The following is a 57,671-nucleotide window of genomic DNA, read 5'->3' as shown; positions in this document are numbered from 1 at the left end:
GGGATACTTCGCCATCAGCTCTTGTTTGGCTTCTTCGCGGTTCTTGGAGGCACGGATGATTTTGACAAAGTCATCCATGTTATCGAGGGCGATCTTATAGCCTTCGAGGATGTGGGCGCGGGCCTCGGCTTTGCGCAGGCGGAAGGCGGTGCGGCGGTAGATGACATCGCGGCGGTGGTCGATGTAGCAAGTGAGCATCTCTTTGATGTTCATTTGCTTAGGACGACGGTTGTCGAGCGCGAGCAGAATGACGCCAAAGGAGCTTTCCAGCGGAGTGCTCTTGTAGAGCTGGTTAATGATGACGCGTGGGATGGCGCCGCGCTTGAGCTCGATGACGATGCGTGTGGTTTCGGTGGACTCGTCGCGCAGGTCGGAAATGCCGTCGATTGCTTTTTCCTTAATCAAGTCGGCGATTCGAATGACGAGGGAGGCGCGATTGACGTTATAAGGGATGGCCGAGATGATGATCTCTTCCTTGCCATTGTTTTCGACCACTTCGGCGATACCGCGGGTGCGGACGATGCCACGGCCGGTCTTGAGGTAGCTTTCGATACCAGACTTGCCGTGGATAAAGCCGCCACCGGGGAAGTCGGGGCCGGGAATGATCTTGATTAACTCGTCGAGTTCGATCTTCGGGTTGTCGATGATCGCGACTGCGGCGTCGATGACTTCGCTCAGATTGTGCGGCGGAATATTGGTGGTCATACCGACCGCAATACCCGTGGAGCCGTTCATTAGGAGGTTGGGCAGGGCGGAGGGCAGCACGGAGGGCTCGGTGGAGCTCTCTTTATAGTTGGGCACGAAGTCGACTGTGTCTTCGTCGATGTCCTTGAGTAGGTCTTCGGCGATGCCTTCGAGTTTACACTCGGTATAACGATAGGCAGCGGCAGAGTCACCATCGATCGAACCGAAGTTACCTTGTGGAATGATCAGCGGGTAGCGCATGACCCAGTTCTGGGCGAGGCGCACGAGCGTGTCGTATACAGAACTGTCACCGTGTGGGTGGTAGTTCTTGAGGACTTCCCCGACGACACCGGCGCACTTATCAAAGGGGCGGTTGTGGAGCAGGCCTTCACGTAGCATCGCGTAGAGGATGCGTCGTTGCACCGGCTTGAGGCCGTCGCGAGCGTCGGGCAGAGCGCGACTGACGATGACGGACATCGAATAGTCGATGTAAGCCGTCTGCATGATGTCGATAATCGACGTGCCCTCGGGGCGTGTATGCTCGGGGTTGTGTGGTGTGAGTTCTTCGGACATGAGATTTTTAAACTTCGTTTAAAATAATAGTGGATGGCGAATTACGGATCGCGGATTAGTTGCCGATCGTGAGTTTCGCTATTAGTTCTTAGCTATTCGCCATTGTTACACGTCGAGGTGAGCTACGTTGAGCGCATTATCTTCGATAAAGGCGCGGCGGCTCGGCACATCTTCGCCCATCAGCATGGAGAAGATGCCGTCCGCTACGGCGGCATCGGCGATGTTGACCTTGAGGAGGCGACGCTTCTTGGGGTCCATCGTGGTTTCGTAGAGCTGCTTCGGATTCATCTCACCAAGACCCTTGTAGCGCTGAATACTGAGGCCACGGCGGCCGATGCTGCGAATGTTCTCGATCAATTCGATGATGGAGTGGAGCTCGATAATGTTCTCCTTCTTCGGGTCGCCTTTGTTTTCGATGATTTGGTAGCGTGGTTCTTCGGATTTGGAGAACTGCTTGATGTCCATGCCAGCATCCGCGATTTCGCGGATGAGCTTGGTCATTTCCGTAGACTCGTAGATCTCGTGTAAGGAAATTCGTTGCTGAATCTTGATGCCTTCGTCGTTGACGATTTCGCGGATGACGGTGCCTGTGCCGTCTTCATCGTTGAGTTCGAACTCGGTGTGGAAGGCGATGCGATCGTCGTCATTCTTCAAGAAGCGGAATTCTTCTTCATTTCCAGTGCGGATGCGGACGATGTAGCGTGGCAATTTGTAGTCCTCGCTATCGTGTTGGTCGAGGAATTGAGCAAAGTCACAACCGTAACGTGTGACACCGCGGCCGATCATCTCTAGGCGCGACATGCACTCGACCAGTTGATCAATGGTCTCACCAGACAGCTCTGTTTGGTCGCGTAGGCGCACCAGGGTGACATCTTCGGATCCGAGTTCGAGCAGGATGCGGTTAAGCTGTGGATCGTTATCGACGTATTGCTCACGACGCTTGCGCTTAATTTTATACAGCGGCGGCTGAGCGATGTAGACGTAACCAGCCTCGATTAAGCCCTTCATTTGGCGGAAGATGAAGGTGAGCAGCAGGGTGCGAATGTGGGCACCGTCCACGTCCGCATCGGTCATCAAAATGATTTTGTGATAACGCGCCTTGGTCGCATCAAAGGCACCGTCGCCTTCGTGATCACCGATACCAGTGCCGACGGCAGTGATCAGGGTGCGGATTTCATTATTACCGAGCACCTTGTCGAGGCGTGCTTTTTCCACATTTAGGAGTTTTCCCCGAATCGGAAGGATCGCTTGTGTGGCACGGTCGCGCCCTTGCTTGGCTGAACCACCCGCCGAGTCACCCTCCACAATGTAGAGTTCTGATACGGAAGGATCTTTAGAAGAGCAGTCCGCGAGCTTGCCCGGCAGGCCTCCCGAGGAGAGCGCGCCCTTACGGACTGTCTCGCGCGCCTTGCGGGCTGCCTCGCGAGCGCGTGCGGCGTTGAGGCACTTATCGATTAGCTTTTTGGCGACTTGTGGGTTGGTCTCGAAGTAGTATTTGAGCTCTTCGCCGGTAATCTTTTGTACGATGCCGTCAACCTCACCATTGGAAAGTTTGGTCTTGGTCTGACCTTCGAAGCGCGGCTCTGGAACTTTGACTGAAACAATAGCCGTAAGGCCTTCGCGAGCATCTTCGCCGGAAAGGTTCGGCTCTTTGTCTTTAATCAGATTATTGGCCTTACCGTAGGCATTGATTACACGTGTGAGAGCGGTGCGAAAGCCGGATAGGTGGGTGCCGCCTTCAATGTTGTGAATCGAGTTCGCATAGGCGTAAATTTGGTCGTTGTAACTGTCGTTATACTGGAACGCGATGTCGACCACGATGTTGGCGTCCAAGTCCGGATTCGGAGTGGGGGCTTCACCATGGAAGCTGATGGGCTCTTCGTGCAGCACATTCTTGTTCTCGTTGAGATAAGTAACGTACTCGGCGATGCCGTCTTTGAAGATAAAAGACTCGGTCTTATTAATACGTTCATCGACAAAAGTGATTTGAATGCCGGGATTTAGGAAGGCCAGTTCACGCAGGCGCTTGCCCAGTAATTCGAATTTGAACTCGCGGGTGGTTTCGAAGATTTCCGGGTCCGGCGAGAAGGCGATGCGTGTGCCTGTGCGCTTGGTGTCGCCGATGATTTTCATTTTGGAAGTCGTCTTGCCACGGGAGAATTCCATCTTGTGGACTTTGCCGTCGCGTCGCACCTCAACCTCGAACCATTCGGAAACGGCATTCACGCACTTGGCACCGACGCCGTGTAGGCCACCTGAGACTTGGTAGGCACCCTTGCCGAACTTACCCCCGGCGTGTAGATTGGTCATCACCAGCTCTAGCGAGGGGATGTTGTACTTCGGGTGGATGTCGACTGGAATACCACGCCCGTCATCTTCGACGGAGCAGGAGCCATCGCTGTGGATGCTGACTGTGATGGTCGAGCAGTAGCCGGCGAGGGCCTCGTCGATCGAGTTGTCTACGATCTCAAACACGCAGTGGTGCAGGCCGCGCTCATTTGTGTCGCCGATATACATATCGGGGCGCTTGCGCACACCTTCGAGACCTTCGAGCTTCTGGATTTTCGACGAGTCGTAGACCTCATTTTTGGCCGCTGCAGCAGCGTCCATGTTATCTGAATTTTCGGGCGTTGTATCTTCTGGCATAAGCTGTAAATTTATATGTAAAGGGGCGTGGGCTGGCTACTAAAAAAAACTGCTTTTTTAGTTTTTTTTGAGTCTGATTAAGTCGCTATGCATGAGCCGCTTATGTGAGTCAGAAGTCGCTGGAATTGTTCCGCGAATAATCATCTCGGAGGCGGGCTGTTTTTTGGCAAAATACAGACACACGCGCTCGCTTTTGCTTTTAAGTTTACTTCTTGAGTCATGAGCCTAAGTTAAGCCCTGTGAAGCTTTCTCATAAACTTGAATATGCCTGCCGTGTTTTGGCCCAATTAGGCCGTAGCTATGGCCAAGATCAACTCGCGCACATCGAGACGCTCGCGACCGCTGAGGCGATCCCAGCGAACTACCTGGTGCAAATTTTAAATGAATTACGCAACGCGGGTTTAATCTTGAGCAAGCGCGGCAAGCAAGGTGGCTACGCACTGGCACGGGACCCGAAGAAGGTGAGTTTGATTGAAATCGTAGAGGCGGTCGATGGGGAGCTATTGGAGCGCAACTTCGGGGACTCCGGGCACTCTGGGGAGCGCGTGGCTTCCATCTGGCGAGAGGTCGGGCAAACTTTTGAGGCCAAGATGGCGGAATACACTTTAGACGATTTTATCGTGCAAACCGCGGATGCGGACATGTATTACATCTGAGGACTGAGGACTGAGGACTGAGGACTGAGGACTGAGGACTGAGGACTGAGGACTGAGGACTGATGACTGATGACTGAGGACTGATGACTGAGGACTGATGACTGATGACTGAGCACTGAGGGCCGCGTCTAATTGAATCCCCAGAAAATGGGCACCACGGCCACGGTGACGGTGAAGCAGATTAGGTTCAGCGGTAGGCCTACTTTGGTGAAGTCAAAGAAGCGGTAGCCGCCGACGCCGTAAACATAAGTATTGGTTTGGTAGCCGATCGGTGTGGCGAAGCTTGCAGAAGCTGCGATACAGCTGGCGACGACAAAGGGCCGTGGGTCGATGCCGAGTGTGGCGGCGATCCCCAGGGCGATCGGCACCATCAGGGCGACAGCTGCATTGTTGGAGAGGAATTCGGTGAATGTGGAGGTAATGATGTAAATCAATGCCAGCATGATCAGATTTTGGTATTGATCCGGTGCGAAGCTAGAGACCAGTCCGGTCATGCTCTGTGCAATCATGAGGCTGGCGCCGGTGGAGTCCATGGCCTGTCCGAGTGCCAGCATGCCGAAGATGATAATTAGAATGCTCCACTCGACGGATGCATAGGCCTCTTTAGCCTTCATACAGCCGGATAGTAGGAGTATGGCGACTCCAAGGCAAACCGCGGCCACGATGGGCACCACGTTGAAGGTGGCCAGTGCGACGATTGAGGCGGAGATGCCGATCGAGATGGGCATCTTGGCGCGCAGACTACGGGCGGGCACGCGCGGTCGGTCGAGAATGATGATTTCGTCGCTATTGGCGAGTGAGTCGATGGCCTTAGTTGAGCCCATCATCAGTAGTGTGTCGCCTGGCTTAAGGCGCAGGCTGAACAGGCGCTCGCGTTGGTTGGTGCCTTTGCGGTGCACGGCGACGACGACCATACGAAAGCGCTGCCGGAAATTGATTTCCCCCAGAGTCAGGCCGGCGATCGAAGCATGGGGGGAGATGACACCTTCGACCAGTGCACCTTCGTCGGTGGCAATGGTTTCCAAACCCTCGGCGAGTTCGGTTTGGATGGTGATGCCTTTCATCGAGTGTGCTTCGGCCACGCCGGACGGGCGGCAGGCGAGCACCAGCCGGTCGCCGTATTGCAGATTTTGCTTCTTAGGGTCGCCTTGCACCGCAACGCCATGGCGGACGATTTCCAGGAGCCGAATGCCACGACCTTTGAGCATGCCGCTTTCGATGGCGGTTTTGCCATGTAGATCGGAGCCCGCGCGCACGAAGGCCTCGGTGATGAACTCTTTGCGTTCTTCATCGCTGAGGATCGAGGTCAGCGTTTCCCGGTGTGGTAGTAGTTTATTACCGAAGAGCACTAGGTAGGTGGTGCCAAGTGTCAGAATTGGCAGGCCGACGGCGGCCAGTTCAAACATACCAATGGGCGCATGGCCGGCGTCCCGTAGAATGCCACTGGCCAAGAGGTTGGTGCTGGTGCCGAGCAGGGTGCAGGTGCCGCCAAAAATGGATGCATAGGAGAGTGGAATCAGCAGCTTGGACGAGGCCACACCCATTTCGCGCGAGAGCGAGAGAATGACGGGCATCAGCACGATCACCACGGGGGTGTTGTTCACGAAGGCGGAAACGCCAGCCACACCCAGGATCATAATAAAAAGAAAACTACGGTAGGGGAAGCGCGCCAGTTTACGCAGGTAGGCGGTGATTAGATCAATCGCGCCGGTGCGCTCTAAGGCCGCGCTCACGATAAACATACCCGCAATCGTGAGTGGGGCAGAATTGCCAAATACATTCAGCAAATGGTCTAGCGTAGGCAGTGCCTCACTCTGTGTCAGCACGCTTACAAACAACAGGATGCCAAAAACGGTCAACGCAGTCAAATCGGCTGAGATGCGCTCCCAAATAAAGCTAATAATCGCAAAGATTAACAGTGCGAAGACGAATAGAATTTCCCAGGTCATTTAAGAACGGTTCGGTATCAGTTATTGGAGGCGTAGGCGTCCGCTGGATCGTCTTCTTCCTCACTTTTCGCCCAATGATAGAAAGATATTCCGAGAATTGTAAGCGAAAATCCCATATTCACTACTTTCATGATAATTCCGCCTAGAATTTGATCATTCAGCGGGTCGAGGTCGATGATGCGTGGGGCCCAGGCGTAGGTGGGGTAGATGGCCTCATTGGCAAAAGAGAGAAAGCCGAACACGGGCAACTGGCCGACCATCAGTAAGAAGATCGCCAGCATGCAGACGCCATAGCTGCGCCGTGGCACGCGAGTGGAATTTGTCAAATAAGGCCAGAGCATGATCAGGCCGAGGGCAAACATGGTCCAGTGCTCTAGGATGTGTATGCGCTTATCGTGCAGCGCTGCTTCGTAAAGCGTTGGGATGTGCCAGATGGTATACACGAAGGTGAAGAGTAGCCCTCCGCAGGCGGGGTGAGTCAGTAAGCTCATGAGCTTGCGCAAAGGCTCTGGTTTGAGTAGCCAGTCAATCAACCATGCGGGCGTGCCGTAGATGAAGAGCGTGGTGCTGCAATAAATGAGCAACATGTGCTGCACCATGTGAGCGCAAAATAGGAACTGTTCGCCAATTTGATCTAAGGGCGAGCCCACTGCCAGATAGGTGAGCACCAAGCCGAGGTAGAACAGGATGCATTCGCGCAAGGGGAAGCGCGCCTCGCCAGCGATCCGTGAGCGCAGGGGCCCCACGGCCAAGGCGTACAACCAACCCACACCCAATAGGGTGATTAGGAGGAGCGGTTCGGTGTGCCAGTGCAATTGCATCGAGCGGAGAATGTAAGGTGGCGGCTCGCTTGCGAACGCAAAATGCGGCTACTGAGCTTGTTTTCGTCAGTAGCCGCTAAAAGTCGCTCGAAGTTGACCAGAATGCGGGGGATTCTGCTCTTCGCCAGTATGCGATACGCTTGCGCTTAGAAGGCGGTGATCGCGTCTAGGTCTACATTACTACGTGAGATCAATGAGCCCAGCGCCACAAAGGTGCCGGTGGCGATCGCCATTCCGGTGCCGAAGGCCAGTGTGAGTAGCAGTTTGTCGTAGAGCAGGTGCATGAACCATGCAATCACGGCTACGAATTTGAACAAGGAGAGCGTCAATAGGACCGTGAAGATAAAGGTCGAATTGAAGGGCAAGTAAACCAATACCAGTTCGACACCAGTGATGGCGGCTAGGCCGAGCGCTAGGTTGACGAAGGTATGGTACTTGTCGGTTTCACTGTCCTTGTGTGATTTTTCAGAGACAGGCAGTGGAGCGTAGTGTACGTCAGACATGGTCAAAGTTTTTTAATAATATAACAGGTGCGAATCGATCGATCAAATGAACTCGATCAAATAAACTGCGGTGAAAATGACGATCCAGACGATGTCGACAAAGTGCCAGTAGAGGCCCGCGATCTCCACGTCCACTGCGCTCTCATGTGCATCCATCTTACCTGTGTGAGAGTAGAAATACATGCAGATGAGCCAAAATATACCAATTGCGACGTGCACACCGTGGGTGCCTGTCATCATGTAGAAGGTCGAGCCGAAGGTATTTGTCGAAAGGGTGAGGCCCTCGTGCACGAAGTGCGCGAACTCATAGACTTGGCAACCGAGGAAGATCAGGCCGAAGAAGATGACGCCCAGCACATTGCGGCGAAAGCTTTTAAGCTCGCCCTTGTGCATGGCCGAAACTGCCAGCGCCATCAAGAAGGAGCTCATCAGCAGGATGAAGGTCGAGAACGAGGTGAGCTCCAAGCTGAAGAGGCTCGTGGGGTCAAAGGACTCGGGGTAGATCTTGCGGTAGATCAAGTGAGTCGAAATGAGCGTGCCGAAAAACATGCAGTCCGAACCGAGGAAGAGCCACATGAGTAGCTTCTTGTTGTCGTTGTTCAGGCTGAGGTGGCCGTCGTCGTGATGTGCTGTTGCTGTGTCAGACATTTAGAAAATTAAGAATTAGGAATTAAAAATTAGGAAATGTTGACGCTATGCTTCGTCCTCATCCGGGTGCAGGTGAAAGCCGCCAGGACCTTCGATCGCCCAGAGCGCTAGGCCCAACGTGATCACAAAGAGGCCGAAGATGGCGAATGAGCCCATGTAGGGGACGCCCGCTTGTTTCAGAGTCATGCCTAATCCGAGTGGCACGAAGCCAATCGATGCGATCAAAGGCATCCATGAATTACTCGGCATGTGAATGCCATGACCATGGTCGTCCTCGTAGGTGATCTTCTTACCCTCGGGCCCATGCTTGTGTGACCAGAGTGCGTCACGTGCTGGGATGATTGGAGTCTTGGCAAAGTTGTAAACCTGAGGAGGTGAGGTGGTGGCCCACTCCAAGGTGCGAGCATCCCAAGGATCATCGCCAGCCGGTTCGCCACGACGCAAGCAACGGATCAAGTCGACGAGTAGTAGCAAGATGCCGATGGCCAGAATATAGGAACCAAGGGTGCAGACCAAATTGTAAGTCGACCAGCCGAAGCCTTCCAGGTAGGTGTGGGTGCGGCGCGGCATGCCGAGCAGGCCCAGAAAGTGCATCGGGAAGAACGTCACGTTCAGGCCGACAACGATGAGAACTGCCACCCATGTGCTGAGTGAGCCGGTCCACATTTTACCAAACACCTTGGGCACCCAGTAGTAAATGCCCGATACCAGAGCGAGGAAAATGCCGCCCATGATCACGTAGTGGAAGTGGGCGATCACGAAATAGCTGTCTTGCTGCTGCGCATCGGCTGGGGCTGCGGCGTGCATGATGCCGGAGAAGCCCCCCATCATAAACATCCAGACGAAGCCCAAGGAGAAGATCATCGGAGCGGTGAAACGAATACGACCGCCCCAGATGGTGCCGACCCAGTTGAAAATCTTCACGCCGGTGGGCACCGCGATCGCCATGGTTAAGAGTGAGAAGGCCGCTGTGGCCACCTTGCCCAGTCCTGTGGTGAACATGTGGTGCGACCATACTGCGAAGCCGAGGAAGCCGATCACCGCGCCCGAGAAAATGACGATGGAATAGCCGAAAAGTGGTTTCTTCGAGAACGTCGGCAGCACTTCCGAAATGATGCCCATGGCAGGCAGCACCAGAATGTAAACTTCCGGGTGACCAAAAATCCAGAACAAGTGCTGCCACAGGATGGGTTGTCCGCCCCCGGCGACATTAAAGAAGTTGGTGCCAAAAGTGCGGTCAAACATCAGTTGTCCCAGGGCGATGGTAATCGCTGGGAAGGCAAAGATGATCAAAAATGCCACCACCAAACTCATCCAAGTGAAGACCGGCATGCGCATCATCTTCATGCCCGGTGCGCGCATGTTGAGGATGGTGACGATGAAATTCATGGATGCAGTGAGTGAGGCCACCCCAAGAATCTGGAGGCCCATAATCCAGAAGTCGGTGCCGACGCCGGAATATTCTTTACTGCTCAAGGGGGCGTAGCCAAACCATCCCCCCGAAGGTGCCAAATCGGTCATGCCCGCAGTCGGGCCCGATGCGGCGAAGAGCCCCATCATTTGTAACGCTTCCAGCAGCCAGCCAAAGTTGATGACCAGGGCGCCGGCCACGAATGACCATAGGCTCAGCGCGTTGATGCGCGGGAAGGCGACGTCGCGCGCGCCGATCTGCAAGGGGATCAGGAAATTGAAGAAGGCCGAGTTCAAGGGCATCACCGCAAGGAAAATCATGGTGGTGCCGTGCATAGTAAAGAGCTGATTGTAGCGCTCTGCCGAGATCAAGTTGTTTTCCGGCACGATCAGCTGAGTGCGAATGATCAAGGCTTCGATGCCGCCGATAAACAGGAAAAATAGCGCGATGGCACCATACATGATGCCGATCTTCTTGTGGTCCACTGTGGTCAACCAGTCGATGAATACGCTCTTGCTATGGTCCGGGCGCATTAGGCCCAAGCGACTGCGCTCAGGTTTGAGCACGTGCGGTTGGTGAGCGTGGCTGGTTTTAGGGGCGGGTGTTGCGGTTTCCGTTTGACTCATCTGAAAGGCCTACTTGAGAGATTGAAGGTAAAGTGAAAGCTTGCTGACTTCTTCGTCGGTCAGTAGCGCGGGCTCGCCGTGTTCATCGATCAACTCGCCGATGCCACCACCATTGGCTTTCCACATCAGGTTGCCGGGCTTAACGACTTCGGGCTCGTGGATCCATTTGTAAAGATTGTCGTATTGTTTTTCGACATCGATGCTGCCATCTTCGGCACGGTGATTGAGCCAGCCGGCTGCAATCGACTGGCGCGAGCCGATATTGGTCAGGTTGGGCCCAGCGACGCCGACCGCGCGCGGGTTACCGTTCACGGTGTGGCAGGTTGCACACTTCGCGCGGCCCATAAACAATTTCAGGCCTTCATTGAGATCCCCCGTTAATTCTTCAGGAGTTTCTTCGTAAGCGGCATACCACTCATCCCAGCTCTTGCCGTCGGGGGTGCCATGGCCCGCCTTTTCGTCGGCCACCCATTCAGCAAATGCTTGATCGTCGACCGCTGTAGTGCGGAACAACATGCGCGCATGCGACTCGCCGCAATATTCTGCGCATTGGCCGTAGTAATAATCGTGGATCTCCTCTTCGAGGTATTTCGCGTAGTCTTGGCGCAGTTCCGGACCTTCGCCTTCCAGGCCTTGTTTTTCTTTCCACTTGGCAAAATTATCGCCTGCTTGGATCCACATGGAGTTGGTGCGCCCGGGGATCAGGTCGACCTTACCCGCGATGCGTGGCAACCAGAAAGAGTGAATCACGTCGATCGAGCGCAGCTCTAGGTGCACGACTTTACCTGCGGGGATGATCATTTCATTGGCAGTCGTGATGCCGAGTTGTGGATATTCAAAAGCCCACCACCACTGATAGCCGATCACTTTAATGATGAGGGGATTTTCTGCCTCTTCCTCCGCTAGGTCGTCGCCTTGATACCAGGCGCCCAGGCGACTTTCTGGATCGTCCGGGGTTTCCTGGGTGAACCAGATAGCCCGAAGTGTGGGCACCGCGATGATCGCGAGCAGCAAGATGGATGCACCAATCAGGCCGATTTCTACCAGCGGGTTGCCGTGGCCCTGTGAGGGCATCGGGCGGTCATCGTTAGGACGCTCGCGGAATTTAATGACGGCATAGACGAATACACCCCCGACGATCACGAAGATAATACCTGTCACCCAAACGGTGAGCATGAATAGATTGAGTTGCTCCTCAGCGATCGGACCCTTGGTCACGAAAGTGGACATGCGAGTGTCCAAATTGCAGCCACCTAAAAAGGCGACCACGATGAGTGCGCTAAAATACTGAATGAAACGGCAGAATCCGTTTGAAATGGTCTTCACAGTGAGGTGAGTTCTTAGGTTATTGAATAGTCGGTATGGGGGGGCTATAAGAAAGCCAAGTGAGATGGATTAAGCGTCGTAATGGAGCCTGACAAGTATTTCTTCACAGTTCTTTAAGCAATTGTAATACAAATGTTGCGCTTCGTCGGTAGTGCCAAGTGCGCAGTCTGATGAATTTTAGCATCTGAGGCTGGACGATTTTGCGATCTTGGGCTACCTAGGGGGCATGAAAATGACATATAGTTTATGGGCCCTGCCTCTATTTTTGACCGCCTGTGGTGATTCCTCTGACTCGCATGCGCATCACGAGCATGAGGCCGCCGGAGGTGCTGCGCACGGCTCGGGCAGCGCCGCAGTTCCCGCGAATCCTATTTCGGTGGTAGATGGGGTGACCATAGTGGAGATGACTGGCAATGACCGTATGAAATTTAACCTAGAATCTTTCTCCGTGCCTGCGGGCAGTTCCGTTCGTTTGACGTTCACCAATGTGGGCCGCATGCCCAAGGCCGCAATGGGGCATAATGTTGTCTTTCTAACAGCCGAGGCCGATGCAGCCGCTTTTGCCACCGCGGCCGCAGCAGCCCGGGATCAAGATTACATTCCCGCGGACTTTGCAGAGCAAATTGTGGCGCATACTCAACTGCTTGGCCCAGGTGAAAGCGATACCATCGAGTTCACCGCTCCCGAAGAGCCCGGCGACTATGAGTATCTCTGTTCTTTTCCCGCTCACATGTATGCTGGCATGCGCGGCCTGATGACTGTGGAGTCGCCTTAATTACCACCAGAGGTAAAGAAAGCAATAGACCAGCACGCCTGTGACGGAAACGTAATACCAGATCGGGAAGGTCCAGCGCGCCCATGCGCGGTGTCGCTCTCGCTGACCCCTGATTGCAAGTGTCAGCGTCGTCAATATTAAGGGCACAATCAACATCGCTAAGAAAATGTGGCTGGCCAGCATCGCATAATAGAAGCTACGCCAGGCGCCTTCGCCCTCGAATGGGGTGTGGACTCCTTGCACCAACCATTTGTGCAGCACGTAGAAAAACAGAAAAATGACAGACACCGAAAACGCACTGAGCATGCAGGCGCGGTGCGCTCTTTCACGACCGGTCTTGATGCAGATAAAGCCCGCAGTCAGCAGCACAGTGGCCGTGCCATTGAGGCAGGCGTTTAGAGTCGGTAAGGATTCGGTAAATGACATGTGCGAGCTAGATTAACCATAGATCCAACACCAATGGGATCAGCAGGGCGGGCAGGTAGAAAATCGATGCGATAAATAGGCGCCGTGCTGCGGTGTCACGCACATCTGCTTTGAGAAACCTCCATGCGGGGCGTAATATATAGCAGCCCGCAATGAGCGCGACGGCGCCATAGCCCCAGCTCGCGTAGCCCCACAAGGTAGGCAGGAGTGTACTAATGACGAGCGCGATTGCGAAAACAAAAGCTTGGCGGGCGACTCGGGTGCCGTTTTCGTCTGAGTTGGACAGCATGATGAAGCCGCCTTTTTCGTAATCTTTGCGATAGGTCCAGGCGATGGCAAAAAAGTGTGGCATTTGCCAGAGAAACAAAATCGAAAACAGAATCCAACCCAAGGTGGAGATGCCATTTTCGGCGGCGGCCCAGCCGATCAGAGGTGGTAGCGCGCCAGGAAAGGCGCCGACTAAAGTATTCCAAGTAGTTAACTTTTTTAGTGGGGTGTATAGCAACACATAGGAGGCGATGGTGGCTGCTGTTAGTAAGCCAGCCAGCGGATTGGCGCCTGCGTAGAGTAAGTAAGTGCCAAAAACGCTGAGACCAGTGCCAAACATCAATGCATTATAGGGAGCGATTTGTCCTGATGGGATGGGGCGGTCTTGAGTGCGCACCATTTGCGCGTCCGCTTCGCGCTCCAGCCATTGATTGAGTACCGCGGCACCACCTGCTGCCAGAGAGGTGCCAATGAGTAGGCTGGCTAAGACGCCAAAGTCGCGCGTCGGGTCGGCGGCTAGGTAGCCGATCACCGCGGTAATCACCGACATGAAACTGAGTCGAGGCTTTGTGAGTTCGTAATAGCCATTGACTCTTGAGCGCAAAGAGAACGCCGTTTCGGACGAATCGGAGGCAATGTCTTTGGTATGTGTATTCGGTGAGCTCAAGGTAGTTGTGGGGGCACTAGTTATTATGGGGAGAGTTGGTAGCTCGCCCTGAGTGGTGTGCTAGAAAAGTTAGCCCCCACGTGCTGGCAAGGAGAAAAGCGCCGACTAATTGGTGTAAGGTGGCGGCGTAGGGGTTTTTTACGGTCCAAATCGTCAACGCGCCCAAGAAAATTTGCAGCCCAAGGATGAGTGCCAAGACTAAGGCGCCGTAGCCCAGGGCGCGCTTGGCTGCGGGTGAGCCCCAGACCTTCCCCAGAAAGATCAGCAGTACCGCTGTTACAATGACCGCCCCCACGCGGTGGGCGAAATGGATGCTGACGCCAAAGTTCCAGTAGGCAGGTATTAGACTGTTGCTGGAGGCCAGTGGAAAGGTGGCAATTGCCAATCCAGCACCTGCGTGTCGCATAATGGCACCAACGAGGATTTGCAAAAATAGGGTGATGGTGGCGGCGATGCCCCAGCGCTTTACGCCTACAGGTAGCACAACGTCGAGGCCCGCGCGGCCTTCAATCCAGCGGCGCGTGTTGGCGAGTGTCAGTGCCACTAAGAGGCCCAATACGACCATCGCGCCGCAGGCATGCATGACAGCAAAACTCTGAGCGAGCATATTGTGATCGCTCATGATATTGAGCTGGTCGAAGCGTACCCGCGAGCCTCCGAGCACGCCTTGTAAAATCACGACCCATACTAGAATGCGTGCCAAGGTGCGCACCCATTTACGCGATTCGCGCAGATAAGTCCATAGCAGCAAGCCGAGCGAGAGCAGGCCGATCTTCATGCCCAGCAGACGATGGCTGTGCTCCGCCATTTTGTCGGATTCGCTTAACCAGCCATCCGGGTTGATGGAGCCATTGGAGAGCGGCCAGTCTAGAAAGGCCATGCCTGCTTGGATGCTCGTCGTCATGCCACCCGCGAACAGTAGTAGTGTGATCCAAGCGAGAGCAAAGAGGCAAAAAAGAAACAAGAATGGCTTATAGCCATCCGTACGTTGTTGGGTGAGCGCGGGCATAAAGTGTGACGAACATGTCGGCTGCCGCAGATATTTCAAGTGTGCACAGCCTGAGAGAGCAAATTGACCTGAACCTTTGCTCCTTCTGGTATCTAGGCGAACATGAGTGGGTTTTTATTATGACCGCTAATATACGCTTATGCTGAGTCTGCGTAGGTGCATGAATGGATTTAGCTTCGTTCAAAGTTCGACCTGGAAGAGGACTGGGAACGTCGAACATCAAACGCCCAACATTGAACATCGAATGATTTGTGGGGACGGGTAAATGATGAACCAAAAAAAAGCCCCCGACTTACGTCGGGGGCTTTGCTAGGGGAATTGAACTTTTGTTGAACTATTCTGCAAGTAGCAGATCCAACATTTTCTTGGCGGAGTCAGGGATGACGGTGCCGGGGCCGAAGATGGCTTTGGCGCCTTGCTCGTAGAGATAGTCGTAGTCCTGCGCGGGAATGACACCACCGCAAACAACCATGATGTCTTCACGACCGAGCTTTTTGAGTTCGGCAATCAGTTCAGGCAGCAAGGTCTTGTGACCTGCAGCCAGCGAGGACATGGCGACCAGGTGGCAATCGTTTTCCACGGCTTGGCGCGCAGTCTCTTCCGGTGTTTGGAAGAGCGGGCCGATATCCACATCGAAGCCTAAGTCGGCGTAGCCGGTGGCCACCACTTTGGCACCACGGTCGTGACCGTCTTGGCCCATTTTCGCAATCATGATACGAGGGCGGCGGCCTTCTTCCGTTTCAAACTTTTCGATGAGTTCTTTAACTTCTTCCATAATCGTTGTGGTTCCGAATTCCTTGGCGTAGACGCCGCTGATTGAGCGGATCTTGGCCTTGTAGCGGCCGACTACGTTTTCGACGGCGTCGGAGATTTCCCCCAGCGAGGCACGGCAACGTGCGGCTTCCACTGCCAGCTCCAGCAAGTTACCTTCGCCAGTTTCCATGCTATGAGTAATCGCTTTGAGGGCGGCTTGGCAAGCGTCGTTATCGCGTTCGGCCTTGAGCTTTTTCAGGCGCTCAATTTGTGAATCGCGCACGGCGGTGTTGTCGATGTCGAGGATCTCCAGTGGATCTTCTTTTTCGAGGCGATACTTGTTGAGGCCCACGATGGTTTCCTTGCCGGAGTCGATCCGTGCTTGGCGACGTGCGGCGGCTTCTTCGATCCGAAGTTTTGGAATGCCTTCTTCGATCGCCTTGGTCATGCCGCCGTATTGCTCACACTCTTGGATGTGCGCCCAGGCTTTGTCCATGAGCTCCTTAGTGAGCGCTTCGACATAGTAGCTGCCGCCCCATGGGTCGATGAAGCTGGTCATGCCAGTTTCTTCTTGTAGGAAGAGCTGGGTGTTACGCGCAATACGTGCAGAGAAGTCAGTCGGCAGAGCGATGGCTTCGTCCAAGGCATTGGTGTGGAGCGATTGAGTGTGTCCACAAGCAGCGGCCATGGCCTCGATGCAGGTCCGTGTCACGTTGTTGAACGGATCTTGCTCGGTGAGTGACCAACCGGAAGTTTGGGAGTGTGTGCGCAGTGCCAGTGACTTCGGGTTCTTGGGATTGAACTGCTGGACTAGTTTCGCCCAGAGGCAACGCGCGGCGCGCATCTTGGCGATTTCCATGAAGTAGTTCTTACCGATGGCCCAGAAGAAGGAGAGGCGTGGTGCGAAGGCGTCGATGTCGAGGCCCGCCTCGGTGCCGGTGCGAAGGTATTCCAGACCGTCTGCCAAGGTGTAACCAATCTCAAGGTCGGCAGTGGCGCCGGCTTCTTGCATGTGGTAGCCAGAGATGGAGATCGAGTTGAACTTGGGCATCTTTTGCGAGGTGAACTCGAAGATGTCGCCAATGATCCGCATCGATGGTGTGGGCGGATAAATGTAGGTGTTGCGCACCATGAACTCTTTCAGGATGTCGTTCTGAATGGTGCCGGCGAGCTCTTCCAGTTTGCAGCCTTGTTCCAGACCGGCCAGGATGTAGAAGGCCAGCACGGGCAGCACCGCACCGTTCATGGTCATGGAAACGGATACCTTGCTGAGGTCGATTTGATCGAAGAGCACATTCATGTCCAGGATCGAGTCGATGGCGACACCGGCCTTACCGACATCCCCGGTCACACGTGGGTGGTCGGAGTCGTAGCCACGGTGTGTGGCGAGGTCGAAGGCGACGGAGAGGCCTTGTTGCCCCGCGGCGATGTTACGGCGGTAGAAGGCGTTGGACTCTTCCGCAGTGGAGAAGCCGGCGTATTGACGCACGGTCCAAGGGCGGAAGGCATACATGGTGGCGTAAGGGCCACGTAGGAAGGGGGCTACCCCGGCTGTGTAGTCGAGGTGCTCCATGCCATGATAGGCATCCTTACCGTAGAGCGGGTCGACGTCGATTTGCTCCATGGTTTCGGTCACGAGCTCTTTGACGGACTTGCCGGTTTCTTTTTCTACCTGAGCACTCCATTCTTCCCGTGTGGCGGCTGGCTTGGGTGCTTCGTAGCTGATGTTTTTGAAATCAGGTTTCATAGTAATTGATGGCTGATAATTGATGAATGATGAATGATCACTTATGACTAATGATCTCTAGAGCACGCCCAGCCCCGTGAGGTAGCGGCGGTTTAGTTCGTAGTTATCGGACTTGATGAAGATGTAGTCATCCATGCCCGCTTCCTTATAGGCGGCCTCATTGTCGCCAGGGAAGCCTGCCAGTAGCACTTGCATTTCGGGCAGTGCGGCTTTGATCGCCTTGGCATAGTCGGCAAACTTTTCGACATAGTCGTCGTCGGTGCCACAGACCACTGTGATGCCGGCTTCGGACTCGGTGAGTGCGGACACGGCGTCTGCTGGTGTGTCAAAGCCCGCGGGCGAAATGACTTCGAAACCGCCCGCTTGGAAAAAGCCTTTGATGAAGTCGGCGCGTGCCTTGTGGCGGCGAAGTGGTCCCAAATTCGTAAGGAAGATGGCTGGCGCGCGACCTGTCTTTTCCGCGAAACGAGCGGAGGCGCTACGCAGAGCCTCGTATTTGCTGGCCAAGCGGGTGGTGGGCAGCGGTGTGATCGCTTCGCCGGGGGCGACGCTGGCGCGGATGGTTTTGCTAATTTCGCCAATGGTGGCACCGGCTTCGACTGCCTGAATTAAGATCGGGATGAGGTCTTCTCCACTAGAGTCGACAATCTTGCCGAGCGCTTCCATCACGGCGTCGTCGGAGGCTTCGTCGAGCTCCATCCGTGCAGCTGCAATTTCGCGAGCACGTTGCTTGCGCACTTCTGCATAGTCGGGCACTCGGGACTCCAGCTCTTTTTCTTCCAAGTTAGGATATACGTTGGTGCCGACCAGGCTGGTGCGACGTGCGCCCAGCAAGGCTTCGTTCTGCTTGGCTGTGGCACCAATTGTTTTAGCGATGAAGCCACTCTTGAGTGCCTCAGCCATGCCGCCTTCGGCTTCGATGGCTTGGAATAGTTCCCAAGTCTTCTCACTGACTTCATTGGTCAACCATTCGACGGCCCATGAGCCTCCAGCGGGGTCGACTACGGAGGTCAGTTCACACTCTTCTTGTAGGATAATTTGGGTGTTGCGCGAGATGCGGCGGCTGAAGGTGTCAGGCTCACGGGTGACTTCGTCGAAGTTGCCAACGCACATGCTGTCGACGCCTCCGATTGCGCCGCTGAGGGCCTCGGTGGTGGTGCGTAGCATATTGACGTAGGGGTCTTTTTGGGTCTTGTTGTAGAGTCCCGTGCGAGCATGCATAACGATCTTCTGTGATTCGGCGTTGCCGCCAAAGGCTTTGACCAGCTGTGCCCACAGTGCGCGTGCGGCACGCAGCTTGGCAATCTCCATAAAGAAGTTCGGGCCGATGCAGAAACTGAAGCGAATTTGCTGTGCAGCGTCGTCGACCGACATCCCGCGTTCGATCATTTCGTTCAGATAAGTGGCTCCGGTCGCCAGGCAGATTGCTAGCTCTTCGACGGAAGAGGCGCCCGCTTGGTGATAGGGGAGCGAGGAGATGCCGACGGCGCGGATGCCAGGAGCCTCCTTGGAGCAGAAGTTGGCCATGATGGCTTGTTCGCTCAACAGTTCAGGCATATTGGCAGGTAATTGGCCCGAGGCCGCTTTGACCGCGATCGGGTCCATTCCCAGACTGCCTTTGATCTTTTTTAGGTCAGCATCTTGCTTTTTGAGCCATGCAAAGAAGAGCGCGCCGACGGTCAGACCCGCGCAACCGGTGCGGATGTGGAAGCTGACAGCTTCAGGCATGATTTCGTTGAAAGCCGTCTCGATGTCCTTGAGGCAAGCGAGTGAAAGGCCGCATGCACCGACTTCACCAGACTTTGCTGTGTCTGGGTCCATGCCTTTCAGCGTGGCGATGTCGAGTAATACGTTGAGCGCGTTTTGGCCACGCATTAAGTCGGCTCGGGCTGCAGCGTTAAACTCGCTCGGTGTGCCGTAGGGGAGCTCTTGAGCGATTTCCCAAGGCTCGTTGCGGTAGCCTGTTGCGGAGGTTCCGCGTAGGTATCCGTCGAAGCCTGGCAAGGTCTCCGCGGCGGGGAGTCCGGCGAGCACTTCCTTGCGGAAAATGGGCTCCAGGCGAATGCCTTCGGGCGTTTGACGAGTCATCACCTTATCGAAAGGCTTGCCCTTTAATAGTTTCTCGGCGGCGTCGCGCCATTCTTCAGCGCTGGTAGCAGGAAACTCTGAGAGGAGTGGTTGGGTGGCTTTTTTATCCGTTTTCATGGTGATTAATAAATGTGATACTAGAAGTTAATAGAATTAGTTAAATTTTGTCAATAAGCTAATTTAATATAAAAATATGTTGACGTAAGTTCTACTAATTTGTAATTCTGGGCGCATAAACCAAAAGGAAAACTTATGATTACAAAAATTGATCACCTCGGAATCGCGGTTAACAGCCTCGAAGAATCCATTAAGTATTATGAAGAAGCGCTTGGTCTGCATTGCCACGGGCAAGAGGAGGTTGAGTCTCAAAAAGTGAAGACGGCTTTCTTTGAAGCGGGCGAGGTGCATATTGAGTTGCTGGAGCCGACTTCGCCGGACAGCCCGATCGCCAAGTTCTTGGAGAAGAACGGCGAGGGCATTCACCACGTCGCATTTGGTACAGATGGTATTGAAGCGCAGCTCAAGAAAGCATCGGACGCTGGCTTACGCCTAATACATGAGGTGCCGATCGATGGCGCTGCTAACAAGTTGGTCGCGTTTCTCCATCCTAAATCAACTCATGGCGTTCTAACTGAATTTTGCCAACCTAAATAGAGATTGGGCGGTATAAATCTAAATTTTAACATCAACACTAACAAAGACAGATTATGGCTATTGATCCAAAACTTCTCGAGGAACTGAGAGAGCGTCGTCAAATTGCCCGCAATGCGGGTGGCGCAGATAAGTTAGCAAAGCGTAAGGAAAAAGGACTGATGGGAGCTCGCGAGCGCCTGGAAATGTTTTTTGAACCGGGCACATTTCAAGAGTTTGGCATGCATGCCCAACATTCCTGCCATCGTTTTGGCATGGAAAAAAAGCAATTGCCATATGACGGTGTCGTCTGTGGCTCGGGGCTGGTCGACGGTCGTGCGGTTGCGGCCTATGCGCAGGACTTTACCGTGAGTGGTGGTTCTTTGGGCCGGATTCACGCCAAGAAGATTTGTGACCTGATGGACTTCGCTCATGAAGCAGGTATGCCCGTGGTTGGTGTGAATGACTCCGGCGGTGCACGTATCCAAGAGGGCGTTGATTCGCTCAGCGGCTATGGGCAAGTCTTCTTTAAGAATGTGCTGCTTTCCGGGGTGGTGCCGCAAATTGCTGTCATCGCCGGCCCTTGCGCGGGTGGGGCGGCGTATTCGCCTGCACTTACGGATTTCCTTATTATGACTAAGGAAAATTCCAACATGTTTATCTGTGGTCCTGATGTCATTAAGTCTGCCACCGGGGAAACTGCTCAACTGGAGCAATTCGCCTCGGCCGCTGCCCATGCCAGTATCTCGGGTAATATTCACTTGGTCGCTGATGATGACTCGCACGCCATGGAGCTGACAGCCAAGTTGTTATCCTTCCTGCCTAGCAATAATATCAGCGATCCCCCTCATGAATTCCCAGATCTGGATATGAGCGAGGATCTGCAGATGAACGAAATCGTGCCCGCTTCAAGTAAAGAAGCGCTGGATGTCATGGCGGTGATTGATCGCTTGGTCGATGACGGGGATTTCTTTGAAATCATGCCTGATTTTGCTCGTAGCATCGTCGTTGGCTTTGCACGTATCGAAGGTCTGGTTGTCGGGATCGTTGCTAACAACCCAATGGTGAAGGCCGGCACACTTGACATCGATAGTTCCGATAAGGGCGCACGTTTTATCCGCACATGTAATATCTATAACATCCCCATCGTTACACTTGTTGACGTGCCTGGTTTCATGCCTGGTCTAGCTCAAGAGCAGGGTGGTATCATCCGGCACGGTGCAAAGATGTTGTTTGCATATGCGGCTTCAACTGTGCCTAAGATCACATTGATCATGCGTAAAGCCTACGGAGGTGCTTATCTCGCGATGTGCTCGGCCGACCTTGGGGCCGATATGGTCTTCGCGTGGCCGACTGCGGAAATCGCTGTGATGGGGGGCGAAGGCGCTGCCCGTATCCTCTTCCGCAAGGAAATCAAAGAGGCCGACGATCCTAAGGCGAAGGCTGCTGAACTTTGCGAGGCGTATCGCCAAGAGTTCTCCTCACCTTATCAAGCCGCTTCGAATGCGATGATTACCGATGTGATCGAGCCTTCGCAAACGCGTCCGGCAATTGCGCTGGCTCTGCGTAATACTCTGAACAAACGTGACACACGTCCACCTAAGAAGCACGGTAATATTCCCCTATAAACCGTTACTTCTAGCACTCAACCAAAGGTATATTCTCATGTTTGCATTGTATTCAACGCTCGCACAAGTCAGTGCTGCAGCGCCAGTGGAGAGCCCTTCGACAGTCAGTGTCGTTGTGGTGGGCTTCCTCTTTGTGATGATCGTCCTCGCGCTTCTCGCCGCGGTGACATCGTGCATCGGCGCTTTTTTTATTAAACAAGCCGCTCGCGATGCCGCCAAGGCTGCCCAAGCAGCTGAAAAAGCGGCCGCTTCGAAGCCTGCAGCCGCTGCAACGCCCGCTGCTTCTGCCGCGGCTAGCTCTGCCCCTGCAGTAGATGAGGAGGCTGAAGATCCAGCCATACTCGCTGTGATCGCTGCTGCGGTTCACTCCGTGATGGGAGACCGCGCTCACCGCGTCGTTTCGGTTCGTTCGACCGGGCCTGGATGGGCGCAAGAAGGACGTCGCCAGATCTTCTCCTCTCACCGGGTTCGCTAAACACTTACAAAATTAAATTATATAGGAAATATTATCATGAAACGCTTAAATATAACAGTCGAGGGTAAGACCTACGAAGTTGAAGTTGAAATTCTAGACGAAGGTGGCGCAGTTGCTGCGCCAGCACCTCGCAGAGCCAGTTCCGGAGGTAGCTCACGTGTCGCCGCACCCGTGGCGGCTCCAAAGGCGGCTCCTAAGGCAGCCCCCGCAGCCGCAGGTGCTGGAGGTGCCGTGGGTAGCCCCTTGGCTGCGGTCGTCGTATCCATCGATGTCGCCGTTGGTGATATGGTGGAGGAAGGTCAAAAACTCGTTACACTGGAGGCGATGAAGATGAACACCATCGTGGCGGCACCTGCTGCCGGTAAGGTGACCGCGATTCTTGCGAAGGCCGGTGACGGCGTCGAAGAGGGCCAAGCTCTGGTCGAAGTCGCCTAAACACAGTTCCGTAGTGGTGGCTGCAGTCATCCGGCTTGATTTTATCAAGTCTGAAGCTCCCCAGGCGGCCGCGGCCACCACTTCGATTTTTCTAGAACCTTTTTAATTTTTTCAACACATCCCCACTACAATGATCGATCTCCTTCATCGACTCTACGGAAACACTGGCTTCGGCTACCTCGACTGGCGCATGTTCGTCATGTGGGCGGTCGTTTGCGTACTGCTCTATTTAGCAGTTTATAAGAAATTTGAGCCCTTGCTGCTGGTGCCGATTGCTTTCGGTGCCATTCTGGCGAACTTGCCGACTCAAGGCATTATCAATAAGCCCGCGGCAATTGTGCGTAGCCCCGATGCCGGGGAGATTGTCTACGTCGCTGCTAAAGCAGGGCAGAGCGTCTATTTAAATGCGGTAGAAAAAGTCATGCCCACCACCGTGGGCGATTTAGACCCAGACACCTTACAGTCGATCCTCGACGGTGAAGTGGTCGAAGGCTTTGGTGAGGGCACTTTGCTCTACATCCTACGCACTCAAGAAAGTGTCGCGGGTGATAAAAAGCCAATTGAAATTAAGTTCGATCAACAGAGCTTTCGTTTGAGCGATACTTTAGTGTGGGCTGAAGCTTCAGGACGTGTGGTTGATAACTCTGTTCAAGCAGGCGAGCATGTGGTGAAAGGGCAAGCGATCGGTGAGCTGCATAGTGATCATACCGGTGGACTCTTTCACTATATTCAGATGGGCATCTTGCTCGAGATCTTCCCTCCACTCATTTTCCTTGGTGTCGGTGCCTTGACTGACTTCGGGCCCCTCATCGCAAATCCACGCGTGTTGCTGCTTGGTGCTGCGGCACAGTTCGGTGTTTTCGGTACCTTTATGGGGGCACAATTGCTCGGTTTCTCGACCGAGGCCTCGGGTGCGATTGGTATCATTGGTGGCGCTGATGGGCCGACTTCTATTTTCTTGGCCAATTCGTTGGCGCCTGAGTTGCTTGCTCCGATTGCCGTGGCAGCATACAGTTACATGGCATTGGTGCCGGTCATTCAACCGCCAATCATGCGTGCTCTCACTACTGAGAAAGAACGTAAGATTCGCATGAAGAGCCTGCGTCCGGTCAGTCGCTTGGAGAAGCTCGTCTTCGGTGTGATCGTGACCATTGCTTGTATCTTGCTAGTCCCACCAGCCGCGCCTTTGATCGGCATGCTTATGTTTGGTAATTTCTTACGTGAGTGTAAGGTGACTGAGCGCCTCAACAAGGCCGCTCAAAACGAATTGATCAATGTTATTACAATTTTCCTTGGAGCCAGTGTGGGGATTACTATGACTGGGGACCGCTTTTTGCGCAGTGAAACACTGGGTATCCTAGTGCTAGGTGTGGCTGCGTTTGGCGTCGCCACGGCCTCTGGTATTGTCATGGCTAAAGTCATGAATCTGTTTTCCAAGAATAAGATCAATCCGCTGATTGGTTCCGCGGGTGTGAGCGCCGTGCCGATGGCTGCCCGTGTCAGTCAAGTTGAAGGCCAGAAGGCAGATCCAGGCAACTTCCTGCTCATGCACGCTATGGGACCCAATGTTGCTGGGGTGATCGGAACGGCACTTGTCGCTGGATTCTTCCTAACTATGTTTGGCGGCACTCATTAATTATCATTTCATTTCATTCCTATTATTTAGCACTCAAATAGTAAATTAGTCATGCCAACAGTAAGCACCTATCCTATCATCACTGCCGCAGAGGCAGCTGATCTTATTAACGACGGCGACATTATCGGTTTCAGTGGATTCACTCCAGCCGGTGCCGCTAAAGACATCCCGACCGCGATTGCGGCGCGCGCGAGCAAGGAGCACGAAGCTGGTCGCGATTTTAAGATCGGAGTGGTGACTGGAGCGTCGACAGGCGACAGCCTGGATGGTGAGTTGGCACGTGCCAATGCAGTGCTCTTTCGCACGCCTTATCAAAGCTGCAAAGACCTGCGGGCACAGATTAATAAGGGGGAAACTTGCTTTTACGACATGCACCTTTCGATGCTGCCACAAGCCGCGCGCTATGGTTTCCTCGGAAAGATTAAGTTTGCTGTGGTCGAAGCCGCCTCTGTTAGCGAAGAGGGCGAGATCGTGCTCACCACCAGTGTGGGTGCTTCCAACACATTCTGTAATGTGGCGGACAAGATTCTGATCGAACTTAACGAAGCACACCCTGCGGGACTTGAGGGCTTACACGATATTTATGAGCCATTGGATCCGCCGCATCGTCGTGAGGTTCCGATCTATAGCTGCTCCGATCGCTGTGGTAGCCCCGTGTTGAAAGTCGATCCTGCAAAGATCCTGGGTATCGTTAAAACCAACCGCCCGGATGAAGTCGGTGGCTTCAAGGAAACCGACGAAGTGACGAAGCAAATCGGTGAGAACGTCGCGACCTTCCTCGCGGAAGAATTGAAAGCAGGCCGTATTCCTAAAGAGTTTTTACCGATTCAGTCGGGCGTGGGTAATATTGCCAATGCGGTGCTTGGTGCGCTGGGGGCCAATCCGAATATTCCTCCTTTCGAGATGTATTCCGAAGTCATTCAGGATAGTGTGATCGGCTTGATGCGTAGTGGTGATATTAAGTTTGGTAGTGCCACTTCGTTGACCGTATCGCCACCAGTGTTGAAGGAAGTGTATGAAGACCTAGAGTTCTTTAAGCAACGCATGGTGCTGCGCCCGCAGGAAATTTCGAATCACCCTGAAGTGGTGCGCCGTATCGGTGTGATTTCGATTAACACTGCGATCGAAGCCGACATTTGGGGCAATATTAACTCCACTCACGTGATGGGGAATAACCTGATGAACGGGATCGGTGGCTCTGGTGACTTTACTCGTAATGCATACATCTCCATCTTCACTTGTCCTTCAGTTGCCAAGGGAGGCGCCATCAGCACCATCGTGCCGATGGTCGCTCACCTCGATCACAGTGAGCACAGTGTGCAAGTGCTGATCACTGATCAAGGCATTGCGGACTTGCGTGGCAAAGATCCTGCCGAACGAGCGCGTGAAATCGTAGATAAGTGTGCCCATCCAGAGTATCGCGATCAATTGCACGCTTACTTCGACGATGTTAAGGCCGGGCATACGCCACAGACACTTCGCACTGCTTTCGCGATGCACGAAGCCTTCATGGAGAAAAAAGACATGCGCGGTGTGGACTGGAGCTCGAAGTATAGCAAGTAAAGAACGTTTCAGTTTCTCTAATATAATCATGCGTAAACCGCCCGATATTCCGAAGCTCATCGCTGGCATTCGTGCCAGCGATCGAGCTTCGCTCGCTCAAGCCATCACCTTGGTGGAAAGTCGTGCACCCAAGCACCGTGCGCCCGCACGTGAACTGATGCAGGCCATTCTCCCGTATACGGGTGGGGCGCTGCGTGTTGGCTTGACGGGCACGCCCGGGGCAGGAAAGAGTACCTTTATTGAAGCCTTGGGGATGATGCTCTGTGGACGTGGTAAAAAGGTAGCGGTGCTCGCGGTCGATCCCAGCAGCTCGCGCACAGGAGGCAGTATACTCGGTGATAAGACACGCATGGAGGATCTTGCTCGACATGAAAACGCCTTCATTCGGCCTTCACCCTCGGGTAATTCACTGGGTGGAGTGGCGGCGCGCACGCGGGAAGCTCTACTGCTTTGCGAGGCGGCTGGTTACGATGTGATTTTAGTCGAAACCGTCGGTGTGGGCCAGAGCGAGACAGCTGTGCGCACTATGACAGATTTCTTCCTCTTGTTACAAATCGCCGGTGCGGGTGATGAGTTGCAGGGGATCAAAAAAGGAGTAATTGAGCTCGCAGATGCCATCGTGGTCAACAAAGCTGACGGCGATAATAAAATGCGCGCCAAACTTGCTAAAGTCGAATACACTAAGGTCCTACACTTCCTGCATCCCTTCACTCCGGGCTGGAAGCCGAAGGCATTGACCTGTTCTGCGCTCAACTCAGAGGGCATCGAAAGGGTTTGGGAATTGATCGAGGGCTTTCGCGATCAACTCTGTGAGAGTGGGGTCTTTGAGGCCCGCCGCAGCGAGCAAAATGTCGACTGGTTCGATTCCTTGTTGCAATCGATTGTGATGGAACGTTATCGCGCCGCTCATGGGGAGCAGATTCAACGCATGGCCTCTGCAGTGCGCGGCGGCCAAATGCCGGTCTCTGTTGCTTTAGATGAATTGCTCGGCGAGTAGCTCGTCTCTTTCTACAATTTAATGGCCAAAGAACAAATCAACAACCCGCTGCACGGATTAACGCTCGAGAAGATTCTCGTCAGCCTACAGGAATTCTACGGATGGGAGGGCCTTGCGGAGCGCTTGGAAGTGCGCTGCTTCATGTTTGACCCCTCGATCAAATCGAGTCTCAAGTTTTTACGCAAAACGCCTTGGGCCCGCAAAAAAGTCGAAGACCTCTTTATTTATACCCTGGAGACTTACGGCGACGAGGAGGCGGAGGCTGTAGAAGAATCGTAAGCTCATCTCTCAAGGTTCAGCGCCTAGGCCTTAATGAGGTCGTCCTTAATCTTGCGCTGCCTCACTCGCGATATCGACCTTGAGATCGATATCGATCAAGCCACTTTCGTTTTTCTTGGCCAAAAGTTCCATGCCCGCAGTTTCTGCGAGGTTTTTGGAGGTCGCCAAGTGCAGGCCGACTCCAGAATCAAAACTGCGACGTGCGAACTTTGAGGTGCTGTAGGGCGAAAAAACCGTGTTGGGATCGTCTAGGAAACCAAAACGCGACTCTAAGTCGAGATTCGTGAAGTTGAATACAATCTGTTTATCGCAGCTTTGGGCGCTGATCTGTAGCGGAGCCGTTACAGGACAGCTTGCTAAAATCAATTTGGAGATGATCGCTGTCATCGAATGAAAGGAGCCGCGCACAAGCAGTTCCTCTAGCCATGCTTTTCCCACCAGTTCGAATTCACGCTTCCAATCTTCGCGTTTAGATTCGAGGTAATTAGTCAGATCCCCCATTGCAAAGGAGCTTTTGGGCTCGGGTTGCGCAGGGAGCTTGCTTTGCACGTGATCAAGGATTTCAACGAAGACACTGTGGAGGTTTTCGGCAGAATCTTCGATGAAACTGGCCATCCGTTTATTTTCTTCGTCTTCAAGCTCTTCTCTTAAAATCGAAGAAAAGCCAATGATTCCATTGAGTGGCGTGTTGAACTCATGGCAGAGTAGGGAGAACAGGTCGTCGTGCATTTCCATCAGACGTGTTCTCAACTCTTCCGTACGCATTTGCTCTTCGTAATAGCGATCATGCGCCTTAGAGAGTAAAGATTTTAGCTCATTAAAATCACAAGGCTTTGTCATGTAGCCGTGCGCCCCTAGATTGATCGCTTTGATCGCGGAATCCATTGATTGGTGCGCAGTTAATATAATGATCTTCTGATGCGCATTCTTCTGGCGCAGCTTCTTTAGCGTGGCAATCCCGTCGAGGCCCTCCATGCGTAGGTCTAAGACTACCACTGGAAAGTCGTGAAGTTCGCTCAATTCGAGCGCTTCGGCTCCAGAGCTTGCCTTGACTACCTTGAATTCACTCCGGAGGCTTAAGTCTAGAGCCTCCCGCATCAGTGGTTCGTCGTCGACGACAAGAACATTTTTTAATAACATGAACTAATGCTTGGTAGAAATTAGGTAGCGTGAAAACGGTAGTGAAAGGATTATTATCCTGTATTCGGTCGTTAAATAGTCAATCTGCAATTCTATTTCAGCTTTCGATTCTCGTTGCAGATGGAGCATTGATGGGGAGATCGAATATGAATCGTACCCCGCCGCCTTCACGTAGAGTGGTTTGCATGCTGCCACCGTGGCTGCGTACGATGAAATAGGCGCAAATTAGGAATACGCCCATTTGGCGCGGATCTCCACTTCGCACGTTGAAAGGATAGAGTAGGTGCGAGGGAGATACGTCCTCCGGCACGGGGCCGCGGTCTTCAAGAGTGATTTGGACGGATTGTTGCTCGGGCATGTGAGAGATGCCGATCTTTGCGGAAGAGGATTCGGGCAACGAGACCACCTCTTCGGCGATTAAGAAATTAAATAAGTCTGACAGTCGTTCTTGATCGCCCCAAATCTGGCATTGCTCGGAGCCCTGTAGGCGCTCGATACGAATGTCTTTACCATTCATTAATACCTGATTGGCCTCGATCGCTTGGTCGTAAATCGTGTTGAGGTCAATGTGCGTGAAACTCGCGGGGTTGAGGCGCGTATTGGCTTGGTGCAGGCGCGAAATTTGGCTGCTGGTCGAGCGAATGTGGATGCGTATGCGCTTTAGGAAGTCCAGGTAGGTCGAGCGATCCTCAGTTTTGGCCAATGCATTTGAGTGGCCGCCCAAATCTTCTTCGATTTTTGAAATGAGCAATTCGATCGGGCAAAGAGCGTTATCGACATAGTGGCTCAGGTTGACCGCCACATTGCCAATCTCCATGATCTTTTCGTCGAGTACCGCTTGCTTGAGTTCATCGATACGCCCAGCTAACAGATTGCGTTGCTCGTTAGCTGTGGAATAGGACTCGATGGCCGATAGGATCTCTTTACGAAGATTGTTTAAGTCCCAAGGCTTGGAGATAAAGCTGTAGACCGCGCCCTCGTTAATGGCGTCGACAAGGGTGTCTACCTGGGTGTAGGCAGTCGTGAGCAAACGCACCTTCTCTGGGTAGCGGCGGCGCACTTCTGAGAGCATGGCAATGCCGCTACGTTGGGGCATGCGTTGATCGGTGATGACCACACTGATCTTTTGCGCTTTTTTGTCGAGTACAGCGAGTCCTTGGTCGGCGGAGAGTGCGGTATATACCTCAAAGTCACGTTCGAAGGCTCTCCGAAATACCTTGAGTGCATTCTCCTCGTCGTCGACGAAGAGCACGCCTGGGCGCTGTGCTAAAAAATCTACCATGATCGCGGAATTAGAGCTGATTGGATACGTGAAAGAAACGTGAAAATTGCCGCGTCTCTGAGTGGGACGCGGCAGGGAGGTTAAAATCCCAATGTCTCAGTATCCCAACGATCATAGAGTTTGGCAAGTATTTCTTCTAAATGTTCTGCCTCGGCTTGGGTCGTAGCTGCAATCGACAATAACTCGTTAGATTCGTCGTTAATCTCTGTGCATAGTTGGACTGATTTGCCTGCACGATGTGCCGCAGCGACTAATTGAAAAAAGCTGAGTGCCAGTGGGGACGGCTTTGCTTCGCAAAGTATGCCTAAGCAAGTGTTTAATAGTTCTTGTGCGGTGAGAGTTCCCAGTTGAACGCGTATCTTGAGGCTTTCGTTAGTTTCTTCAATGGATAGTTGCAGTGTGGTATCCGTATCGGAGGAACTTGCCGTGGAACTTAAGGCTGCAATGCGAGTTTGTAGGTCAAAATCGGAGGCTTGCCAGTCTTTTAGGATCACGGCGTTCGCGCATCGCTCCTGTTTCATGAAAGTGGCGAGACCGTGCTGGAGCATTGCGGCGCCTCCAGATGCCGGATTTACGTCGAAGCTGCGAGGCAGGGCCTCTACAATTGCGACTAATGTATCTGCAAAAATGGCCGATTCTTGAATACAATCCGCATGAGCGACGCCAGTCAGCGTCTTTAAGCGGTCAGCAAGAATGATGCGCTGCAAGGTGCTCATCTTTAAGCTCATCAATTGATCGCGCTCTGATAATATACTGTAGTAATCAAAGGCGCGCTTGAGCACCATTTTGAAGTCCTGCAAGTCCCAGGGCTTGGTTACATATTGGTAGATCTTGCCGTCGTTGACTGAGCGGATCGCACTCTCTAGGTCGGAGTAGGCAGTGGTGAGAATACGCACTTTGCGGGGATGGCGAGCACGCACCTTCGATAAGAAATCGACGCCTGCCATCTCAGGCATACGTTGATCAGAAACGATGATCGAGATGTCCGCATGGTGCTCTTCGAGAATATCGAGGCCCGACTGGCCGTTGTCGGCAGTGAAGACGCGGTAATCTTTTTTAAAAGCCATCGCGAAGTATTTGAGGGCTTGTGTTTCGTCATCTACGTAAAGAATGCCGGGTAGTGTGGGGGAGTCGTTGTTGCTCATTTTAGATCGTTTGCCTTCGTTGCTGGAATATGGATAGTGAAGATGGTGTGGTGGTCAACTTTGGAGTCGACCGAAATGGAACCGCCGTGGTTTTCGATGATCGTTCGGCAAATTGATAGCCCCATGCCCATGCCTTTGCCAACGTCGCGGGTGGTGAAAAAGGGTTCGAAAATACGTTCACGCACTGGCTCTGGAATGCCGACCCCATTGTCGTGGAAGACCACTTTGATGCTGTCTTCAATGCGTTCTGCATTCACTTTAATCTTTTTTTCTCGCTCGCTGGGGTGCTCCACTAATGCTTTGCCGGCATTAGTGAGCAGGTTGATGAACACGTGCATTAGCTGAGTTTTTTGACCTTTGACCATCAATTCACTGGGCATGTCGACTTCGACTTCGACGTCCATCGTTTCTTTAGAAGTGATTTTTTCAGCGGCTCGGAAAGCTTCGATGAGAGGGAATTCAGATACCTGACCGGGCTTTTCGGGATAGGCGAAAGTGGTCAAGTCCTTCATCACGTCATTCACGCGCACCAGCCCTTCTTTGATGTCACCAATCATTTCCTTGGTTTCATCATCGAAACTGTCGTTTTGCATTTCCAGAATTTGAATACCTGAGAATACGTAGTTGAGAGGATTATTGATCTCGTGCAGCAGTCCAGCAGATAGGGAGCCGAGCGCGTTCATTTTCTCACTTTGAATGAGGTGAGCCTCGGTTTCTTGCAGTCTTTGCAGAGTTTCTTTTAGCTCGAGGTTGGATTGCTTGAGGCTGATTTGCAGTGTGGCATTCCGTATCAGGTTATTTATGCGGGTAATGAGCTCGATACTGCTAAATGGCTTGAGTAGGAAGTCGTCGGCGCCCGCTTCCAAGGCATGTACTTTGGACTCTTCGTCGACACGGGCGGTGAGCATCACCACCTTGCGTGCATTGTTGCTGCTATTCTTACGGATCTCTCGGCACAGGCTGAGGCCGTCACGGCCAGGAAGCATCCAGTCGAGTAGGATCAACTGCGGATTATAGGTTTCGATTAAATACTCTAAATTGCGTCCATCGCGTGCACTCACCAGTTTAAAGTGTTCGTTTAGCAAGCTGGTGATGTAGCGCATCATATCGGGCTCGTCTTCGATGACCAATACGACTTGGTCACCGCTGCCGGATACAGAAATTTCATCGGTTTCCGTGTTGCGATTGACTAAGGTGCGGTCGGCTGAGCGGAAGGCTTGCAAGAGGGGTTGGTCCATGTCGTTTGTATGTTGCGTCGAGCTTTCAATCACCTCCCGCGGCCCGTGGGGCACGACATCGGGCGAGCGAGTACTCAAAGGCAGTGCGCCCGGTAAAATCATAGTGAAGCGAGAGCCCTTTTGAGGCTCGCTTTCGACTTCAAGTTGGCCGTCGTGTTGCTCAATGAGCTCTTTGGCCAGAGCTAGGCCGATGCCGACGCCTTGTTCACTCGAGCCACCTTCACCAGAGACTTGGTAAAAGCGGTCGAAAATCTTTTCCAGATCCTCCTTGCGGATGCCGGCCCCGTCGTCTTCTACGTAAATTGCGATCTTTTCATCAGGAAGTGCATGGTAACCGACTTTGATCGATCCTCCACGACTGGTAAATTTGATCGCATTAGTCAGTAGGTTGAGAATGACCTTTTCCATCCTGGCGGGATCGGCTTCGAGATAGATCGATTCGCTGTGGGGCTCGACGCGGAGGCTGACACCTTTGGCGGTGGCGAGGTGGCGGACGGAGTCGACAATTTCGACCAAGTAGCTCTTTAGTTTGAGTGTCTTTTTGGAAAGCACGTTATCTCCTTGCTCCATACGAGTGAGGTCCAGTAGGTCGTTAATTAGTTTGAGCAAGCGTAGTGAATTTCTTTGAGCAACTAATAGATTTTCGTGCTGGCGGTCGGCTAGTTTCTCTCGTCCTTTTAAGACGTTATCTATAGGTCCTAGAATGAGTGCGAGCGGGGTGCGCAGTTCGTGCGTGACGTTTGAAAAGAAATTTGTCTTCAAACGGTCCAGAGTTTGGAGCTCGTGGTTGCGTTTGTCGAGGCTGTGGCGCAATTCGAAATCACTAAATCGCGCACGCGATTGTATGTGTGCGGAAATTACGCATATTATGCTAGTGATCGTCAGGAAGTAAGTGTTGTTGAAAAAGCTAGAGAAGACTCCTGCTTGTGAGAGGTTGCCTTCGAAAATACAAGCAAGCGCATACAGTGCAATCGAGCCTAGGCAGACTGCGGAAGTTTCTTTGAAGGTCCAGGGGAGTAGCACTGACATGGCCAGCAGTACGAGATTGATGCCTGCATAGTAGGTTGATACTGCGCCACCAAGGCAAAAGATCATCGCGATAAATGCGAGGTTGTCCACGAATGCCATCGTGATCCCTAAGTTCTTAATTAAAGAGCGATTCGTTTTGGCTTTCTTTAAAACAAAGAGCAGCAGGAACAAGACTAGTGTCGCGACGAGCCTAATGGCAAACAGCATGGCCAAATGCTGTGGATACACAAAATAGTCGAGTGTCACCCCCGCGAGCATGCCGATCGTTGAAATCCAAATACCGATGTGTAAGCGCACGCGCCTGCGCTCGGTATCTGTTTCTTGATACGCAGCCATTAGCTCGCTGTCTACAGGTTCCGTCCTCCCTAGTAGGTTTGAGAACCTGTCTAGTATTTTACGAATAGAAAGTCGTCCCCCTCGCAAGCTTTCTGTATGAGCGGTCGACATTAGTTTTCTTTATGAATCGTCAGGAAGATGTTGACGCCTGTTTCGTCCAGTTCGATCACAGGTTGGGTGCCATGCGGGGCGAGCGATGCCATCGTTTCTTCATCACGATAGATGAGATACCATTCCAGCAGGTGTTCCTGTGTGTAACGCTCCGGATTACTTGGCGTTACGTTCGTTGCGATTAAGCGACCGCCTGGCTTTACCCAGCGGTAGTACAGGCTGATTAGATTGCGGCAGACATTGTCGGGAAAGTAATCAAAGAGGCCGGCACAGTACACAAGATCATAGGTTGGCAAGATTTCGGCATCATTATCGTGGACATCTTTTAGCAACTCGTCGATGGAGCGCTTGATCGTGTTCACGACGGGTTGATGTCCAGATTTGGCCATGGCTTCTTTGATGCGCCCATTTGTATATTCGAGGGTTTCCTCGCTAAAGTCCATTAGAGTGAATACACATTCTTCGGATAGCTCGTTGTCCCGGATGAAGCGCTGAACTTCAACGGCCGGGCCACAGCCAACGTTGAGAATATTACAAACGCGCATTTCTTCCTGCACCTTGTTGACCACGTCACCTAGTGATTCGACTAAGAAGTCGATCCGATTGCAGTGCGCGATACAGGCAGGCACATTGGTGTGGAGGTCATTGACGATCTGAGCGTAGGCGTTGTTACCCTTACTCGGAGATTCCTTGAGCATCATATTCACCATTTCGTAGTCTCCAGCGTAACCGAGTGGCTTGGTAAATGAGCGGTGGGCAAAGGGGGCACAGAGAATGAATGGGTGCAATTCGCGCCGTGCAAAGGCTTTATACAGGCTGACTTCTTCTTGTGGAATCTTCGCAGCTTCAGCTTCAAAAAGACGATAAAACTCAATCATTTTCTCCAGCACAGGCTTCTCGACACTGTTCTTGAACTGAATGCTTTCAGCGTCGTTGCTATCAAAGTCCTCTAAGAGTGCGACTTCAACCTCTTCTAGCCAACGGCTGATTTCTGCGAAGAAATTGGACATTTTATTGACCACCAACTGATATGACGCAGAGAGGTCGTGACCTTTCTCCCAGCCATCGATGAAGCTCTCAATTTCGTCCTCAAGTGTCTTATTCGGGCGCAGGGCACCGGGGTCTTTCCAACTGTCTGTAAATGTGGCTGAGACAATGGTCATCAAGCCGGTAGTTACAATACTGGTAACCACGCCTTTACCGCGGTAGATTATACGCTCGCCGCGCATGATCACAATTTCTTTTAAGACCTCACTCAACTGAACAATCGAGAAAGGATTATAAACCTCGAACACTGCCATAGACCGCGAGACGTGCACGAGGGTGCCACGGCCTTTTGCACCCTGATTGTTGGAGAAGGAGACGACACTGTCGATGCCAGAGATAGACTGTTCCACGATATTAGAGAGAGGGATGAATGTTAGTGATCGGCGAAGAACCGAAGAGTAGATTTAGTTTGGAGGAAGATTGGTAGAGGTATCTTGACCGCTTAATCTTGCAAGCAGCACTTGGGCCAGTTCTCGGACGTTGGGGCCTTTGAGCAGCTCCATGGCGGTGAATGGAATGCCGGTGCGTTCTTTGAGGCCAAGGCTTAATTCCAGCATTAGAAGTGAGTCGACGCCCATGTCGGTCAGGCGTGCTTCAGGTTTGACGGTGTCAGCGGATACTTTGAGCACGTTGGAAAGAACCTCGGCGATTTCCCGCTCGAGCCGTGCGGATTTTTCATCCTGTTTGAGCTCGATGATTTCCGCAAGTAATTTTTGAGCGGTTTCGTTTTCTAGGCCGTGAGCAGGTGCTTCGGCATGCTCCAGAAAGCGAGGGTCTTGCGCCAGCTTGGGGTGGGCTTGTTTCCAGACCTGCCAGTCGAGGTCGATTGCTGCCGCGCGGGCGGTATCCGCTTGCAGCACGACTTCGAGGGCAGCTAAGGCTTCTTCATCACTGAGTGCTTTAACACCGGCCGCTTCGAGTGCGCCTTCGAGGCTTGCCGAGCGTGCCACCACACCAGAATCCTTCAGGGCGCCCCAATTGATCGAAATTGCTGGCATGCCTCTTTGTCGAAGGCGTAGGGCATAGGCATCGAGAAATGCGTTAGCTGCGATGTAATTTGCCTGACCGCGATTACCGATGAGCGCTGAGATCGAGGAGTAAAATACGAGGAAGTCTAAACAGGCATCGGCGAAGACGGCCTCCAGTGCAAGTGCTCCCGCGACCTTAGGCAGGAAGCCTGCTTCAAAACGCTTAGCATCCATCTCATCGAGAAATGCATCTTCGAGCACCATGGCACCGTGGATGATGCCTGCCGGTGTGAAGCCGTCGGTGCTCATTGCTGTACGTGCTTGCTGTAAGTCTGCGACAAGGGTGGCATCGCCTTTGATCACGACGACTTCGGCGCCTTCTTCTTCAATGGCCGCACGTTTATCCGCCAGGCCTGGCACTGCATCACCGCGCCGGCTGAGTAGCACAACACGACCGGCACCTTTGCGAGCCAGCCACTTGGCTGTTTCCAGACCAAAGCCAGAAGTGCCTCCTGTGATTAAGTAAGCACCTGTCTTACGAGCCACCGACTTGCTCGTCTCTGCTGGAGTCGTTTCGACACTGCCGTTTAAAAAATCGATCAGTATCTTACCCTGATGCTTACTCTGTGCCATTTTGTTAAAAGCGGCTTCAATCTCAGCGGCAGGGAATGACTCCGTGGCGACGCCTTGGAAGCTGCCTGATTCGAAGTCCGCGACGATGCCTTGCATCAGACCTCGAATGTAAGCGGGGCGTTCTACCAGTAGGCGATCGATGTCGACCGCAGCGAAGAGTAGATTGCGATTAAACGCGCGTAGTGGCAGTCCGCTATCGTCGATGATGTCTTTTTTGCCAACATCAATGTAGCGACCACCTGGTTTGAGTAGGTTCAGGCTTTCTTTTTGCGCCAGTCCAGTCTGGGCGCTCAGAATCACATCGACCCCTTCACCAGCGGTGGCGGAGAGTATGCTTTCTACAAAGGATAAGTCACGCGAAGGGAAGACGTGCTGGATGCCTGCCTGCTGTAGCCATTCACGTTTCGCCTCGCTGCCCGCGGTTGCGAAAATTTCGGCACCGGCTTTGCGAGCCACATCAATTGCGGCGAGCCCGAGTCCGCCAGTGGCTTGATGGATCAAGACACGTTCGCCTGCCTGCAGTCGTGCCAACTTCTCTAAGCCATGCACGGCGGTTAAATAGACTACAGGAATCGAGGCGGCGTTTGCTCCCCAAGCGCTGGGGGCTTTAACTACGAAAGTTTCTGGCACGGTCGCAAAGGAGCGAAATGCATCTGGAAGTAGGGCGATGACAGGATCGCCCACTTGCAGTTCACCACTGGTATCGGCGCCTAGGGCGATGACTTCAGCATAGACTTCCATGCCGAGCGTTTCGCCAAAGAAGGTGTCACGTAGGACCAGTGGATGGAGCTTACCGTAGATCTTTAATAGATCTTTATAGTTGAGTGCTGAACTGTGGATTCGTAATTCGACTTCGCCTGCTTGTGGCACCGCACGTTGGCAACGTTGGAAACTCAGATCACTTAGTTTTTTGCCGTCATTGGCGACGAGGTGCACGGGCTCCGATAGGGACACTTGCTCGGGTGCGATTTCGATCGCTTGCGGCACCTGCTTGGTTAAGCAAGGGCTGCGACGTTCGTCCTGATCAAGCCAGACTTCGCCAGTGGCTTCTTGCGACAGTTCGGCCTCTAAGGATTTGAGTGCTTGTTTGGAATCACTGGTGGCGAGGTAAATACAACGGGTATGTAAACCTTCGATTTCATTTTGCCCCAGTGCAGCCAGTGCCGAGATTGCGTTGACGCTCGGGCTAGCTTCGTGAGGAGGACTGTTGGTGATGAGGACGAGTTGCCCTTCAAACGCCTGTTGTTTCAGTTCCCGCAATAGAGCGAGGAAGCTTAGGTTGAGGGCTCGTATGCTTTGATAAGGATCGTCGCTTGCGTCGATTGCTGGTAGCAGAAACAACAGTTGTTCCTTGCCTTGTAGATCTAAGCAGCTGCTTTGTTCGCTGTCTCCGTTGGACTTGGTAAAGGGTAGTTGTTGGACGCCAGCATCGCACAGTGCGGCTTCGAGCGAATTAACCGAAGCAGAGGCTTCTGCGATGAGCTGCCAAGCATTCCAGTCGAATGAACCTGTGACAGCCTGCACTGGCTCGGGCGCACGCCAATCGGGCAAATAGATGGGAGGCAGCGCGGATTCGCTAGAGCCGCCTATGGACTGGCAAGTGATGCCCTCGATTGTGATTAGAGGTTTACCGGTTTCATCGCAAACAAACACATCGGCATTCAAGCTCGTGTCGGTCTCGTGATTAATACAACCGAAGGCGATGATTTTATGCGTATTTGGCGATGCGTGAAAGCGTAGGCATGCGATGGATACAGGAACCATTCGTTCGCCTTTGGCAACATAGAGTACCGGTTGCAGGGCTCCGTCGAGGAGTGTAGGATGGATCAGGTGCGCTGGATCGGCTGTCTCAGGCATGCCCTCCACTTCGGCTAAAAAGTGGACCCCATCTGTCTGGGTGGACTGAACCGGACGAAAGTGAGGGCCATATTCTAAACCACGACGCTGTAGCCGATCGTAGAAAGTGCTACGGGGCACTTGATGTTGGCAGCGATCGCGCCAAGTTTGAATGTTTGGGAAATAGGCGGTTTCCGCTTCCAAGGGCCTAGGTGAAAGGCGTCCGCGGGCATGGCGACGAGTGCTTTCTGCATCGCCCTCGATACGACTGGATATGGTAAACTCTCCTGTTTGCTCGTCTAGTGAGCTGACTAGTCGCTGCAATTTATTGGGGTCCATAATCAGAACCGCCTCGAAGTCGACGTCGCGTAGGCAGGTGGAGGCTTCGCCCATCACTGACTTTTGTAAAAACAATGCGCTTTCGATGTAACCCATGCCAGGAAAGACCGTCTGCCCTTGCACTCTATGATCTTTCACGAAGGGGAAAAAGGCATCGTTGATTTCAACGTCCCAAGTCTTTTGCGAGGCGTGAATGCGAGTGTTTTGGTAGACCGGGCCGGGCAGGCCGATGCGGTCCATTTCGGAGTCCGCAGTCTCTTGCCAGTAGAGTTGGCGTTGCCAAGGGTAGCTGGGTAGGCGCACGAAGGAACCATCATGCGGGCCGACGGCATTCCAATCGGGCGTGACGCCCAGAGTGAAGAGCGCGGCTAGGTTGTTGTGCAGGGTCGCTTGCTCAGGCTCTTTGCGGCGCAGCGAGAAGACGGTGCGGCAACGCTTACCCGAGTCGGCGGCGACCTCTTGTATCGAATTTCCTAATACGGGGTGTGGGCCCACTTCCAAAAAGAGCGAATGCTCTTGTTCGATCAGTGCTTGAATGCCACTGGCGAAGCGCACGGGCTGGCGCACATTGCGCCACCAGTAATCAGCCGTCCATTCGGCTCCAGTGCTTTGCTCCGCACTGACGGTTGAAAACAGTGGGATGCGTGCCGGCTTGGGATCTAAGCTCGCCAGTGCTTCGAGAATGGGCGCCTCGATGGGGTCCATCTGTGGACTGTGGTAGGCGACTTCCACGCGCAGAGCGCGGTGGAAGACTTCGCGCGCTTCCAGCTCAGCTGCGATCGCTTTGAGCTCCTCGTGATCGCCTGATAGCGTGACTGAAGAGAAACTGTTGACCGCTGCGATGGACACACCTGGGCGTCCTGTTAACAGCTCTCCCAGTTCGGCTTCCGGTAGGCCGACGGCGAGCATGCCCCCCTTGCCGGCTTCTTTGGCTTGTAGACGACTGCGGTGGTAACTGACCAATACGGCTTCTTCTAAAGTGTAGACGCCCGCCACTACGGCCGAAGTCACTTCGCCCACACTGTGACCAATGACTGCAGCGGGCTCAATGCCCCATTGCTGCCATAGGCGTGTGAGCGCGAGTTGAATCACTAAGTTGGCTGGTTGGGCCACCTCGGTCTTCATCATCGGCGAGTCGGCTTCTTTGGCCAGCATGGCCTCTTTGAGCGACCAGCCACTGAGCGGACGAAAGATCGCTTCCACCTCGTCCAGCACTTGCGCGCAGACAGGTTCTGTTTCGAAGAGCTCACGGCCCATCGCCCACCATTGCGGGCCCATGCCGGTATAGACGAAGACCGGGCGTGTCGCTTCGACGGGTTCGTTGCTAATGCGTAGGCCGTCCTGCTCATCGCCGTTGGAGGCGAGCATGAGTTTTTGGCGTAAGTCCTTGGTGTCGGATGCCACGATGCCGGCACGGTAGTTGAGTAAAGATTTACGATGCGCCAGGGTATGATATAAATCACTCAGGGAGGCGGTCTTGTTGCGACGCACGTAAAATGCGAGTCGACTGGCGCTCTCACGGAGTGCTTCCGGACTGCGAGCAGATAGCGGGAACAGTGTGAAAGGCGGCTCCGCTTCCTTGCTGGGGCTGGGGCTGGCTAGCTCCGGTGCGGAGGATAGCACGACGTGTCCATTGGTGCCGCCGTAACCGAAGGAATTTACCCCTACGTGTAAGACCGGCTTTTCGCTGATAGAGGGCAGGGCCTCTTTGGCATCCGCGATGCGGAATAAGTATTTGGAAAAGGGAATCTTGGGATTGGGCGTTTTGAAGTGCAGGGTGGGCGGCACTTGCCGATGCTTGAGTACGAGCACCGCTTTGATCACGCCCGCTACGCCAGCCGCGGCTTCAGTATGCCCGAAGTTGGTCTTAATCGAGCCGACCAGGAGTTTCTGTTCGGCATCGCGGCCTTCACGAAAGACGGAGTCCAGCGCTCTGGCTTCGAGCGGGTCGCCTGCTTGAGTGCCGGTGCCATGGGCCTCGACGTAGTCGACCTTTGCAGGCGCAACGCCCGCGCGAGTGTAGACCTCTCGCATCAATTCTTCCTGTGCCTCGCTATTGGGCAGCGAGATGCCGGGGGTGCGTCCGTCTTGGTTTACACCCGTGCCTTCGATCACTGCATGGATGCTGTCGCCATCCGCGAGAGCCGCGTCGAGCGGTTTGAGTAAGAGCATGCCTGCACCTTCGCCACGGACATAGCCGCCTGCGGACGCGTCAAAAGCGCGGCAGTTGGCATGCTCGGAGAGGAAGCGCCCCTTACTCATCATCAAGGGGAATTCCGGGCGCATCATGATATTGACGCCCCCAGCGAGCGCCATGGTGGTCTCGCCGCTGATCAAGGACTGACAGGCACAGTGCAAGGCGACCAAGGAGGAAGAGCAGGCCGTATCGAGTGTGAAGCTGGGGCCTCGTAAATTGAAAACATAGGACAGACGATTGGAGAGAATCGTCATGGTCGCACTGGTGGCTGAGTGCGAGGAAGCCAATAGACGGTTGGCTGGATGGTTGATTTGTAGTAAATGATCGAGGCAAAAGCCGCCGACAAAGACGCCCGTGCGAGCACCATCTTGTCGCTCGATCGGGATGCCTGCATCTTCAAAGGCTTCCCAGGTCGTTTCCAGCAGCACCCGCTGCTGGGGGTCCAAGCCATGAGCTTCACGCGGGGAAATGCCGAACACACTCGGGTCGAATAGGCGCGGATTTTCCCGTAGGTAGCCTCCTTTAGCGACGTAGTTTTTTCCGGGGCGATCGGGGTCTTTGTCTGTAAAACGACGTGGATCCCAGCGATCCTTGGGGACGGGGACAATGGCGTCGCCGCCAGTTTCTAGCAAGCGCCACAAAGAATCCAGGTTGTTACAGTTTGGTGGAAAACGTAGGCCAATCCCTAAAATCGCGATCTTCATATGGTGTATTAGACAAGGTGTATTATGAAAAGCATGACTAACTAGTTCGAGTCTATCAGCCATATTTTTTTATAAATCTGCGCTATGTTGGCTTTGTTTTACAAAATATTTAAAATATGTGAGGGAGTTTTGGGGAGGGCTGAATATGCTATGATTGACTCTTTTCTCGGGATGTGTGCTGCGTATTAATTTTCTTATATATACGTATTTGAGGCGCGGCTCTCTGGAGAATATTCATAATTTGTGACTTTTACGTAACGGAGCTTAAATGCGGTTGATCTCGGAGGCGTTGTCACGCTTATAGGCCGCACTTATGAAAGTGCTGCTAACTTCACATGGTTCGACCGGGGACATTTATCCAGTCATACGTCTAGGACGTGCGCTGGTCGAGGCGGGGCATGCAGTGCGCTTTGCGACGGTTTCGCTCTTTCGGCAGGAAATCGAAGCTGCTGGGATCGAATTTGTCTATCTGCCGCCTGATTGGGATCAAAGTGGGTTCGCTGAAGCGATGCGTGACTTGACCAAGGCTAAGAATCCGCTGGATTTGATCCGAATTATTTATTCCGAGTCCTTACCTTTTTTGGATGAAATCTTGGATACCTTGCAGCGGGAGATCGCCGAGGCAGACGTGTTTGTAACCAGTTATGTGTTTGCCAACCTGTGTACTTTGGCGCGTCAGGCACAGGTGCCTTGTGCGGTGACTACTTTTGCGCACAATGTGGTGCCTTCGCAAAGTTATCCGCCCGAGGGCTTACCGCGGCTACTGGCTGCACCTGCATGCGTGCGCCGGCGATGGAATCGTATGCTTTGGAAGCTAACAGATCGTGTGCTTTGCTGGCAAATCAATCGTGTTGTGGGCGAAACCATGGGGCGGCATGGAATGGGGCAGGCGGAGAGTTTTGCCTTAGAGCCGGCAGATTTGGCGCTGGTTACGGTCTCGCCCAAGCTTTGCCAACCTAAGCATCTGTGGAGCGAGCGTTTTCAGTTTACTGGCTATTTGCGTTGGCAGTCGCCCGAAGACCCTGAGCTCAGTGCAAGTTTAGACGCTTTTTGCCAGGGAGAACGGGTGCCGATTCTTACTTTTGGAAGTGTGACTTTTGATGAGGCTCGCAAGGTAATGACACGCTTTATGCGCAATTGGCCTGCTGGTAAGAAGATCATCATACAGTCTGGTTGGGCGGGCTTGACGATTGAGCGCCCCAATCCGGAAATGTTGCGTATGGGGCGAGTTTCGCATGATCAGTTGTTTCAATATGCCTCGATGGTGATCCATCATGGGGGGGCGGGCACCACTGCCAGTGTGCTGCATGCGGGCATCCCAAATATCATTATACCGCACATCGGGGACCAATGGTTCTTTGCCTCGGAGGTGAAACGGCTGGGAGTGGGGCTGGAGGTGAAACGTAAGCGCTGGCCTGAGGACTTGCCTAAGGCGGTGCGCACTGTCGAAAAATCGAAAAAGATGCAGCGGCGCGCTCAAGCAGTGGCGGCGACTTTAGCGGAGGAACAGGGGCCCCTCGCAGCTGTTCGAGCCTTGGAGAGTTTGGTTCGTTAAGCGAGTTCGAGTCGTTGTAGGGCGTATTCAAATGCGGGGTCTTTATTCGCGTGAATATCAAGCTGCTCACCTGTCATCGGATGGGGGATTTGTAGTCGCACGGCGCGCAGTAAGAGCATTTGTTGGCCACAGTGGCTGCGTAAGAATTGGTTTTGAGCGCCGTCGCCGTGGCGGGTGTCACCTAGGATGGGGTGTCGTAAGTGCGCCATGTGTCGGCGCAATTGATGGGTGCGCCCAGTCTTGGGCTGTAGCTCGACTAAAGAGGTGCGTGCGCTGGAATAGCGACCGACGGGCACCGCTACGCTGGACTGCTTTAAGCTGCGATATTGAGTGACGGCTGTTTGCACCTTGTTGGGGTTCTCTTCGCTGCGCAGATCATAGTCGATCTCGCCACAGCCTTCTAGCCAGCCGCGGACCACGGCGTGATAAGTCTTTATGGCGTGATGCTCCGCGAAGGCTAATTGCGCGGCGCGGGTGGCTTCGGTGTTCAAGGCAAAAAGTAAAACGCCGCTGGTGGGGCGATCCAGGCGATGGCAGGGGTTGACGGGCTGCCCGACCTGGTCGCGCAGCATTTGCACCGCAAATTCAGTGGCCAGCCGATCTAGCGGGCTACGATGCACCAGCAGCCCTGCTGGTTTGTCGATCGCGATATAATCGGCGTCCTGATAGAGGACCTTTAAGCGATTTTCTTGCGATTCTGTCTTTTCGTGTGTTGCCAAGTTCTGTAAGGTTAGATAATAAATTTACGAAATCTTTAAAAAGTTGTTATGTCAGATCACAGAGTATTAATTGTCGATGATTCTTCCGTCGACCTTGAGATTATCTCAATAGTTTGTCGTGTCCTTGGTTGTGAGGCTGATGTTGTTTCTGACGGATTTGAGGCGATTAACTGCTATGACCCCGAGCGTCACGAGCTGGTGCTTTGCGATTATATCATGGCTCCGGTCAATGGCATTTATGTGATTTCTAAGATCCTGGAAATGCATCCGAGCGCAAAGTGTATTATGGTGAGTGGTTATCCAGATGCGCAATTGCGCAGTTTTGTGGAAGAGAATCATTTGTTCGATCTAGTGGTCAAGCCGATCCAAGCGCACGCGCTGAAGGAGACTTTGCGCTTAGCGCTCAATGCACAAGATGGGGCGACTGAGGAGGTGCAAGGCATTGCGTTGAGCAATCGCATGGATGCCTGTGCCTGGCTCTGCGGAGATCGCGACGAGATTCATGATTTGCGAGAGTCTCTGACTGAGCAAATTGCGAGTCGTCACCCATTTTTGCTTTTAGGCTCGGCCGAGTCGGGCAAGTGTGAAATCGCCGAATTCGTGCACAAAAATGGCCCTCGTGCCGGTGGCCCTTGTGTGGTCTACGATTGCTCCGAACACAACGAAGAGGAATTACATAGTTATCTAGTGGATGCGTCAGGGGAATTAGGCATTCAATTTAAGCGTGCTGAGAAGGGGACGCTCATTTTAAGGCACGTTGATCGTCTGCCCCTAAGTGTGCAAAAACTGCTGGCGCACGCGATGGATCAATTGGCACAGAAAACTCGTCTGATTATGTTGGCCGATCATCCGCTAGAAGACGGGTTAGACGCAGGAACAATCGACGATGAGTTTTACTTCAAAGCGGGGGCGTCAGTCATTGAGATGCCCTGAGCGGTTTCTTGCCGCGATTGTATGTGGCGTATGCGTAGTATAATATAGTCGTAACCTTCAGACTGTGATATTTGTTTTTGATCTGTTTTTTCAGCATATTTCTATGCACTAACTGCGATTTGCCCGAAATCCGTCTCGACAAAATTTCTCAGCGTGAAAGCCTCATCGCTTCACTGTAAAACAGGACTATCATGCAAGAAAAGTTAACAGCTATCGTCGCGGGCGTGCAGGAATCTGCACCTAAGCTACAAACGCGCGCAGAATTTGAGGCGTATAAGGCCACTATTTCCGGCCCTAAGGGGGCCCTGACCGATGTCATGAAGGGCATGGGCAAAGTCCCCAAAGAGGATAAGCCTGCGATGGGCAAGCTTATCAATGAGGCCAAGACCGCTGTGCAGGCTGCCTTTGATCGGGTGGTTGAGCGCATTGAAGCTGCGGAATTAGCGGCTAAATTGGGCCCCGCGATTGACCCTAGCTTGCCTGCGCCGGATAGCACCCGTGGCACGCTACATCCGATCGCACAGGTGCGGGAAGAGATGGTCGCGCTCTTTCGTCGCATCGGCTTTTCCGTCGCGGAGGCCACCGAAGTGGAAACGGAGCACTACTGCTTCGATGCGCTTAATATCCCCAGCGATCACCCGGCCCGAGATATGCAGGATTCGTATTATTTGCCAGATGACTTGCGGGTGAACAATGTCAGCAAACTGGGCGATGAGAAGTACCTGCTCCGCACTCACACATCGACAGTCCAAATTCGCACCATGTTAGAATCGAAGCCTCCGATCCGCATTGTGGCACCGGGGCGCTGCTTCCGCCGTGATACGCCGGATGCGACCCACAGTGCAAACTTTCACCAAATTGAGGGGCTTTACGTGGATAAAGATGTGACGCTACTCGACCTGAAGGCTACTTTAGATCACTTCGTAAAGACGATTTTCGGCCCTAAGGCGAAGACTCGCCTGCGCCCAAGCTTCTTTCCCTTCACCGAACCTAGTTTCGAGATGGACTTCTTCTCGCCCGATCTGGGCAAGTTGAGTAACAAGTGGATCGAAATCATGGGCTGTGGCATGGTCGACCCCGAGGTTTTTAAAGCTGTCGGTATCGACCCCGAAGTCTATACGGGCTATGCATTTGGCATGGGCATCGAGCGTATCGCGATGATTTTGCAAAACGTCGACGACATCCGCTACTATTATCAAAATGACGTCCGCTTTCTGAAGCAGTTCGCCTAAGATCTAAATCCAACAATTTAGAAGCATTCACGGCGGAGTCATTCTGCCAAAACATCTTTCTTGAAATGAAAATTTCCTACAACTGGTTAAAAAACTATATCGATCTGGATCCTGTCGAGCACTCACCTGAAGTGCTGGCCGAGGTCTTGCCCTTGCTTGGCTTCGACATCGAGGAATACGAAAAACTGGGTCCCCCCCAGCTCAATAATGTCGTGGTCGGCCAAGTGCTCGAATACATTCAGCACCCCGATGCGGACCGTTTACGCTGCTGTAAGGTCTCAACCGGGCAGGAAGGCGAAGTGCACGACATCGTTTGCGGCGCGAAAAACTTCCAACAAGGCGACAAGGTCATGGTGGCGCTGCCGGGCGCCGTGCTGCCGGGCGATTTTAAAATCAAAGCCTCCAAGCTGCGCGGGCAACCTTCCGCGGGTATGATGTGCTCCGCCAAGGAACTGCAGATCGGCCAAGATCACGATGGTATCATGATTCTGCCATCCGAGACCAAGCTCGGCACAGCGTTGAATGAGCTCTACAGCGATGGGGACACTGTCTTCGATCTTGAGATCACGCCCAATCGTGTCGATGTGCTCAGCCATATCGGTGTTGCGCGCGAGCTCGCAGCCAAGTTCGACCTCGCAGTCAAATATCCTGAGGTCAAAGCCAGCACTATCAACGACCGTAGCGGAGAGCCATTGCTCACAGGCGTCGAAGTCAGCGCAGCTGAAATTTGCCCACACTACACCGCGATCTCTATTAAAGGCGTGAAAGTCGGCCCCAGCCCTAAATGGCTAAAAGAGGCGATCGAAGCTACCGGACAACGTTCGATTAATAATGTAGTCGACGTCACTAACTACGTATTGCACGAAACTTGCCAACCCTTGCACGCATTTGACGCGGCTAAGATTAAAGGCGGCCAGCTGATCGTGCGCATGGCGAGCGAAGGGGAGAAAATCACCACACTCGATGAAGTGGAGCGCAGCTTGACTGCGGATATGGCTGTGATCGCCGATGGCGAACGTCCATTGGTGGTGGCCGGCGTCATGGGCTCGCTGGATGCGGAAGTGGACGATGCGACGACGGATATCGTGCTGGAAGCGGCTTACTTTGCGCCGACTTCAGTACGTGCGACCGCACGCAAGCTGAACCTCTCTTCGGACAGCTCTTATCGTTTCGAACGTGGTGTGGATCCTAAGGGCGTGACCTACGCCTCTTTGCGCGCGGTGGATCTCATTCTTGAAGTCGCTGGCGGGAGTGTTGATGGCAACATGATCGAAGTCGGTGCCGAGCCACCTACGATTACCGAGGTTGCTTTGCTGCCAGACCGTGTGCGCAAGTTCATTGGCTTTGAAGTGAGTGATGCAGAAATCCAGTCTGTGTTGGAATCTCTGGGGCTTGGAGTCTCGGTGCACGACGCCGAGGATGGTTCGGTTCGCTGGGAAGTCTCGATTCCTTCTTACCGTCAAGATTTGCAACGTGAGGTCGATTTGGTCGAAGAGTTCATCCGTGTCTATGGCACCGATAAGATTCCGGAGTCCGAAGTCGTCGCACGTGGTATCAGCACACAGGATCACCGCATTTACACCGTCAACGAAGCGGTGGCCGATTACTTGACTGGACAGAATTTCAATGAAGCCTTCCTTTATTCGCTGCGCGATCCTGAAGAGACCAAGTTCTTTTTCGGTGAAGACAGCTTCAAGGTGCTCGCACTGGACAATCCATTGCAAAGTGATCAGAGCCACCTGCGCCCCTCATTGATTCCGGGCCTCTTGGACGTGTTGAAGCTGAATGCGGCACGGGGGACGGGGGCCACTCGTTTTTTCGAGCGTGGGCACGTTTATCGCGAGGTGAAAGGGCAGATGGTGGAACTGGTATCTGTCAGCTTTGTGATTGTCGCTGATCAAATCAGCCGCGAATGGCGTCAGCGTGAAGTCGCTGACTTCTACACCGCACGCACCTTGGCTGGTGAGGTATTGGAGATCGCTGGAACTGCGGCGAGTAAGTTGAACTTTCAACCGCTGGAAGGCTGTCAGCTATGGCAGTCCGGGCATTCTGCCGAAGCGGGGGATTTTGCTAAGATGGGCTTCATGGCCACTTGCGGTTTGCTCAACATGGCGACCCTTAAAGAGCGCTGGGACCTCACGACACCCGTTATTGCGGGCTCCATTTTGATGACACCTAAGTTCTTTGAACGTAAAGCTAAGCGCGGTCGTCACAGTGGCGTTAGCAACCAGCCCGCTTCAGCCAAGGACCTTGCACTCATCGTCGATGAGTCCGTTTTGGCAGGGGAGGTCGAAAAGCAAGTCGCTAAGTTTGCGAAGAAGGCCACACAGGGCTTCGATTGCGAGAGTGTACGCATCTTCGATGTCTACCAAGGCAGTGGACTGCCGGAGGGGAAAAAGAGCCTTGCTGTAAGCATGAGTTTCCGTGCTGCAGATCGCACTTTGAAGGACAAAGAGGTGAATGCGGCTTTCGATGGCATTCAGAAGTTGATCAACGACAAGACCGATTACCAAATCCGCAAATAGCGGCTGTAGTTCTTTTCTCGATTGAGCATTAATTCATACACAACCCCGCCAGTTCGGCGGGGTTGTTTTGTATACGTAAGAGTCTGCGCATAAAATGCTTAATATCGTTTGAAGCATTGAAGGAAATAGCATACAATGGCGAGCCCGCTCCTCTTTCTATTTAATCGCTGTAGCTTTACTCCCCCATGCCCGAACTCACTGATCAAACCATAGAGTCGATCTCAGATTTGGACGAAGCGAAGCGCCAGCTGCGTCAACTTAGTCAGGAATTAAGAGCACTGCGAGCGAGTGAGAGCTATCATCGCACCACTTTCAATTCAATCGGGGATGCCGTGATGACGACAGATGCGAGTGGTCGTATTCTCAAAATGAATCGCGTGGCCGAAGAGTTGACGGGTTGGAGCGAGCAGGAAGCGCAGGGCCGGAATTCCACGGAAGTTTTTCAGATTATTGATACGCTCAGCCGTTCGACCGCAGCGAGTCCCGTCGAACGTGTGCTACGCGAGGGCGTCGTCGTAGGATTAGCGAATCATACCACATTAATTTCCAAGGACGGTAAAGAGTATCCGATCGCTGATAGTGGCGCGCCTATTAAAGATGATTTAGGGAGATTTATTGGCGTGGTGCTGGTTTTTCACGATGTTTCTGTGCATTATGAGAATGAAGCAAAGATACGGCGCAATGAGCAGTTTCTGTCTTCTATTTTACATAATAGCCCGCTGCCCACCTTTATCACCCAGCCAGATGGTTATGTTATTCGCGCCAACCAAGCCTTATGTCAGAAGCTAAACTTGCCGGAAGATTTGATTGTGGGGCATTACAATCCTCTGATTGATCCTAATTTAGAGCAGGCAGGCTTAATGAATAAAGTACACCAAGTATTTTATGAGAATCAAGTCGTTGCGCTCGAGCTATTGTGGCAGCCCGATGTCTTTTCTGAGGATTATCAAGAAGGGCGCAGGCGTTATGTGAATGCGATTCTTTATCCGATTACCAATGATACTGGAGCCCTCAGTCATGTCGTGTGCCAGTGGACGGATATGACAGAAGCCAAAGAAGCAGAAATGGCACTGGAGCACACTAAGACATTGTTTCGTATGTCTCGCGACCTGGCGGCAGTGGGGGCCTGGAGCCTGGATCTTAAAACCGGGAGTTTTGAGTGGTCGAAAGAGACCTTCCAGATTATGGGACGCGATCCGAAGACATTTTACCCTTCCCTTGGTACCATTGACGAAATCTTCTATGAAGATGATCAACAGATCTGGGAGGAGCATATCCAGAAATCTTTGCAGCACGCCAGTCCGCATCATTTTGAACTTCGTATCGTGCAGCCTTGTGGCGATATACGGCAAATCTCAGTGACCGGTAAGATGCGGTGGGATGCCTCAGGCGCGCCTTCCGTATTGTCGGGCGTGATGCGCGATGTTACGGATGAGCGTAAGCGTGAAGCTCGGTTTCAAATGATATCTGAAGCCACCGAGAACGCATACAGTGGTTTTAGTATCGTGGACAAGAATGGGATTTTTGTTTATGTAAATAAAGCCTACCGGGAGATGTGGGGCTACGAGACGCTCGAAGAAATTTTGCACACCCCAATCGCGAGCCATTGTATGGAGCCTGATCAGGCGAATCGTATAATCGAAATGTCTAATGAAAACGGGCGTTTTGAATTGGTCTTCGAAGCGAAGCGTAAAGATGGCAGTCAATTTACGGTATTGATGAATGGGGGAGTCAGTTATGATGAGTATGGGCGTGAATTATATTTTTCATACTCATTGGACATTACTGAACGCCAATTAAATAGTGCAAGACTACAACATTTAACAACCGTGTTGCGCTCTGTGCGTGAGGTGAATCAATTGATTACTCGCCAGCAGCCAGATGCTAAAACGCTCTTGCGTGGAGTGACTCGCATACTGGTTCGAGATCGTGGATACAGTTATGTCAGTTGTGCACTCGTTGATAAACGAGGAAATGTTGCTGACTTTATAGAATCCTCAGACCTCCGGGATCGCTGTCCATTGTCGGATAACTATAGAATCGGGGAGCCGCTCACTTGTTATGATTTACTCACTGCAAAGGATCATTGTATGCACTATTTGGATACTTGTGAGAATGCTTCTTCTGAGCTGGGGTGTTGTGATCACCAGCAGGGGATCCACCGTTGCTCTGGACTGCTGAAATACGAACATATTACTTACGGTGTTCTTTCAGTCCGTACTGCCGCGGGAGTCCAGGCGACCGACGAAGAGCTCGCTTTGTTTAAGGAGATGTGTAATGATTTGGCCTTTGCACTACACACGATGGAATTGGAGGCGCAAAAGGCAGAAGCTTTTGAGCACATGGCGCAGGCTAAATTAGAGGCGGAAGTTGCCAACCGTGCTAAGGATGAATTTCTAGCGGTAATGAGCCATGAGCTGCGCACGCCACTCAACCCGATCTTAGGTTTTACTGACTTACTGCGTAAAGATGCCACAGCAGAAGATTTAGAGTTATTAGATATTATTTATCGCTCCGGAGAGCGACAGTTGAAATTGATCGAAGCGATTCTCGATTACACGCGCTTGGATCAAGGTAAGCTGAATGCTAAGAATGCTAGCTTCAAATTATTAGAAATGTGTCGCCTGGCCTTTGAAGGCATTCGCCCTATGAGCGATGGGATCGCCTACGAGTTTCGTAATGGCGGGGCCGGCTTAGTGGCGATCGAAGATACACTTGTAGTGATCCATGACTCCGAGATCTTATTACGGATTTTAAGTAATCTATTGCAAAATGCATGTAAGTATACCGATTCCGGTTATGTTCGTTTAACAGTCGGAAGTCAGCAAGAAGTCCAGTCCGACCGAGTTGAGTTTTGTTTTATCGTCGAAGATAGTGGGATCGGGATTTCTCCTGAGTTCAAAGAGCAAATTTTTAATGCATTCACGCAAGTCGATAGCTCATGCTCGCGCTCGCATGGAGGCCTAGGCTTGGGCTTAGCGATCTGTAGCCGCTTAGTTGCTTTTTCGAATGGTCACATCGATGTGGTCAGTGAGCCGGGTCAAGGCAGCACTTTCACGCTGACGCTGCCAATGGATGTCAAAGAACTGGCGAGCTCACGTGACTCAGAATTAGCTGTGGCGGCAGATATTAACACGGACTCTCTGCGCGCGCTACGTGTCTTGCTGGTCGAGGACGATTCGTTTAATCGACTCTATTTCGAGTCTTTGATGCAGAAGATGCAGCTGGACTATACGCTCGCCGATGGAGGAGTGACAGCCATCGATATCTGCCAGCAAAAGCAGTTCGACGTTATCTTGATGGACTTGCATATGCCGGGGCTGAGTGGCTTTGAAAGCATGGATCGTATCCGTAAAGAGGGCGTGAATCAAAAGACGCCCATCTACGCGCTGACTGCCGATAATTCGACCGGTATGCGTGAGAAGTGTTTTGCCGCAGGCATGGTGGATGTTTTAACCAAACCAATTTCGCCGCAACAATTAGAGCTCCTGCTCGATGAGTTTGCACATCTCTAAGCGCGCTTTATGTGCACCGATGCGCTGTAAGTTAAAATCCGTACCAGTGCTTAGTGCGAGTGCTCTAAATTTTTGGGGTCCGAGCAGCCGCAGTGGTTGCTCTCGATCCAGGCGTGGCTGCCGTCGCTGTAAATTTCTTTTTTCCAAATCGGGAGGCGGTGCTTGATGTTATCGATGATGTAGCGACAGGCCAAAAAGCTGTCGCCTCGGTGGTGCGCTGTCACGCCCACCCACACCGCGATGTCGCCGGTCATGAGTGCGCCGGTGCGGTGCACCACAGCTGCATCTTCAACTTGGAATTTTTCTTGTGCCTCCTGCAGTATGCGCTCTGCGATACTGGGGGCGAGTTGCGGATAGCCGCTGTAGTGGAGCTCTTGAACGGCTTTGCCTTCGTTGTGGTCGCGCACCCAGCCCTCGTAGCTGCAATAAGCGCCGGCACTGAGTGACAGCATTTCACGTCGTAAGGCACTGGGCTCTATAGCTTGGTCGGTCAGGCGAAATTTCATAGTATGAGGTCCGTGCGTGTTGCAGTCGATCAGCCACCCGTCATAGGGGGGAGGAAGGCGATCGAATCACCGTCCTTGAGCTCCGTTTCGTGGGCGGATAACTGATGGTTGATCGCGACTTGTAGCTGTTTGAATGCGTGTGGAAATTGGTAGCTCTGTTGTAAGTCGGCGTAGAGTGTGGCGGGGGAGCTGTGCTCGATGTGACGAGATTCTTCGGTCTTACCCGCCAGGTCGGCGAGTTGTGCGAAATAGAGGATTTGAATTTGCATGATAGGACTGCTGGCTTAGAGGTGCTTTAGTGGCTGCGTTGGACTGAGCTGAGCTCTGTTTTGCTGTGTTCGTATTCTTCGGCGGTATTAATATTATCCAGGCTGCGGGGATCGTCTTGTTCAATTAGGGCAGCTTTTTGAACAATGAGTAATTTGCGCGGGCAGCTTTTGCCAAGTTCTTGCGCGAGTGCAAGCAGTCCGGCATCGCTACCGGAGGGATAGATTGCACAGAGCGGCTCGGGTAGGCCATCGTAACTGCTGCGGTAGGCTGTGAGCTGTGGGGTTTCCTGACGAAAGGCGTCGATTAGCTTTGTTAATGCGGCAGTTTGTAAGTAGGGCAGGTCACAGGCCAACACCAGCCAGTGCGCATTGGGATGCGTGCGCATAGCGGAGAGAATGCCAGCCAGCGGGCCTTTGACTCCGTCTACGCAATCGTAAATCGCGCTGCTACCTGTGGGGCAGGGGAAGGCTTGCCCCGTGCGCTGCGAGATATAGACCTGCTCGCAGGTCCTTTGTAAGAGCGCGGCCGTGCGTTCGAGTTGGGTGCCTCCATCGCCGTAGCGAAGCAGGGCTTTATCGCGGCCCATGCGTTGGCTTTGGCCGCCGACGAGTACGAGTCCGTAAATGGGAAGTGGCATGGCTGAAATGATTAGAGAGTCTTTACTTGGAGGCGGCGCATGGCTGCGCGCTAGGACTTTAGCTGGTAGTCTGATTTTCCACCCGTCTTTTGCACCAATCGAGTGGTTTCGATGACGATGTCTTTGGACGCAGCTTTACACATGTCGTAGAGCGTGAGTGCCGCTCCGCTGGCAGCGGTCAGGGCTTCCATTTCGACGCCAGTTTGATCCAGCACTTTGACCTGTGCTTCGATGCGTAGGCGTGCGTCGTCTACCGGAGTGATCTCGATCTTGACTGATTTGAGGTTCAGTGGGTGGCAAAAGGGGATCAACTCGGAGGTCTTTTTGGCAGCCATGGTGCCTGCAATGATGGCTGTGTCCAAGATCGGGCCCTTCTTACTGCTCCAGCCGGCTTCAGCGAAGGCGCTCATAATTTCAGTGCCCAGATGCACGTAGCACTCGGCGATAGCAGTGCGTTCGGTGGCTGTTTTGGCGGATACGTCCACCATGGTCGGGCGTTGATTTTGGTCGATATGGGTAAATTCCATGTCTGCGATCATTTAATGCCAAGGGTGAAAGTCGAAGCTTTTGCCCGCGGGGTAGCTTTTTTCTTTGCATGGCGGGAGCTCGATGTAGCCGTCGCTTTGTAGGATGCGCACCAAGTCTCCGGAGTTATTGGCCGGCTGGGGGCGGGCGATGTTGTTGGCATGCAGACTGACGGGCAGGAAGATCGTCAAATCGTCGCGAGCTCTGACGCCAGCATCGAGGCTGACCGTATGTGGCGTAGTGGGCGCCGCTTGGCCCAAGCTGTGAAAGAGTGCAGGAATTACGTATTGGTGCAGGCAGGTGAGCGTGGAGAGCGGATTGCCCGGGAGGGTGAACACCGCGCATTCGGGCTGACTCCAAAAGCCGAGTGGTTTGCCGGGCTTTTGAGCCACTCCGTGAAATTGACAGTCTAAGCCGAGAGCATCGAGGGCATCTGGAATAAAGTCCTTTTTGCCCATAGAGATACCTCCGCTTAAGATTACGAGGTCATGGTCGGCAATGAGCGCTTTGAGTTGCGCTTTTGAGGCTGCAGCATTGTCGGGCAAGTGAGCAAACTGAGCTGCGGGTAAATCGAAGTGCTGGAGCGCAGCTTCAATCATGATGTCATTGGAGCGGCGAATTTGGTGCGCAGCTGGCGTCGCCACGATATCGACTAATTCATCGCCAGTGCTGACGATGGCGATGGAGGGCTTTTTTGAAACCACTAGATGGTCGCAGCCGCAACTCGCGGCGATCGCGATTTCGCGCGATCCGATCCGGCGGCCAGCAGTCAGTAGCGCTTCGCCGGCGGGACGATCGCTGGCGAGCCTATGGATACAGTCTCCGGCAGCGTGCTGATTTGGTTCGAGCACTTGCATCTGAGTGCTGTCGATACGTCGAGTTTGTTCATAGGGCACTACGCAGTCGGCATCGGCTGGTAACACGGCGCCCGTCATGATCTCTGCACAAGCTTGTGGCTGATGGCCGAGCTGTTGCGCTGGCGCACCCGCGGGCGCTTGTGTCACGATGGTAAAACGACCGTCGCGATCAATCTCGGCGGCGCGGATCGCATAGCCATCCATCATTGAGCGATCAAAGGGCGGGAAGGGGCGGTCGGCCACCACGGGCGCGCGTAATATGCGCCCCGCGCACTGTTCGAGTGCGCAAGTTTCGCTCGGCTGTGTCTGCAGAGCTGCTAAGATTCGTTGTTGGGCGAGTGCGGGTGTGATCAGTTCTCTCATTACGGGGCGCTGGCCGTGTGCCTCAGGATGGCTGGTAAGCCATGGCGACTAGTTCTTGCAAGCGGTCGATTTCGGCGCTGGATGTTTTGGCGATGAAGCCGCGCGCGTGGGTGAAATGCACATCGTCTTCATTGTCCAAGCGGGTAAATTCCATACGCGCGTCGTCGTTGAAACGACGCATGCCGTAGCCGGTGCCACGGCTGTCGGGATAGACGAGTGCCAGCACCTCTTCTTCCAAGCCTAGCTTTTCTACATGATAGCCGAGCCCTGAAGAGGCTTCGTCTGGCATGGGGTCGGTGCGAGGCATAAAGAGTGCCTTAAAGTTTTCAAACTCCCAGACTTCGGCATGTGCTGCGACAAAGTCGAGGCGTGTGCGTAAGTTGGTAATGTAGTCGACCGTGTCTTGCCCGATCATGCGCATGATTTCCCAAATCGGCTCGCCGGGCTTGTGCTCCGTTTGGCTGGCAAAGCGGCGTAGGATTGTAATGTCGAGGGGGGAGTTGAGCTTACCAAGCGTTTCACGGTCCATACCCAGCCACTCGGCCGTATCGACGGGGCCACGGCAATCAAACCATTCCGCCACTTCCAGCCAGCTGCAAAATTCGCGCGCGTCTTGGTAGATGCCGAGGTGTTGTAATACCAGTGAGAGTGCACAGGTCGGCACGTGATCGCGTGGGAGTTGGTGATGGTCAAAATTGCAAAGCGCGGCATCGTGTTGATGGCCGATATCGAGCACTGCGACTTCTGGGTCCTTGAGGTCGGCTTCGGTCGGATCGCGGCGCTCTATGGCGACGGGCGCCTGAGTCAGTAATACGGCGCAGGCCAGAAAGTCGTCTTTGTGGGCACCGCCCGGGTGCGTGACAATTGTTTTAATCATAGCAAGAGTGGGAAGTGGAGTGCTGCGGCTGGCAAGTGTTTTGTCTGTGAGAATTCGAACGCAAGCTATGCTGAAAGCACAAAAAAAGCACAGGCCACATGGCCTGTGCTTGATGAAATTGCTTGTTCGCGATGGCGGGCGCGATGGCGCTTAGCGGGCTTGTTGCTCGTAAATGCTGAGGCGCTGTTGCCACTGTGTGGCGAGCGTGCTGGCTTGGATTTGTGCCACGTAGCGGTCGTAGTCTTCGCTGCGGCCAGCTGCATCGGCTTCGATCGCCAGGTGGTACGCGGCTTCGGCGCGGGCGACTTCAGCCAGGCTGCTGTCGTTGGCCACGTCAGTGAGTTGTGCTAGGGCGTCGCTGGTGTTGCCGTTGTAGTAATTGGCGAAGGCCTGTCCCAGTCGTGCACGCCCGGCGAGAATGTTGTCGCTCAAGGCACCCGCGGCGATGCTGTAGAAGTTGAGCGCTTTTTCAAATTCTTCAGCATTGTAGGCTTGGTCGGCTACGGTGAGTGCTGCCAGGCCGCCTAGGTCTTTGTTGGGGTTGGCTTGTGCGAAGTCAGCCAAAGTTTCGCTATTGATGGCCTCGGAGTAGGCGGCTTGCAGCTTGGCGACGGCATGGTTTTTATACATGCGCATGCCATTGAAGGCGATGATCAGCAGCGCCAGAGCAAAGATACAGCCGGAGATGAAGCTTTTGTTCTCCATCCAGTAGATGCTGATACGATCTTCAATCGAGATTTCCTCAGAGTCCTCGACGTCGACCAAGTTGCGTTCATCGACGACATCGACGTTTTCAGGTAGAGTTGGATTGTGGCGTTTGTTTTTACTTGGGCGATTCATTGTGAATTAGGAATTAAGAATTAGGAAATTGGAAATTGGAAATGAAGAGGTTGGATTACAATCAGACTGGATGCAGTTGCTCTAGTCGAAAACCACAGTCTTGTTATTGTAAACAAGAATCCGATTGTCGAGGTGTAGGCGAATGGCTTGAGCGAAGACGGATTTTTCCAGATCACGCCCTTTGCGTATGAGATCAGGAATGGCGTTGCGATGGTTGATGCGAGTGACGTCTTGGTGAATGATTGGGCCCTCGTCTAGGTCGGCAGTTGCATAGTGCGCAGTGGCACCGATCAGCTTGACCCCACGCATGTGCGCTTGGTGATAGGGCTTGCCGCCCGCGAAGGCGGGTAGGAAAGAGTGGTGGATATTGATCACCGGGCAGCCCGCTTTTTCTAAAAAGCTCTCAGAGAGCACCTGCATGTAGCGCGCCATGACGATTAATTCGGCGCCTTGTTCATGCACGATGCGCAGTTGCTCGCTCTCGGCTTCGGCCTTAGTGGCTTTGGTCACGGGCACATGATGAAAGGGGATGCCGTAGCGAGCGGCATCTTCGGCCAAGTCCTGGTGATTGGATATAATACAGGCCAGTTCGCCAGTCATTTCGCCAGAGCGGAAGCGTAAAATGGTGTCGTGAAAGCAGTGATCGATTTTGGATACGAAGAGCGCTACCTTCGGTCGGTCAGTCGATTGTGCGACTTTTGCAGTCATTCCCAGCTCCTCGGAGGCGAATTTCTCGAATGAGGCTGCCTCTTCGTCGATTTTTCCGGATGGGATCCATTCGACGCGCTGAAAGAAAATGCCAGCTTCGGGATCTTCGTGCTGATCTGCGTGCACGATATTACTGCCGCGTAGAAAGATCCAACTCGACACGCGTGACACCAAGCCCGGTTGATCGGGGCCGTAAAGAAGTGCAATAATAGTGGGCGATTTCATGAAAACTGTGCATCACACTCATTTACTTCACGGAATCAAGGGTATAAAAGCTTGTTGTTAGAGCAAGGGTGTGATTAAAAGTGCGAGGAATATGTTGTGAGTTGAATTCAGTTAATTGCAGATGAATCTGTACTTTGGCAAGCTGAGCTGTTTTAAGCTCG

Annotated in this window: 43 protein-coding genes (1 of these 43 running past the window's edge); 15 read left to right on the top strand and 28 right to left on the bottom strand. The window is 53.2% G+C overall.

Features of this window, described 5'->3' with window-relative positions; genetic code table 11:
- Both gyrA and gyrB read right to left on the bottom strand, forming a co-directional pair.
- Positions 1 to 1,257, bottom strand: partial view of a DNA gyrase subunit A gene (gyrA, locus tag QEH52_RS09860; protein WP_308950111.1) — the beginning only. 1,446 nt of this gene lie to the left of the window's left edge; the window shows 1,257 of its 2,703 coding nt (coding positions 1-1,257); its start codon is at positions 1,255 to 1,257; its stop codon lies beyond the left edge, outside the window.
- Between the two features lie 105 nt (positions 1,258 to 1,362).
- Positions 1,363 to 3,903 carry a DNA topoisomerase (ATP-hydrolyzing) subunit B gene (gene gyrB / locus QEH52_RS09855; protein ID WP_308950110.1) on the bottom strand — a complete coding sequence of 847 codons (2,541 nt, stop codon included), beginning with the start codon at positions 3,901 to 3,903 and terminating at the stop codon, positions 1,363 to 1,365.
- A 239-nt stretch (positions 3,904 to 4,142) separates the two neighbouring features.
- On the opposite strand from gyrB, the gene QEH52_RS09850 reads away from it, so the two are divergent.
- A complete protein-coding gene (locus QEH52_RS09850; RefSeq protein ID WP_308950109.1) occupies positions 4,143 to 4,559 on the top strand; it encodes an RrF2 family transcriptional regulator in 417 nt (138 codons plus the stop codon).
- A gap of 128 nt (positions 4,560 to 4,687) precedes the next feature.
- On the opposite strand, the gene QEH52_RS09845 is transcribed toward QEH52_RS09850, so the two are convergent.
- The 6 genes from QEH52_RS09845 to QEH52_RS09820 form a co-directional block, all read right to left on the bottom strand.
- Complete coding sequence (locus tag QEH52_RS09845; protein ID WP_308950108.1) at positions 4,688 to 6,508, bottom strand: SLC13 family permease; 1,821 nt, start codon at positions 6,506 to 6,508, stop codon at positions 4,688 to 4,690.
- 17 nt (positions 6,509 to 6,525) lie between these two features.
- Positions 6,526 to 7,329 carry a cytochrome c oxidase assembly protein gene (locus QEH52_RS09840; protein ID WP_308950106.1) on the bottom strand — a complete coding sequence of 268 codons (804 nt, stop codon included), beginning with the start codon at positions 7,327 to 7,329 and terminating at the stop codon, positions 6,526 to 6,528.
- 146 nt (positions 7,330 to 7,475) lie between these two features.
- Complete coding sequence (locus QEH52_RS09835; protein ID WP_308950105.1) at positions 7,476 to 7,832, bottom strand: cytochrome C oxidase subunit IV family protein; 357 nt, start codon at positions 7,830 to 7,832, stop codon at positions 7,476 to 7,478.
- A 42-nt stretch (positions 7,833 to 7,874) separates the two neighbouring features.
- Positions 7,875 to 8,480, bottom strand: a complete 606-nt coding sequence (locus tag QEH52_RS09830) for a cytochrome c oxidase subunit 3 (protein WP_308950103.1) — start codon at positions 8,478 to 8,480, stop codon at positions 7,875 to 7,877.
- Between the two features lie 45 nt (positions 8,481 to 8,525).
- Positions 8,526 to 10,517, bottom strand: coding sequence for a cytochrome c oxidase subunit I (gene ctaD, locus QEH52_RS09825; protein WP_308950102.1), 1,992 nt, complete (start codon positions 10,515 to 10,517; stop codon positions 8,526 to 8,528).
- A gap of 9 nt (positions 10,518 to 10,526) precedes the next feature.
- Positions 10,527 to 11,843 (bottom strand): cytochrome c oxidase subunit II, encoded by a 1,317-nt coding sequence (locus QEH52_RS09820; RefSeq protein ID WP_308950101.1) that lies wholly within the window; start codon positions 11,841 to 11,843, stop codon positions 10,527 to 10,529.
- Positions 11,844 to 12,069: 226 nt separating this feature from the next.
- Here QEH52_RS09820 and QEH52_RS09815 point away from each other — a divergent pair, with 226 nt between their 5' ends.
- A complete protein-coding gene (locus tag QEH52_RS09815; RefSeq protein WP_308950099.1) occupies positions 12,070 to 12,618 on the top strand; it encodes a plastocyanin/azurin family copper-binding protein in 549 nt (182 codons plus the stop codon).
- Here QEH52_RS09815 and QEH52_RS09810 read toward each other — a convergent pair whose 3' ends face one another.
- From QEH52_RS09810 to QEH52_RS09790, 5 genes are all read right to left on the bottom strand, one after another.
- A complete protein-coding gene (locus QEH52_RS09810) occupies positions 12,619 to 13,044 on the bottom strand; it encodes a DUF420 domain-containing protein (RefSeq protein ID WP_308950097.1) in 426 nt (141 codons plus the stop codon).
- Between the two features lie 7 nt (positions 13,045 to 13,051).
- The gene (cyoE, locus tag QEH52_RS09805) at positions 13,052 to 13,978 is read right to left on the bottom strand and encodes a heme o synthase (protein WP_308950095.1); all 927 of its coding nucleotides are present in this window, start codon (positions 13,976 to 13,978) and stop codon (positions 13,052 to 13,054) included.
- 16 nt (positions 13,979 to 13,994) lie between these two features.
- Positions 13,995 to 14,987 carry a COX15/CtaA family protein gene (locus QEH52_RS09800; protein WP_308950093.1) on the bottom strand — a complete coding sequence of 331 codons (993 nt, stop codon included), beginning with the start codon at positions 14,985 to 14,987 and terminating at the stop codon, positions 13,995 to 13,997.
- A gap of 334 nt (positions 14,988 to 15,321) precedes the next feature.
- Positions 15,322 to 17,487, bottom strand: coding sequence for a methylmalonyl-CoA mutase (gene scpA, locus QEH52_RS09795; protein ID WP_308950092.1), 2,166 nt, complete (start codon positions 17,485 to 17,487; stop codon positions 15,322 to 15,324).
- A gap of 57 nt (positions 17,488 to 17,544) precedes the next feature.
- Positions 17,545 to 19,692, bottom strand: a complete 2,148-nt coding sequence (locus tag QEH52_RS09790; protein WP_308950091.1) for a methylmalonyl-CoA mutase family protein — start codon at positions 19,690 to 19,692, stop codon at positions 17,545 to 17,547.
- 135 nt (positions 19,693 to 19,827) lie between these two features.
- Here QEH52_RS09790 and mce point away from each other — a divergent pair, with 135 nt between their 5' ends.
- The 8 genes from mce (at position 19,828) to QEH52_RS09750 (ending at position 27,218) form a co-directional block, all read left to right on the top strand.
- Positions 19,828 to 20,229 carry a methylmalonyl-CoA epimerase gene (mce, locus tag QEH52_RS09785; protein ID WP_308950090.1) on the top strand — a complete coding sequence of 134 codons (402 nt, stop codon included), beginning with the start codon at positions 19,828 to 19,830 and terminating at the stop codon, positions 20,227 to 20,229.
- 53 nt (positions 20,230 to 20,282) lie between these two features.
- The gene (locus QEH52_RS09780; protein ID WP_308950089.1) at positions 20,283 to 21,833 is read left to right on the top strand and encodes an acyl-CoA carboxylase subunit beta; all 1,551 of its coding nucleotides are present in this window, start codon (positions 20,283 to 20,285) and stop codon (positions 21,831 to 21,833) included.
- Positions 21,834 to 21,870: 37 nt separating this feature from the next.
- Complete coding sequence (locus QEH52_RS09775; protein WP_308950088.1) at positions 21,871 to 22,308, top strand: OadG family transporter subunit; 438 nt, start codon at positions 21,871 to 21,873, stop codon at positions 22,306 to 22,308.
- 36 nt (positions 22,309 to 22,344) lie between these two features.
- Positions 22,345 to 22,743 (top strand): biotin/lipoyl-containing protein, encoded by a 399-nt coding sequence (locus QEH52_RS09770; RefSeq protein WP_308950087.1) that lies wholly within the window; start codon positions 22,345 to 22,347, stop codon positions 22,741 to 22,743.
- A gap of 130 nt (positions 22,744 to 22,873) precedes the next feature.
- Positions 22,874 to 24,379, top strand: coding sequence for a sodium ion-translocating decarboxylase subunit beta (locus tag QEH52_RS09765; protein WP_308950085.1), 1,506 nt, complete (start codon positions 22,874 to 22,876; stop codon positions 24,377 to 24,379).
- A gap of 51 nt (positions 24,380 to 24,430) precedes the next feature.
- Positions 24,431 to 25,942: a butyryl-CoA:acetate CoA transferase gene (locus QEH52_RS09760; protein ID WP_308950083.1), complete on the top strand. Its 1,512-nt coding sequence runs from the start codon at positions 24,431 to 24,433 to the stop codon at positions 25,940 to 25,942.
- Positions 25,943 to 25,970: 28 nt separating this feature from the next.
- Entirely contained in the window at positions 25,971 to 26,939 is a 969-nt protein-coding gene (meaB, locus tag QEH52_RS09755) for a methylmalonyl Co-A mutase-associated GTPase MeaB (RefSeq protein ID WP_308950082.1), read from the top strand.
- A gap of 21 nt (positions 26,940 to 26,960) precedes the next feature.
- Positions 26,961 to 27,218, top strand: a complete 258-nt coding sequence (locus tag QEH52_RS09750) for a VF530 family protein (protein ID WP_308950080.1) — start codon at positions 26,961 to 26,963, stop codon at positions 27,216 to 27,218.
- A gap of 45 nt (positions 27,219 to 27,263) precedes the next feature.
- Here QEH52_RS09750 and QEH52_RS09745 read toward each other — a convergent pair whose 3' ends face one another.
- The 6 genes from QEH52_RS09745 to QEH52_RS09720 form a co-directional block, all read right to left on the bottom strand.
- On the bottom strand, positions 27,264 to 28,358 hold the full coding sequence (locus QEH52_RS09745) for a response regulator (protein WP_308950078.1): 1,095 nt from the start codon (positions 28,356 to 28,358) through the stop codon (positions 27,264 to 27,266).
- 97 nt (positions 28,359 to 28,455) lie between these two features.
- Positions 28,456 to 29,640, bottom strand: coding sequence for a response regulator (locus tag QEH52_RS09740; RefSeq protein WP_308950076.1), 1,185 nt, complete (start codon positions 29,638 to 29,640; stop codon positions 28,456 to 28,458).
- Positions 29,641 to 29,720: 80 nt separating this feature from the next.
- Positions 29,721 to 30,785 carry a response regulator gene (locus tag QEH52_RS09735; RefSeq protein ID WP_308950075.1) on the bottom strand — a complete coding sequence of 355 codons (1,065 nt, stop codon included), beginning with the start codon at positions 30,783 to 30,785 and terminating at the stop codon, positions 29,721 to 29,723.
- Complete coding sequence (locus tag QEH52_RS09730; RefSeq protein ID WP_308950073.1) at positions 30,782 to 33,388, bottom strand: ATP-binding protein; 2,607 nt, start codon at positions 33,386 to 33,388, stop codon at positions 30,782 to 30,784. The genes QEH52_RS09735 and QEH52_RS09730 overlap by 4 nt, the downstream gene beginning before the upstream one ends.
- A 110-nt stretch (positions 33,389 to 33,498) precedes the next feature.
- Positions 33,499 to 34,896 (bottom strand): class I SAM-dependent methyltransferase, encoded by a 1,398-nt coding sequence (locus QEH52_RS09725; RefSeq protein ID WP_308950072.1) that lies wholly within the window; start codon positions 34,894 to 34,896, stop codon positions 33,499 to 33,501.
- 54 nt (positions 34,897 to 34,950) lie between these two features.
- On the bottom strand, positions 34,951 to 41,223 hold the full coding sequence (locus tag QEH52_RS09720) for an SDR family NAD(P)-dependent oxidoreductase (RefSeq protein WP_308950071.1): 6,273 nt from the start codon (positions 41,221 to 41,223) through the stop codon (positions 34,951 to 34,953).
- A gap of 313 nt (positions 41,224 to 41,536) precedes the next feature.
- Between QEH52_RS09720 and QEH52_RS09715 the strand changes: the two genes are divergently transcribed.
- Complete coding sequence (locus QEH52_RS09715; RefSeq protein WP_308950070.1) at positions 41,537 to 42,778, top strand: glycosyltransferase; 1,242 nt, start codon at positions 41,537 to 41,539, stop codon at positions 42,776 to 42,778.
- Here QEH52_RS09715 and QEH52_RS09710 read toward each other — a convergent pair.
- Positions 42,775 to 43,497, bottom strand: a complete 723-nt coding sequence (locus QEH52_RS09710; RefSeq protein WP_308950069.1) for a pseudouridine synthase — start codon at positions 43,495 to 43,497, stop codon at positions 42,775 to 42,777. The genes QEH52_RS09715 and QEH52_RS09710 overlap by 4 nt on opposite strands.
- A gap of 48 nt (positions 43,498 to 43,545) precedes the next feature.
- On the opposite strand from QEH52_RS09710, the gene QEH52_RS09705 reads away from it, so the two are divergent.
- The 4 genes from QEH52_RS09705 (at position 43,546) to QEH52_RS09690 (ending at position 51,702) form a co-directional block, all read left to right on the top strand.
- The gene (locus QEH52_RS09705; protein WP_308950067.1) at positions 43,546 to 44,430 is read left to right on the top strand and encodes a response regulator; all 885 of its coding nucleotides are present in this window, start codon (positions 43,546 to 43,548) and stop codon (positions 44,428 to 44,430) included.
- A 191-nt stretch (positions 44,431 to 44,621) separates the two neighbouring features.
- A complete protein-coding gene (gene pheS / locus QEH52_RS09700) occupies positions 44,622 to 45,662 on the top strand; it encodes a phenylalanine--tRNA ligase subunit alpha (protein ID WP_308950065.1) in 1,041 nt (346 codons plus the stop codon).
- A 65-nt stretch (positions 45,663 to 45,727) separates the two neighbouring features.
- On the top strand, positions 45,728 to 48,187 hold the full coding sequence (pheT, locus tag QEH52_RS09695; RefSeq protein ID WP_308950063.1) for a phenylalanine--tRNA ligase subunit beta: 2,460 nt from the start codon (positions 45,728 to 45,730) through the stop codon (positions 48,185 to 48,187).
- A 185-nt stretch (positions 48,188 to 48,372) separates the two neighbouring features.
- Positions 48,373 to 51,702 carry a hybrid sensor histidine kinase/response regulator gene (locus QEH52_RS09690; protein WP_308950061.1) on the top strand — a complete coding sequence of 1,110 codons (3,330 nt, stop codon included), beginning with the start codon at positions 48,373 to 48,375 and terminating at the stop codon, positions 51,700 to 51,702.
- Between the two features lie 50 nt (positions 51,703 to 51,752).
- On the opposite strand, the gene QEH52_RS09685 is transcribed toward QEH52_RS09690, so the two are convergent.
- The 8 genes from QEH52_RS09685 to purU all read right to left on the bottom strand — a co-directional run bounded on the left by QEH52_RS09685 (position 51,753) and on the right by purU (position 57,510).
- Positions 51,753 to 52,208 carry a molybdenum cofactor biosynthesis protein MoaE gene (locus QEH52_RS09685; RefSeq protein ID WP_308950059.1) on the bottom strand — a complete coding sequence of 152 codons (456 nt, stop codon included), beginning with the start codon at positions 52,206 to 52,208 and terminating at the stop codon, positions 51,753 to 51,755.
- A 29-nt stretch (positions 52,209 to 52,237) separates the two neighbouring features.
- Complete coding sequence (locus tag QEH52_RS09680) at positions 52,238 to 52,477, bottom strand: MoaD/ThiS family protein (protein ID WP_308950057.1); 240 nt, start codon at positions 52,475 to 52,477, stop codon at positions 52,238 to 52,240.
- A 26-nt stretch (positions 52,478 to 52,503) separates the two neighbouring features.
- Positions 52,504 to 53,115 carry a molybdenum cofactor guanylyltransferase gene (gene mobA, locus QEH52_RS09675; protein ID WP_308950056.1) on the bottom strand — a complete coding sequence of 204 codons (612 nt, stop codon included), beginning with the start codon at positions 53,113 to 53,115 and terminating at the stop codon, positions 52,504 to 52,506.
- Between the two features lie 50 nt (positions 53,116 to 53,165).
- On the bottom strand, positions 53,166 to 53,642 hold the full coding sequence (moaC, locus tag QEH52_RS09670; protein WP_308950054.1) for a cyclic pyranopterin monophosphate synthase MoaC: 477 nt from the start codon (positions 53,640 to 53,642) through the stop codon (positions 53,166 to 53,168).
- 12 nt (positions 53,643 to 53,654) lie between these two features.
- Entirely contained in the window at positions 53,655 to 54,860 is a 1,206-nt protein-coding gene (locus tag QEH52_RS09665; RefSeq protein ID WP_308950052.1) for a molybdopterin molybdotransferase MoeA, read from the bottom strand.
- Between the two features lie 22 nt (positions 54,861 to 54,882).
- Complete coding sequence (locus QEH52_RS09660; RefSeq protein ID WP_308950050.1) at positions 54,883 to 55,737, bottom strand: MYG1 family protein; 855 nt, start codon at positions 55,735 to 55,737, stop codon at positions 54,883 to 54,885.
- A gap of 150 nt (positions 55,738 to 55,887) precedes the next feature.
- Complete coding sequence (locus tag QEH52_RS09655) at positions 55,888 to 56,577, bottom strand: YfgM family protein (protein ID WP_308950048.1); 690 nt, start codon at positions 56,575 to 56,577, stop codon at positions 55,888 to 55,890.
- Between the two features lie 81 nt (positions 56,578 to 56,658).
- Positions 56,659 to 57,510 carry a formyltetrahydrofolate deformylase gene (gene purU / locus QEH52_RS09650; protein ID WP_308950046.1) on the bottom strand — a complete coding sequence of 284 codons (852 nt, stop codon included), beginning with the start codon at positions 57,508 to 57,510 and terminating at the stop codon, positions 56,659 to 56,661.
- Positions 57,511 to 57,671 lie beyond the last annotated feature (161 nt).

Source organism: Thalassobacterium maritimum (assembly GCF_031127805.1).
In the GTDB taxonomy this organism is placed as follows: Bacteria; Verrucomicrobiota; Verrucomicrobiia; order Opitutales; family Coraliomargaritaceae; genus Thalassobacterium; species Thalassobacterium maritimum.
Note: the sequence above shows the minus strand (reverse complement) of the source record. Positions and strands in the feature narration are given on the sequence as shown.

Coding starts and splice junctions, on each gene's coding strand:
- QEH52_RS09745 (WP_308950078.1), bottom strand. CDS start 28,358: ATGTTATTAAAAAATGTTCTTGTCGTCGACGACGAACCACTGATGCGG.
- QEH52_RS09735 (WP_308950075.1), bottom strand. CDS start 30,785: ATGAGCAACAACGACTCCCCCACACTACCCGGCATTCTTTACGTAGAT.
- pheT (WP_308950063.1), top strand. CDS start 45,728: ATGAAAATTTCCTACAACTGGTTAAAAAACTATATCGATCTGGATCCT.
- QEH52_RS09750 (WP_308950080.1), top strand. CDS start 26,961: ATGGCCAAAGAACAAATCAACAACCCGCTGCACGGATTAACGCTCGAG.
- QEH52_RS09765 (WP_308950085.1), top strand. CDS start 22,874: ATGATCGATCTCCTTCATCGACTCTACGGAAACACTGGCTTCGGCTAC.
- QEH52_RS09720 (WP_308950071.1), bottom strand. CDS start 41,223: ATGAAGATCGCGATTTTAGGGATTGGCCTACGTTTTCCACCAAACTGT.
- QEH52_RS09660 (WP_308950050.1), bottom strand. CDS start 55,737: ATGATTAAAACAATTGTCACGCACCCGGGCGGTGCCCACAAAGACGAC.
- meaB (WP_308950082.1), top strand. CDS start 25,971: ATGCGTAAACCGCCCGATATTCCGAAGCTCATCGCTGGCATTCGTGCC.
- purU (WP_308950046.1), bottom strand. CDS start 57,510: ATGAAATCGCCCACTATTATTGCACTTCTTTACGGCCCCGATCAACCG.
- QEH52_RS09840 (WP_308950106.1), bottom strand. CDS start 7,329: ATGCAATTGCACTGGCACACCGAACCGCTCCTCCTAATCACCCTATTG.
- QEH52_RS09705 (WP_308950067.1), top strand. CDS start 43,546: ATGTCAGATCACAGAGTATTAATTGTCGATGATTCTTCCGTCGACCTT.
- QEH52_RS09715 (WP_308950070.1), top strand. CDS start 41,537: ATGAAAGTGCTGCTAACTTCACATGGTTCGACCGGGGACATTTATCCA.
- QEH52_RS09690 (WP_308950061.1), top strand. CDS start 48,373: ATGCCCGAACTCACTGATCAAACCATAGAGTCGATCTCAGATTTGGAC.
- moaC (WP_308950054.1), bottom strand. CDS start 53,642: ATGGAATTTACCCATATCGACCAAAATCAACGCCCGACCATGGTGGAC.
- QEH52_RS09760 (WP_308950083.1), top strand. CDS start 24,431: ATGCCAACAGTAAGCACCTATCCTATCATCACTGCCGCAGAGGCAGCT.
- mce (WP_308950090.1), top strand. CDS start 19,828: ATGATTACAAAAATTGATCACCTCGGAATCGCGGTTAACAGCCTCGAA.
- QEH52_RS09835 (WP_308950105.1), bottom strand. CDS start 7,832: ATGTCTGACGTACACTACGCTCCACTGCCTGTCTCTGAAAAATCACAC.
- QEH52_RS09775 (WP_308950088.1), top strand. CDS start 21,871: ATGTTTGCATTGTATTCAACGCTCGCACAAGTCAGTGCTGCAGCGCCA.
- QEH52_RS09740 (WP_308950076.1), bottom strand. CDS start 29,640: ATGGTAGATTTTTTAGCACAGCGCCCAGGCGTGCTCTTCGTCGACGAC.
- QEH52_RS09655 (WP_308950048.1), bottom strand. CDS start 56,577: ATGAATCGCCCAAGTAAAAACAAACGCCACAATCCAACTCTACCTGAA.
- QEH52_RS09680 (WP_308950057.1), bottom strand. CDS start 52,477: ATGCAAATTCAAATCCTCTATTTCGCACAACTCGCCGACCTGGCGGGT.
- QEH52_RS09800 (WP_308950093.1), bottom strand. CDS start 14,987: ATGCCCGCGCTCACCCAACAACGTACGGATGGCTATAAGCCATTCTTG.
- QEH52_RS09685 (WP_308950059.1), bottom strand. CDS start 52,208: ATGAAATTTCGCCTGACCGACCAAGCTATAGAGCCCAGTGCCTTACGA.
- QEH52_RS09770 (WP_308950087.1), top strand. CDS start 22,345: ATGAAACGCTTAAATATAACAGTCGAGGGTAAGACCTACGAAGTTGAA.
- QEH52_RS09780 (WP_308950089.1), top strand. CDS start 20,283: ATGGCTATTGATCCAAAACTTCTCGAGGAACTGAGAGAGCGTCGTCAA.
- pheS (WP_308950065.1), top strand. CDS start 44,622: ATGCAAGAAAAGTTAACAGCTATCGTCGCGGGCGTGCAGGAATCTGCA.
- mobA (WP_308950056.1), bottom strand. CDS start 53,115: ATGCCACTTCCCATTTACGGACTCGTACTCGTCGGCGGCCAAAGCCAA.
- QEH52_RS09665 (WP_308950052.1), bottom strand. CDS start 54,860: ATGAGAGAACTGATCACACCCGCACTCGCCCAACAACGAATCTTAGCA.
- scpA (WP_308950092.1), bottom strand. CDS start 17,487: ATGAAACCTGATTTCAAAAACATCAGCTACGAAGCACCCAAGCCAGCC.
- QEH52_RS09815 (WP_308950099.1), top strand. CDS start 12,070: ATGAAAATGACATATAGTTTATGGGCCCTGCCTCTATTTTTGACCGCC.
- QEH52_RS09810 (WP_308950097.1), bottom strand. CDS start 13,044: ATGTCATTTACCGAATCCTTACCGACTCTAAACGCCTGCCTCAATGGC.
- QEH52_RS09830 (WP_308950103.1), bottom strand. CDS start 8,480: ATGTCTGACACAGCAACAGCACATCACGACGACGGCCACCTCAGCCTG.
- QEH52_RS09730 (WP_308950073.1), bottom strand. CDS start 33,388: ATGGCTGCGTATCAAGAAACAGATACCGAGCGCAGGCGCGTGCGCTTA.
- QEH52_RS09845 (WP_308950108.1), bottom strand. CDS start 6,508: ATGACCTGGGAAATTCTATTCGTCTTCGCACTGTTAATCTTTGCGATT.
- gyrB (WP_308950110.1), bottom strand. CDS start 3,903: ATGCCAGAAGATACAACGCCCGAAAATTCAGATAACATGGACGCTGCT.
- QEH52_RS09790 (WP_308950091.1), bottom strand. CDS start 19,692: ATGAAAACGGATAAAAAAGCCACCCAACCACTCCTCTCAGAGTTTCCT.
- ctaD (WP_308950102.1), bottom strand. CDS start 10,517: ATGAGTCAAACGGAAACCGCAACACCCGCCCCTAAAACCAGCCACGCT.